The 46225-nt window shown below is 31.0% G+C and carries 42 protein-coding genes; 29 read left to right on the forward strand and 13 right to left on the reverse strand.

Features of this window, described 5'->3' with window-relative positions; translation table 11 throughout:
- Positions 1-371 (reverse strand): ankyrin repeat domain-containing protein (locus GBO31_RS17975; protein ID WP_219009851.1); only part of this gene is annotated, 371 nt, incomplete at its 3' end.
- A 298-nt stretch (positions 372-669) separates the two neighbouring features.
- Here GBO31_RS17975 and GBO31_RS17980 point away from each other — a divergent pair.
- From GBO31_RS17980 to GBO31_RS17995, 4 genes are all read left to right on the forward strand, one after another.
- Positions 670-3720, forward strand: a complete 3051-nt coding sequence (locus tag GBO31_RS17980) for a WD40/YVTN/BNR-like repeat-containing protein (protein ID WP_219009852.1) — start codon at positions 670-672, stop codon at positions 3718-3720.
- Positions 3721-4010: 290 nt separating this feature from the next.
- On the forward strand, positions 4011-5105 hold the full coding sequence (locus GBO31_RS17985; RefSeq protein ID WP_219009853.1) for a sensor histidine kinase: 1095 nt from the start codon (positions 4011-4013) through the stop codon (positions 5103-5105).
- Complete coding sequence (locus GBO31_RS17990; RefSeq protein WP_219009854.1) at positions 5086-5841, forward strand: LytR/AlgR family response regulator transcription factor; 756 nt, start codon at positions 5086-5088, stop codon at positions 5839-5841. The genes GBO31_RS17985 and GBO31_RS17990 overlap by 20 nt, the downstream gene beginning before the upstream one ends.
- Before the next feature lie 352 nt (positions 5842-6193).
- A complete protein-coding gene (locus tag GBO31_RS17995) occupies positions 6194-7843 on the forward strand; it encodes a tetratricopeptide repeat protein (RefSeq protein ID WP_219009855.1) in 1650 nt (549 codons plus the stop codon).
- Between the two features lie 114 nt (positions 7844-7957).
- Here GBO31_RS17995 and GBO31_RS18000 read toward each other — a convergent pair whose 3' ends face one another.
- A complete protein-coding gene (locus GBO31_RS18000; RefSeq protein ID WP_219009856.1) occupies positions 7958-9166 on the reverse strand; it encodes an FG-GAP repeat domain-containing protein in 1209 nt (402 codons plus the stop codon).
- Between the two features lie 199 nt (positions 9167-9365).
- On the opposite strand from GBO31_RS18000, the gene GBO31_RS18005 reads away from it, so the two are divergent.
- From GBO31_RS18005 to GBO31_RS18020, 4 genes are all read left to right on the forward strand, one after another.
- Positions 9366-9962 (forward strand): RNA polymerase sigma factor, encoded by a 597-nt coding sequence (locus tag GBO31_RS18005; protein WP_219009857.1) that lies wholly within the window; start codon positions 9366-9368, stop codon positions 9960-9962.
- Positions 9959-10405 (forward strand): hypothetical protein, encoded by a 447-nt coding sequence (locus GBO31_RS18010; RefSeq protein ID WP_219009858.1) that lies wholly within the window; start codon positions 9959-9961, stop codon positions 10403-10405. Before GBO31_RS18005 ends, GBO31_RS18010 begins: the two co-directional genes overlap by 4 nt.
- A 59-nt stretch (positions 10406-10464) precedes the next feature.
- Positions 10465-10839 carry a hypothetical protein gene (locus GBO31_RS18015; RefSeq protein WP_219009859.1) on the forward strand — a complete coding sequence of 125 codons (375 nt, stop codon included), beginning with the start codon at positions 10465-10467 and terminating at the stop codon, positions 10837-10839.
- 104 nt (positions 10840-10943) lie between these two features.
- On the forward strand, positions 10944-12449 hold the full coding sequence (locus tag GBO31_RS18020) for a serine hydrolase (RefSeq protein ID WP_219009860.1): 1506 nt from the start codon (positions 10944-10946) through the stop codon (positions 12447-12449).
- Positions 12450-12509: 60 nt separating this feature from the next.
- Here the strand turns inward: GBO31_RS18020 and GBO31_RS18025 are convergent, their stop codons facing one another.
- Entirely contained in the window at positions 12510-14720 is a 2211-nt protein-coding gene (locus GBO31_RS18025; RefSeq protein WP_219009861.1) for a carboxypeptidase-like regulatory domain-containing protein, read from the reverse strand.
- Between the two features lie 256 nt (positions 14721-14976).
- On the opposite strand from GBO31_RS18025, the gene GBO31_RS18030 reads away from it, so the two are divergent.
- The 6 genes from GBO31_RS18030 to GBO31_RS18055 are packed head-to-tail and all read left to right on the forward strand — an operon-like array spanning position 14977 to position 18822.
- A complete protein-coding gene (locus GBO31_RS18030; protein WP_219009862.1) occupies positions 14977-15537 on the forward strand; it encodes a hypothetical protein in 561 nt (186 codons plus the stop codon).
- Positions 15534-15740, forward strand: coding sequence for a helix-turn-helix domain-containing protein (locus tag GBO31_RS18035; protein WP_219009863.1), 207 nt, complete (start codon positions 15534-15536; stop codon positions 15738-15740). The genes GBO31_RS18030 and GBO31_RS18035 overlap by 4 nt, the downstream gene beginning before the upstream one ends.
- Positions 15733-16098 carry a DoxX family protein gene (locus tag GBO31_RS18040; protein WP_281422471.1) on the forward strand — a complete coding sequence of 122 codons (366 nt, stop codon included), beginning with the start codon at positions 15733-15735 and terminating at the stop codon, positions 16096-16098. Before GBO31_RS18035 ends, GBO31_RS18040 begins: the two co-directional genes overlap by 8 nt.
- The gene (locus GBO31_RS18045; RefSeq protein ID WP_219009865.1) at positions 16091-17260 is read left to right on the forward strand and encodes a hypothetical protein; all 1170 of its coding nucleotides are present in this window, start codon (positions 16091-16093) and stop codon (positions 17258-17260) included. The genes GBO31_RS18040 and GBO31_RS18045 overlap by 8 nt, the downstream gene beginning before the upstream one ends.
- Positions 17229-17957 carry a DNA alkylation repair protein gene (locus tag GBO31_RS18050; RefSeq protein ID WP_219009866.1) on the forward strand — a complete coding sequence of 243 codons (729 nt, stop codon included), beginning with the start codon at positions 17229-17231 and terminating at the stop codon, positions 17955-17957. Before GBO31_RS18045 ends, GBO31_RS18050 begins: the two co-directional genes overlap by 32 nt.
- Positions 17935-18822, forward strand: coding sequence for an SPL family radical SAM protein (locus GBO31_RS18055; RefSeq protein ID WP_219009867.1), 888 nt, complete (start codon positions 17935-17937; stop codon positions 18820-18822). Before GBO31_RS18050 ends, GBO31_RS18055 begins: the two co-directional genes overlap by 23 nt.
- A gap of 94 nt (positions 18823-18916) precedes the next feature.
- Here GBO31_RS18055 and GBO31_RS18060 read toward each other — a convergent pair whose 3' ends face one another.
- Positions 18917-19438: a DUF4442 domain-containing protein gene (locus GBO31_RS18060; RefSeq protein ID WP_219009868.1), complete on the reverse strand. Its 522-nt coding sequence runs from the start codon at positions 19436-19438 to the stop codon at positions 18917-18919.
- Positions 19439-19548: 110 nt separating this feature from the next.
- Between GBO31_RS18060 and GBO31_RS18065 the strand changes: the two genes are divergently transcribed.
- The 10 genes from GBO31_RS18065 to GBO31_RS18110 all read left to right on the forward strand — a co-directional run bounded on the left by GBO31_RS18065 (position 19549) and on the right by GBO31_RS18110 (position 32973).
- Positions 19549-19965: a winged helix-turn-helix transcriptional regulator gene (locus tag GBO31_RS18065; protein ID WP_219009869.1), complete on the forward strand. Its 417-nt coding sequence runs from the start codon at positions 19549-19551 to the stop codon at positions 19963-19965.
- 69 nt (positions 19966-20034) lie between these two features.
- Positions 20035-21192, forward strand: coding sequence for a helix-turn-helix domain-containing protein (locus GBO31_RS18070; protein WP_219009870.1), 1158 nt, complete (start codon positions 20035-20037; stop codon positions 21190-21192).
- Between the two features lie 77 nt (positions 21193-21269).
- On the forward strand, positions 21270-22706 hold the full coding sequence (locus GBO31_RS18075; protein ID WP_219009871.1) for a S41 family peptidase: 1437 nt from the start codon (positions 21270-21272) through the stop codon (positions 22704-22706).
- A 198-nt stretch (positions 22707-22904) separates the two neighbouring features.
- Positions 22905-24227, forward strand: coding sequence for a S41 family peptidase (locus GBO31_RS18080; protein ID WP_219009872.1), 1323 nt, complete (start codon positions 22905-22907; stop codon positions 24225-24227).
- A 186-nt stretch (positions 24228-24413) separates the two neighbouring features.
- Positions 24414-25343 (forward strand): sensor histidine kinase, encoded by a 930-nt coding sequence (locus GBO31_RS18085; RefSeq protein ID WP_219009873.1) that lies wholly within the window; start codon positions 24414-24416, stop codon positions 25341-25343.
- Positions 25340-26014, forward strand: a complete 675-nt coding sequence (locus tag GBO31_RS18090) for a LytR/AlgR family response regulator transcription factor (RefSeq protein WP_219009874.1) — start codon at positions 25340-25342, stop codon at positions 26012-26014. The genes GBO31_RS18085 and GBO31_RS18090 overlap by 4 nt, the downstream gene beginning before the upstream one ends.
- A gap of 83 nt (positions 26015-26097) precedes the next feature.
- Positions 26098-26697 carry a DUF6642 family protein gene (locus GBO31_RS18095; protein ID WP_219009875.1) on the forward strand — a complete coding sequence of 200 codons (600 nt, stop codon included), beginning with the start codon at positions 26098-26100 and terminating at the stop codon, positions 26695-26697.
- Positions 26698-27173: 476 nt separating this feature from the next.
- Complete coding sequence (locus tag GBO31_RS18100; protein WP_219009876.1) at positions 27174-27521, forward strand: hypothetical protein; 348 nt, start codon at positions 27174-27176, stop codon at positions 27519-27521.
- 6 nt (positions 27522-27527) lie between these two features.
- A complete protein-coding gene (locus GBO31_RS18105; RefSeq protein WP_219009877.1) occupies positions 27528-29099 on the forward strand; it encodes an FAD-binding protein in 1572 nt (523 codons plus the stop codon).
- Between the two features lie 712 nt (positions 29100-29811).
- Positions 29812-32973, forward strand: coding sequence for a hypothetical protein (locus GBO31_RS18110; protein ID WP_219009878.1), 3162 nt, complete (start codon positions 29812-29814; stop codon positions 32971-32973).
- A gap of 84 nt (positions 32974-33057) precedes the next feature.
- On the opposite strand, the gene GBO31_RS18115 is transcribed toward GBO31_RS18110, so the two are convergent.
- The 5 genes from GBO31_RS18115 to GBO31_RS18135 form a co-directional block, all read right to left on the reverse strand.
- On the reverse strand, positions 33058-34461 hold the full coding sequence (locus GBO31_RS18115; RefSeq protein ID WP_219009879.1) for a serine hydrolase domain-containing protein: 1404 nt from the start codon (positions 34459-34461) through the stop codon (positions 33058-33060).
- Between the two features lie 14 nt (positions 34462-34475).
- Positions 34476-34886 (reverse strand): nuclear transport factor 2 family protein, encoded by a 411-nt coding sequence (locus GBO31_RS18120; protein ID WP_219009880.1) that lies wholly within the window; start codon positions 34884-34886, stop codon positions 34476-34478.
- A 108-nt stretch (positions 34887-34994) separates the two neighbouring features.
- A complete protein-coding gene (locus tag GBO31_RS18125; protein ID WP_219009881.1) occupies positions 34995-36056 on the reverse strand; it encodes a helix-turn-helix domain-containing protein in 1062 nt (353 codons plus the stop codon).
- A gap of 37 nt (positions 36057-36093) precedes the next feature.
- Positions 36094-36702: a hypothetical protein gene (locus tag GBO31_RS18130; protein ID WP_219009882.1), complete on the reverse strand. Its 609-nt coding sequence runs from the start codon at positions 36700-36702 to the stop codon at positions 36094-36096.
- A gap of 169 nt (positions 36703-36871) precedes the next feature.
- Complete coding sequence (locus GBO31_RS18135) at positions 36872-39073, reverse strand: T9SS type A sorting domain-containing protein (RefSeq protein WP_219009883.1); 2202 nt, start codon at positions 39071-39073, stop codon at positions 36872-36874.
- A gap of 311 nt (positions 39074-39384) precedes the next feature.
- Between GBO31_RS18135 and GBO31_RS18140 the strand changes: the two genes are divergently transcribed.
- Genes GBO31_RS18140 through GBO31_RS18150 form a run of 3 tightly spaced genes read left to right on the forward strand, consistent with a single transcriptional unit; the run spans position 39385 to position 42268 of the window.
- Entirely contained in the window at positions 39385-40284 is a 900-nt protein-coding gene (locus tag GBO31_RS18140) for an EamA family transporter (RefSeq protein WP_219009884.1), read from the forward strand.
- Positions 40285-40314: 30 nt separating this feature from the next.
- A complete protein-coding gene (locus GBO31_RS18145) occupies positions 40315-41442 on the forward strand; it encodes a hypothetical protein (RefSeq protein WP_219009885.1) in 1128 nt (375 codons plus the stop codon).
- Entirely contained in the window at positions 41423-42268 is an 846-nt protein-coding gene (locus tag GBO31_RS18150; RefSeq protein WP_219009886.1) for a tetratricopeptide repeat protein, read from the forward strand. Before GBO31_RS18145 ends, GBO31_RS18150 begins: the two co-directional genes overlap by 20 nt.
- Here GBO31_RS18150 and GBO31_RS18155 read toward each other — a convergent pair.
- Together GBO31_RS18155 and GBO31_RS18160 are read right to left on the reverse strand one after the other, a co-directional pair.
- On the reverse strand, positions 42261-42842 hold the full coding sequence (locus GBO31_RS18155; protein ID WP_219009887.1) for a DUF4251 domain-containing protein: 582 nt from the start codon (positions 42840-42842) through the stop codon (positions 42261-42263). The two genes, GBO31_RS18150 and GBO31_RS18155, sit on opposite strands and share 8 nt — an antisense overlap.
- Before the next feature lie 82 nt (positions 42843-42924).
- On the reverse strand, positions 42925-43644 hold the full coding sequence (locus GBO31_RS18160) for a DUF6090 family protein (protein ID WP_219009888.1): 720 nt from the start codon (positions 43642-43644) through the stop codon (positions 42925-42927).
- A gap of 119 nt (positions 43645-43763) precedes the next feature.
- Here GBO31_RS18160 and GBO31_RS18165 point away from each other — a divergent pair, with 119 nt between their 5' ends.
- Positions 43764-44975, forward strand: coding sequence for a multidrug effflux MFS transporter (locus GBO31_RS18165; protein ID WP_219009889.1), 1212 nt, complete (start codon positions 43764-43766; stop codon positions 44973-44975).
- On the opposite strand, the gene GBO31_RS18170 is transcribed toward GBO31_RS18165, so the two are convergent.
- Positions 44972-45154 (reverse strand): hypothetical protein, encoded by a 183-nt coding sequence (locus GBO31_RS18170; protein WP_219009890.1) that lies wholly within the window; start codon positions 45152-45154, stop codon positions 44972-44974. The genes GBO31_RS18165 and GBO31_RS18170 overlap by 4 nt on opposite strands.
- 203 nt (positions 45155-45357) lie before the next feature.
- On the opposite strand from GBO31_RS18170, the gene GBO31_RS18175 reads away from it, so the two are divergent.
- Complete coding sequence (locus GBO31_RS18175) at positions 45358-45963, forward strand: YceI family protein (RefSeq protein WP_219009891.1); 606 nt, start codon at positions 45358-45360, stop codon at positions 45961-45963.
- 31 nt (positions 45964-45994) lie between these two features.
- Here the strand turns inward: GBO31_RS18175 and GBO31_RS18180 are convergent, their stop codons facing one another.
- A complete protein-coding gene (locus GBO31_RS18180; protein WP_219009892.1) occupies positions 45995-46138 on the reverse strand; it encodes a hypothetical protein in 144 nt (47 codons plus the stop codon).
- Positions 46139-46225: the final 87 nt, after the last annotated feature.

A 46225-nucleotide genomic window follows, 5' to 3' on the forward strand; every position in this document is an offset into this window, starting at 1 on the left:
GCGTTATACAAGGGTGTAAGATTATCTTTATTTACAGTATTCACATTTGCATTATTTGCTATGAGTTTTTCTGTCATTTTTACGTTCCTTCGCAGTACAGCATACATAAGAGGAGTGTCATCATATTTGTTTTTTACATTAATATCAATTCCTTTTTCCAGAAGAAAATTAAATACTTCCTCTTGATTACAATACGCAGCAAAATGCAACAAGTTAGATTGATTTTTACTTAATGCATTAATGCTTGTTGTTTTTAGTAAAGAATCTACCTTCTTCAGGTTTCCTTCACAAGCATATTTAAAAATAGTTTTCGTTTGAGCATTTGATAGTGTAGTAGTCGCAATGATGAATGCTAAAATTGTTTTTTTCATATCTAAATAATGTTATCGAACTAAAATTACCATCAAAACACAGGTTATTTTACAAGAATTATTGCGAAGCGGACATATTTAGTATTTAAATGGACTTTAAAATTTTGTTCAATACAAACACAGTAATCATATACGATTCTCAAGAAATTTCTGAATTCACTTTTTACAAAAATCTAATTGAGTTAAGCCCATTATTCCTATATTTAAAAGCCAAATTATGAGTGGATGAAATACATTGAGAAGTCTGCTCAGTATTGGTAATATTAGCACAAAAAATCACATAACACATCTTATAACTATGAATTTCCTTTCAAATTCAAGATTACTATTTTTCTTATTTTTTACTTCAAGTATTACCGTCTTTTCACAAAGTTTTGAAGCTTTACAATACCGTACTGTAGGTCCAGCACGTGGCGGTCGTGTTACAACAGTAACTGGAGTGACAACCAAACCAGGTACTTTTTATTTAGGTGCTTCTGGTGGAGGTGTTTGGAAATCTAACGACTATGGAACAACCTGGAATAATGTTTCTGATGGATTTTTTGATTCACCTTCTATTGGAGCCATACAGGTAGCCGAAAACGACCCCAATATTGTATATGTAGGTACTGGTTCCGATGGATTAAGAAGTAATGTCATTAGTGGGAAAGGAATATATAAGTCAATTGATGCTGGTAAAACATGGGAACATATTGGATTGAAAAATGTGGGACAAATTGGTGCGGTAGAAATTGACCCTACTAATAGTAATGTGGTTTGGATAGCCGCAATTGGCAATGCTTTTAAAAGTAATTCAGAACGAGGTATATACAAAACTACTGATGGAGGAAAAAACTGGGAAAAAGTGCTGTTTGTTTCAGATAAAGTTGGTTTTTCAGACCTTGAACTATTACCTGGAAACCCAAATGTGATTTATGCTGCTGCATGGAAGGCTGAACGCAAACCATGGACTATTATTTCTGGAGGTACCGCAGAAGAAGGAGGTATCTACAAATCTATAAATGGAGGTAAAGATTGGGTCAAACTCAAAACTGGACTTCCTCAAAAAACGATTGGAAAAATAGATTTGGCAGTATCTCCTGCAAATTCAAGTATTATTTATGCGGTTATCGAGGCTCCAAAAGGAGAACAAGGGCTTTACAAATCAGTAGATCAAGGGAAATCCTTTGAACATATTTCAGATGATAAACGGCTTGTCAATAGACCTTTTTATTATACTAATATAGAGACAGACCCTACAAATCCTGATATCATATATTCTAATGCCAATCCTCTAATTAAATCAAAAGATGGAGGAAAAACTTGGAAAGTGATGAAAGTTCCTCATGGCGACAACCATGATATTTGGCTAAATCTTAATAATCCAAAACTATTGATACAAGCAAATGATGGCGGAGCTAATGTTAGTTTTAATGGTGGTAAAACATGGTCTTCACAATTTAATCAACCTACTGCCGAATTGTATCAAGTAGAAGTTGATGATCAATACCCGTATTGGCTATATGCAGGCCAACAAGACAATTATAGCACGATAGCGATACCGAGTTTTCCACCAAGTGCAGTACAAAGTGTAGGTTCTGCATGGGTAATCAATACCGGAGGTTGCGAAACAGGACCTGCAGTTCCAAAGCCAGGAAACTCAAATATTGTATATGCTAATTGCAAAGGACGTTTTAGTGTCTTTAACAAAGTAACAGGTGTTGAAAAAAGCTATTATGTTGGAGCTTCTAATATCTATGGGCATAATCCCAAAGATTTAAAATATCGTTTTCAGCGAGTTGCACCGGTGCATGTTTCTCCGCATGATCCAGATGTAATCTATCATGGGTCACAATTTTTGCATAAGACAGATTCTGATGGATATTCATGGGAAACCATTTCACCAGATTTAACAGCTTTTGAGGATGACAAACAAGTAATTTCGGGGAGTCCTATCACACGTGATATTACAGGCGAGGAGTATTATAGTACGCTGTATTCTATAAGAGAATCTGTATTACAAAAAGGACTAATCTGGACAGGATCGAATGATGGAATCATTTCTATAACTAGAGATGGAGGTAAGACTTGGAAAAATGTAACTCCAAAAAAGCTACCAAAAGGAGGTAGAGTAGAATCCATTGCTCCATCACAGCATGATATGGCAACAGCTTATATTGCTGTGGATAGACATCTTTTAGGAGACGCAAAACCTTATCTTTATAAAACTACCGATTATGGTGTTAGTTGGACTTTATTAAGTACCGAATCTAACGGAATTCCTAATGATTACACGACTCGTGTTTTGCGAGAAGACCCTATAAAGCAAGGGTTATTATATGCTGGAACCGAATATGGAATGTTTGTTTCATTAGATGATGGTAAAACTTGGCAATCATTTCAACAAAATCTTCCGGTGACGCCAATTACAGATATTAAAATTTTTAGAGGGGATTTGATATTAAGTACAATGGGACGCGGTTTTTGGATCCTAGATAATATTACAAGTCTTCGGGATAATGCCATGTCTAACTTAGCAATGTCAGCACATCTTTTCAAACCTGATACTACTATCCGATATCGTTACCCAAAAATAAGAGCATCTAATAGCTTTCCCCAATACCCAAGAACTGCAGTGTATATTGATTACTATTTGTCTAAAAAATCCAAAGGTTTAAAATTGGAAATTCTAAATGCAAAAAAAGAATCAGTTATTACGATTCTGAGTGATAGTACTTTATTAAAATCTTCTGTAAGTGAAGAGGAAGACATGAATTTAAGTACTACCTTTCGTTACGTTAATAAAAAATTAACTTCAAAAAAAGGTTTGAATCGTTTTGGTTGGGACTTACGTAAGAAAGGTCCATGGCATAAAGAAATAAGGAAGCGATATAAAAACGGACCTATGGTTCCTCCTGGAAAGTATATTGCTAAGCTTACAGTGGATAACAAAACTATGGAACAAGAATTTGAAGTATTGATCGATCCTCGTGTTAAAACTGACGGTATTACTCAAGAATTACTTCAAAAACAACACATCGTTCAGAACAAGATAATCGCATTGCTATCTGAAGCTCGTATGGAACAAGATCAATTGGAAAAAGAATTAAAGCAGCTAAAAAACAAAAAAAACAATACAGATAATGATAGATTGAAAAACATAAATGATGCTTTAAAACTACTTAAAAATAAAGAAGGAGCCTATCCACAACAGATGTTAGTATCGCAAATCTCATACATCTACAATATGGTAACAGGTGCCGATCAAATAATTGGGAAAGATGTGATGGACCGTTATAAGGAATTAATGTTCAATTTTACAGAGATTAAAACTAAGGTTACTAAAGTTATATCAACCAGCTCTAAGTAAAATGACGGTATAAATAAGAGTATAACAATTCAAAAATATATTACGACATTTCAACATATTCCAATTTTATTTTTTTCTCTGTCTTATGATATTTGAACTTGGTTGTACCGCTAACAACAGCTCATTTTTAGGTTTGCTTGCTATTCAAATAATCCCGTTATTCGTGTATGTATGGTATTATCAAAGAAATGGAAACTAGATGTTAGCATTTTTGAATTTCTATGTGTTATAGGAGATATTCATGAACGTTCTCTAAAACAAAACCTATACCTTTTATTAAACTAACATTTATGCCATTATTCAATAAACAGAAACGTATACAATACCTAGGGTTTGATGATGTTCGATCTTGCCTTATTGGTATTTTCATTATAAGTTTTATCACCAACTACCTTTTCAATACTACACCAGAACGTAATACTTTCGATCTTATATTTATTGGCTATGCTGTTAATGTATTCTTTACCATTTGTTATTGGTTATTAGTCCGTAACATCCTAATTTTTTTGAGAAAAAAATATCCTGATTTTAAAGATGATAAAAAACGTATTATCATCCTTATGCTATCCGTAGTTTGCACTGTAGTTATTGTGGATTATGTTGGAGGTGAATTAACAGCGCGCTTTATCCGATTATTTGGATACACTTCTAATCATCGTGTAGAATTAAAAGTACTGATTCCCATCGTTCTTATTACAGTTATGGTAATGGCTATTTATGAAGCTATTTACCTCTATAACCGATTAAAAAAGTCCATACGTGAAGAAGAACAAGCCAAACAAGTAATGATTCTGGCGCAGTTGGATACATTAAGGAATCAGGCTCGTCCTCATTTCTTATTCAATAGTTTAAATACATTACGCGATATTATTGATCAAGATTCTAAAGAAGATGCTAAGGGATTTGTGGATAATCTATCAGATGTGTACCGTTTTATTATTGAGTCGGGTAATTCCAATATAATATCTTTAGAAAAAGAATTGAAATTTGCTAAGGCTTATATTCATATACAATCCGAAAGGTTTGGCGAAAACTTACAGGTAAACTGGGATATTCCAGAAGATAAACTCTCTATTATGATCGTACCTATGAGTTTACAACTATTGTTAGAAAATGCTATCAAACACAATGTAGTTTCCAGATCTAAGCCATTGATCATAAACATATCTATCGAAGAAGATAGTTTGATAGTAAGTAATAAAATTCAAGCAAAATCTACGCAAACACCATCTACCAAGATTGGATTAAAGAATATTGAAAAACGGTATCAATTAATATCTAACAAAACCCCTGTTATTTCTAATGATGGGGAGAATTTTATTGTAACATTACCTTTATTAAATTCATCAAATCAAAAGAAAAGTCATGAAAATATTAATCGTTGAAGATGAACCACGTGCAGCACGTCAATTGGAAAACTTATTACACAAAACTACTTTTGATTTTGAAATACTAACCATAATTGATTCTGTTGAAGATTCTGTTTCCTGGTTTCAAAAAAATATATCACCAGATTTAGTGTTCATGGATATTCAATTAGCAGATGGTTTAAGTTTCGAGATTTTTCAAAAAACAGAAGTAACAGCACCCATTATTTTCACTACAGCTTTTGATCAATATGCTATTCAGGCGTTTAAAGTAAATAGTATTGATTATTTACTAAAACCCATTAAACAGAACGATTTAGATGCTGCATTACATAAATTCTCAAAATCTCAAAGTACATCAAATCCTATTGAGGCTAATATTTTGAAAGAATTACTTAGTAGTATGCAAACTACACAAGAAAGATCTGGAATATTGGTGAAGGAGGGAAGTGGTTTTGTACAAATACGAATTTCTGAGCTTTTATATATGTATTCACAGGATAGTATCACTTTTGGTATTACACATAATAAACGCTATATCATTGATGAAACGATGGATCAATTATATGACTCTTTAGATGGCAGTAAATTTTATAGGATTAATAGAGGTCAGATCGTATCCAAAATAGCGATTCAAAAAATAGAACCGTATTTCAACCATCGTGTAAAGCTATCAGTATCAAATCCTCGCGATCAGGAATTCATTGTAAGCAGACAAAAAACAAGTGATTTTAAAGATTGGATGAATAAATAAACCACTATTGAATGGAAGATTCATAGTTTTTATTAAGACTGAAAGTCATCTTTTTTGATATCAATTCTTGTTCTTAGCTTTTAGCCCTTTGCTATTCGCATTTTTTGAAAAACTAACTACCAAGAGCTAATTTCCTAAAGCACTCAATAATATTTGTAAAAACTGAAAGTAAAATGCACTATAAAGTGCATAGTTTTAACTATTTCTGAGACCAATAAAAATATCTATGACGTTTCAACTAACAATAACTACGTTTCAGCATAAATTACTACTATCAAGGACAGATTAAAACCATATTTGTGATGTAATTAATAATCAATCTCTGAACGAATTCAGTTAAAAAAATAACATCATGAAAAAAGTACTCATCATCATCCAGCTATTATTTTGTTTTCAATTATCTGCACAACAAACTCCAAGTGTAAAACAATGGCAAGAAGATCTACGTTTTCTTCAAAACACGATTCATAAAGATTATTCCTTTCTTTTTGTAAAAACGACAAAAGAAAATTTTGATGCTCAGGTAGAACAACTTTATAAGGAAATTCCTAATCTAAAAGAACATGAAATCCGAGTAGGATTATCACGAATTGTATCCTCATTTAAATATGGTCATACTCAAATTCCTTATGGAACAGTGACCAAGAGTGGCATTCTTCCAATTAATTTATATGATTTCGACGATGGAATTTACATTGAAGGTGTCCAAGAACAGTATAAAAAAGCGTTAGGAGCGAAGGTGTTGAAGATAGGAGAGACGCCTATAAAAAAAGCGATAGAATTAGTATATCCAGTTGTTTCTGTAGAAAACGAGCAATATTTTAAAGCCTATGGTTTACGATTTTTAATTTCGCCAGAAGTATTACATGCGCAAGGAGTAATCCCTACACTATCCAATAAAGTTATATTGACACTTGAAAAAGAAGGAAAAGTCTTTACTCATGAATTTACTACCATTGATAGAAAAGATAAACCAAAAACATTCAATTTTACATTACCAACAGAGGAGTGGCTTACAGCACGTAATACAGATACAACACCATTATATCTAAAGCATTTCGATGACAAACTATATTATTTTGAATATTTAGAAGATAAAAAGACATTATATGTAAGACAAAGCTCTGTATTTAATGATCCTAAAGAAACCTTAGCGCAATTCTACAAACGTATGTTTGAATTTATTGATTCAAATAATGTTGAAAAATTAGTGTATGATGTACGTTTGAATGGCGGTGGAAACAATTACAACAATCTACCATTGATAAAAGGATTAATGGCAAGACCAAACCTTAACAAAAAAGGCAATTTCTATTTCATTATTGGTCGAGATACATTTTCAGCTTGTCAAAACTTAACCAATGAAATTACCAGATATACAGAAGCAATTTTGGTTGGAGAGCCTACAGCAGAAAATATTAACTTTTATGGTGATGCTAGAGCTGTCCAATTACCAAATAGCAAGATCAATGCATATATATCTTATTTATGGTGGCAAGATTATCCTGCTTTAGAAAACAGGGATGCAACAACACCAAGTGTTCCTGTTTCTATGAGCTATGATGCCTATATCAGCAATCAAGATCCTATATTAGAAGCTGCATTGAATTTTAATGCTGAAGATTTCCAGCCAAAACCTATGGAATATATCACGCAGTTATATGTAACTGGGCAAGGAGCAAAATTAGCACAGGAACTTCCTAGAATGGTACAAGATCCACGTTATGCTTTCTGTGATTTTGAAACCGAACTCAACAAAAAAGGAAACATTTTATTAGAAAGTGGTCGTGGGCCAGAAATTCAAGGTTCTATTCAGGTATTCTCGATGATTTCACAAATGTATCCAAACTCTGCTTTGACCTATAAAAATTTGGGAAGAGCATACCTAAAATTAGGGGATACTAAAAAAGCTACTGCGTTGTTGAATAAAGCAATTTCCTTAGATACAAACGGAGAACAAGGAAAAGCAGCTAAAGAAGTACTTTTGCAAATTGCGAATTAGTAAAAACTAGAAAGAAAAGTAATACCCAAATGCCAATTATGGTATTTGGGTATTTAATTATCTAAGATTGGGTATGACACTCGACCGGTTGAAATGTTTACGTATTATATGATTTTACATTTCCCTCCCAAAAAGAAGAAAATCTTGTGCTCCTCGATTGCTTAAAAACAAGTCTTTAATACCATCGCCATTGATATCCTCAAAATCAATATCAAAGCCTTTCCCTTTAATATTTGAAGGCATAAAAGTTCCTGTAGCGTCAGAAAACATTCCTTTGCCATCGTTTATGTATACGCTAAAAGGACTACTTACCCGAAATTTAGGTCCACTGGTGTTTCCAGTCATAATATCCATATCCCCATCACGATCAATATCTAAAAAAGCCACGCCAAAACAACGATTTTCATCTTTAGGAAGATGCGTTTGGGTAATATCTGTAAAAAATCCTTTCCCATCATTCAACAGTAATCGATTTTGTCGAAGAGCTTTGGGTACAAAAGCTTGTACATTACCATACAAAATATCCAAATCTCCATCTCCATCAATATCAGCAGTGACCACTTCTCTAGTTTCCTCAGGTTCATTTCGATAGGGAAGTCGCTCTGAAGATTGATCTTTAAAAAAGCCTTTTCCATCATTTACCAAAATCCGATTGGCACCTTCATTTCCTACTAATAGATCTTGATCCCCATCATTATCGATATCACAGAGCGTAAGATCTTGTGTTACATCTATAAATTCACCGAATCGAGCTATCGTTTCATCGGTAAAATGTCCTTTTCCATCATTGATTAATACATTGTTCTGACCATTATTTCCAATGAGTATATCTGGCGCTTTATCACCATTGATATCATAAACTACTACAGAATTAGAAGTGCCACTAACCGGAATTCTATTTCCGCCATCAGTAAATGTACCATCTCCATTATTCAAGTATAGTTCATTGGTTTTATCATCTTCACTTACGACGATAATGTCTGGATCCCCATCTAGATCAAAATCAGCAATTCCAATATCTTCACTATCGTGAGCTATTTGAGGTATTTGTGAACTTTTATTCGTAAATACTCCTTTTCCATTATTAATCAATAAGATATTAGGGCGATGTTCATTAGCAATCAGAATATCAGGATCGCCATCACCATCTAAATCAGCAATGGCAGCATCCATAGAAAGCGCTTGTAAATCTTTATAAGGAAGGTGTGTTGTTGTTACATCTTTATAGAAAGAAGTAGCTATTGCTACATTAGACTTCTTTTCCTGAGTATATCCGAGAATGGTAATCCCTAAAAGTAAAGGTACTATATAATCCTTTTTCATTAATTTCTATGTTTTTGCTAATGTAATGGATTACTAAAGTTAGTTCGTAAAAATCTATTCTAAAAGTTTATTAAAAGTTTGATAATGCAATAGCTTTTATCTGTAAACTATAGCTCCTTAATTATCAATAATTTTAAACTTTTTATATCAAACTGCAACCTTTTTTTAAGAACCGCTGTCTAATACGTTAAGGATAAAAATGGAAGAAAATCATATAACAGATAGGCATTTGGTAAAAAAGGTCTTAAAAGGAGATACTAAGGCTTTTGAGACCATCATTACGAATACACAAGGTTTGGTAATTCAAATTGTCTATAAAATGATTGATAACCATTTGGACAGAGAAGATTTGATTCAGGAAATTTATCTAAAAGTGTATCATAAGCTTTCAAGCTTTAAGTTTAAAAGTAAACTTTCTACTTGGATAGGTACTATTTCATATAACAGCTGTATTAACTTTCTTGAAAAGAAGAAAATACCAATAATTCAAATTCATGATCCAGAAACACATGAATTCGAGCATATTGAGAAACGAAGTTTAATGCCCTTTTTTATCAATCAAACGAATGATTATATCCTAAAAAAGGAACGTACCAAAATATTAGAAACCGAGATAGAAAAATTGTCACCAGTTTACAAAACAYTTATTACACTTTTCCATAATAAAGAATTGAGTTATGACGAAATTTCAAAAATTACTGGTTTGCCTAAAGGCACATTGAAAAACTATTTACACAGAGCAAGAAAGTTATTACGTGATAATCTCTTGGAAACCTATAACAAAGAAGACTTATGAAAACAGAGCACGCAACAGATGAACAAATCCAAGCATATGTATTTGATATACATAACTCCGATGATTTGGTAATTGAACATATCGATTCTTGTACCTATTGTAAAAGTATCGCAAACGAGTATCAATATTTATCTGATAGTATAAAATCAATTCCTGAACCAAGTTTAAACATTAATCTTTCTGCTAGTATCTTAAAAAACCTACCGCAAACACAACCAAAACAAAGTTGGGATTATACTAGAATAACTACTTTGTTTATTTTAGGATTCGGTGTATTAGCAATTATAGGAGACTTAATAATAAATAGTACTATAAGCGTTGTTTTTATGGAACATGTTAACACTATTTTCATGGTGTTTATTGGATTTGTTATTGCTGTTCTTTGGATAATAGATATGCTCAAAACCTTCAGAAAAAAAATGACTCGCCTACATTATTTATAAGTAATTGCAACCTTTAAAAGTGCTAGCTGTCTAATTCATTATAACAAGAAATAAAAAGTATGAAACCATTAATAATAATCAATGAAACGAGAATAGATCCAGATGTTTATAAAATTGGTGTGATCATCTTCTTAATTATTCTTGTATTATCATTTATACTATCAGTTTTGAGATATGTATTAGATCATAAACTAAAGAAGAAGATGCTTGAAAAAGAAATTTCAGAAGAAGTGATTGCATCTATTTTACAGAAAGACTCAAAAGGGGCAAAGCATAATAGTATCAAATGGTTTTTGGTATTAATGGGAACAGGTATAGGGCTTTTTATCAACTCTCTATACTTACCCTTAGGTATACACTCTATTGGAATTATGGCGATTAGTATTGCTCTTGCATTTTTGATGCATTCCATTTATCTAAATCGCTTCGGCTAATAGCTTACATCTCAAATAACATATTAATTATCAAACTTTTGTTGGGTTTCATTGCAATGAAGCCTAGCTAAAACACATCCATATATCACTAAAATCCAATAATCATGAAAAGATTAATTACCGCTTGCTTCTTCATTTGGGGCATCATAACGAACCTTAATGCACAAGTACAGCAAGATGAGAATACACTTAAAAATAAAATAGATCACTACTTAATTAAAGGAGTTCAGCAAGGGTTTTCTGGAGCTGTTTTGGTCGCTAAAAATAATCAGATAATCCTACATAAAGGATATGGAATGGCAGATAAAGAAAATATGATTCCTTATGATATCACAACCGTTTCTACAATAGGTTCAGTTACCAAACAGTTTACTGCCACAGCAATTCTAAAGTTAGAAGAATTGAACAAATTAAGTACTGAAAATACAATAGATACCTTTTTTCCAAACCTTCCAGATGATAAAAAAAGTATTACCTTACATCAATTGCTAACGCATTCTTCGGGATTAGTAAGTGGATTGGATGGAGGAGACTTTGAGGATATTCCAACGAAGAAATTCTTTAAAAAATTATTTGCTACAAAACTCCTGCATAAACCTGGTACAAAATATCATTACGCTAATACAGGTTATAGTGTTTTAGCAAGAGTTATAGAATTAGTTTCTGGTATGAATTATGAAAACTTCTTGTATACTTATTTGTTTAAGCCAGCAGGAATGAATAATACTGGATATTTAATTCCAAATTGGAAAAATCATACCATTGCATCTGGTTACATCTACAATATCATTAATGTTGGAACCTTAATTTCCAGATTTCAAAAAAGTGGAAAAGTCTTTTGGAATCTAAAAGGAAATGGAGGTATTCATTCTACAACAGCGGATATGTTTAAATGGTATGAAGCTTTAAAAACGAATAAGATCATTACTCGAAATTCCCTTAAAAAGCTAACTACACCTTATATACAGGAATATGATGATGGTCAAAGTCAATATGCCTATGGTTGGGCTATATATAAATCTAAAAATAATTCAAAGATTATAAGTCATAACGGTGGTAATAATATCTTTTTTCATGATTATATCTGGTTACCACAAGAAGATATTGTTATCCTATTATTTACAAATTGTAGTAGTAGAGAAGTGGAAGTTGCATGGCCTATTCAAAAAATGATGTTAGATGCTAACTACACGCCAAAACCAATCAAAAGGAGTATTTATCAATTAACGTACGACTATATAACCGAAAGGAAGAGTAAAAATCCTGTTGATTTAATTGATGAGATAAGAAAAAAGTATAGTTCCCAAATTAAAAACCCAAATCAGTTAAATCGTCTTGGATATAGAGTATTAAAAAATCAACTTATAGAAACAAATGAAAATGGAAAATGGGCAATAGCCATTTTTAAATTAAATACCGAACTATTTCCTGATAATGGTAATCTATGGGATTCTCTCGGAGAAAGTTATGCCAACAATAACCAAATAGAAAATGCTATAAAAAGTTATAAAAAAGCATTAGAATTAGGGCAAGATAGCAATTGTGATTGGTGTGAAAGTTCTACGAAAGCTTTGAATGCATTATTAGAAGCACAAGCTAGTAATAAATAAAATCAATGTTACTAAGTAAGCAGTGTAGGAGCAACTACGTTGCTTACTTAGTAATCCATTTTACAGTTTAAAAGAAGTAAATATTCTGTTTTTTACAATTCTATCGATATTGATCAGATGCGTCTGTAATTTTTCTTGAGGTGTTCCAAATTTAGTATACAACTTAACTTTTAAAAACTTTGGGGCTTTTATATTAGGCTTATAATTATTAGGAAGTTTAATATTAAGATACCAATCACCTTTATCTGTATTGGTAATGATATATTCATCAGAAGTATATTTACTGGCAAGCTCACGATTAATTGTTTCCTTATCTTTTTCCATGGTATGACTTAAAACCGCATATTGTTTTTTCGGATCAATATATTGCATTTCAAATTCAACAATTGGATGAGACCATTCTGTAACCACACGTAAATCATATTTAGGTAGTGTAAAGTACTTTTGATCAATATGATTAGTTCTCCATTTTTGATTACGTTTGGATAACAAATGTTTAAAATCATTTTCTATTTGACTTTTCAATCCTCTAAATGATTCTATTTCGGATATCTTATTCTTAGTAATCTTTTTAAACAAATCAACAGATTTTTGATATTGTTTCTCGCTTGCATAATTATTAGCTAAATCCAAATATGCTTGGGACATCAAAGGGGAAACATCAACGATTCTTTGATACGTTTTACGCGCATGATCAAACAACTCTCTTTTCTCCAGATTAAAAGCTAAGATTTTAAGAACTGAGGTGTTATTTGGAAACAATTCTATTAGATTCGAAAGAATCAATATCCCTTTATCTTGTTGATTATTATCAAAAAAATAATCTGCGCACTCTACAAAAAAGGTGACATTATCTTTATTGAAATCGCGCATTCTCAGGTACACCTCATAAGCTTTATCGTAATCTGATTCTTTTTTAAATAAGGTCACAAAATTGGATATCGGAGCGTTAGAAACAATAAGGGGAGCTGTAAATACTTTGGTAGGGATCTTTTCCTCTTTTGATTTGTCTTCTTTATAATCATCAGTAATTCTTTTTCCTCCTTTTGTGGTAATTAAAATAATACCATTAACTCCAACCGAACCATACAAATTAGTGGCAGCAAATCCTTTCAATACTCTCACACTCTTAATATTATAAGAATCAAGAAGTCGAAGATCCAGCTGATCACCAACAGGTACATCGTCTATATATACTTGAGGTTCTGAATCTCCTAAAATGGTCTTTTGTGTACGTATCCTAATATTATTCAGATTACTTTGATCTAAAATTTTCACACCTGCAAATTTACCAGCAAGTGCTTGCCCTAAATTAATTGGGTCATCTACATCAGTACTCTGTACAGAATATCCTAGCGCATTTTTATCTTCTTTTCTAAGCCCTACATATACTTTTTCTCGTTCTTTTTCAACCTTGGATTTGATAATAACAGCATCTAAATTGTTTACATTATCCGTCATTTTGATGTCTACAAAATTATCTTCGGGACTAATCTTAGCTGTTACCTTTTCTTTATCAGCACTACTAAATATCAAAACATCACCAGGATCTACAGTAATCTTATAACCACCATTCTGATCTGTGATTGTTCCTCTATTTTTACCTTCAACTACAATATTTACATTAGGCAAAACATCAGTACCATCTGTAACAATACCTTCAATATATTTTTTTTGAGAGTTTGTATTTTCATTAGTTACAAACTCCAAACGTATCATTCTCTTGTTTTCCTTAATAGCTTTTACACCGGAATCGGCATCCATTTGTTGTAGATCAATGTGATATCCTAAACTAAAAAAAGAAGTCTCATGAAGAAATTTTTTATTAATGTCTGGAGTACTACTTATAGTATATATTTTTGGACTGTATAAATTTCTTTCTAATTCACCAAAATAAGACTTGCCATCCGTAAAGAAAAATAAGAAATCAGCTTTTACTTTAGTATTCACTAGGCTTAGATCCAATGTCCCATCATACTGTATCGTATTGATTTTTTGTTTTAGAGTAGACCAATCTGCAGATTTTATCTCAACATTTTCATTAGCAAGTGCTTTCGAATTTACTACAACTAAATTCACAGTGGTATTCGGATACACCTTAAAAAAGGCCTCCAAAAATTGAAACTCTTTTGCGATGTTTTTATCTTTTTGAGAAAAAGACGCATCCCAATAAATGGTTAATTTTTTAGATTCCTCGTTGGTTATTAGATGATTTGCTGCTAGATTGACGCTACATAACAATGTAACGATAATGATTATATATTTTCCCATAGCAATAAATGTATGAAAAAAAGACGGAATCAATTGTTCAAAAAGTAATTAAGAATTCCCCATAAACAGACTAAAATACTTTATTATTCAACCGATTACCAAGTAGTGTAATATGATTTTTAATATCTGATTTAGCTAAAAATCCCTGATAAATTCTACAAAATACAACCAAAAATCCTATAGGTAAAGAAACATGAAAACCATAAATATTTTAAATAAAACATAAAATTTTTTATTTTTGATATAAAACATAAACATGAAAACAAATAATACTTTACAATGGGCTTTAAGATTATGCAATTTGGTTTTGGCTCTAAATATTATTGGTTTATTAATTTTTGTTAGTACTATTTTTGCTAGTATTTTTAATATCGGTATAGTTGATCATATTGTTCTAGAAGAGGGGTTTAAATCTGGGTTTAGAATTGGTAATTTTAAAACAGCAAAAACTATAGAAGATACTATGCTTTTGCTATCTAGTATTTCTATACCGATGAAATTTTGGCTTATGATCAGAGGAATCATATTATTCTCGATTACCATTTTTAGTTTAATTACAACTAAAAAAATCATCAGATCCATAAAATCTCTTAAAACATTTTATGAAGGCAATATTATCCATTTTAAAACATTAGCAAAATTAGGATTTATAGCATCTTTCTTTAGTGCTTTCAACTTCATATGGCAAGAGGATATCTCGAACGTTCATTTTTCAATTCCATTTAGTGCTATATCTTTTAGTGTAGCATGTTTAGTGCTTTCTATTGTATTCAAAGAAGGTAAAATATTAATGGACGATAAAGAATCTATTGTATGAAAATTGTCATCAATATAGATGTAATGCTTGCCAAGAGAAAGATGAAATTAAATGAACTTTCAGAAAAAGTTGGTGTATCAGTAACAAATCTTTCATTGCTTAAAACTGGCAAAGCCAAAGGTGTTAGATTCAATACATTACTAGCGATATGTAAAGCTCTAGATTGTAAACCCGGTGATATAATTGATATAGAAGATGCATAAAAAAATAGTAAAATGGCTTACTTGGTTATTAACAATTATATGTTCAATAATATTTTTGCTTGCCTCCTTAGGGAAGTTTCGTCTTGAAGGAAATATGTATGATAATTTTATTAGATGGAATTATAACGGTTTGACGCTCATATGTGTAGGCATTATAGAACTTATAGGAGCTATATTATTGTTAATTCCAAGATTCAGAAAATATGGTATTGTTTTGTTGATATCAATTATGCTGGGCGCAGTATTCACTCATTTCAGAAATTTTGAAGAATTAGGGTTTCCATTACTCCCAATGGGACTTATTATTATATTAATCGTTGTTCACTTCTTGAATCAAAAACTTTTAACAAATGCTTAAAACTAATATTCAAATCGTATTGATTTTACTATCAGCATTAATTCTGATGTCAAGCAATAAAGGGAAAAAAACTAGTAAATCAACTTCTATAAGAGAAATAAATAATTGTGATTGCGATTCATTATGGGCAAAAAAAGTTACTAAAGACTTTGTTTCAGCTTTACAACAAACTACAAAATCCGATTATTCCATATGGAAAGATTATAAAATAAAAGATGGTTATTATGTGCTAAATGCGGGTAAATCTAAAGATAGTATTCATTGCTTGGGGCTTTTTAATAATGGGGAGGCAATTTCTTATAAATGCTCTAAAGATGTTCCGAAAATGTTGACACCTTTGTATAGTTACTATTTGAATTATATAAATCGAAATGAAGAACAATCACCACTTTTTGAGACTTACAAGGAAGCACCAGAATTTTCAACTTGGATGCGTAAAAACTCGGTTCAAAGTGCTGTTTATATGCCAACAAGTTTCCCAAAATTTCCTTTTAAAATCCCTGCTAAAACCAAAGCTCAACTAGCGGTTCATGAAGCTTTTCATATTGAAGTAACTCTTCGTTATTGGTTTACGAAAAAAGGTTTTTGGCCTAAATGGGAAATCCAACCTGATAGAGCTGCTGTACAAAGTTGTTATCTCGAAAATGAATCTATCATAAAATTAATCGATGATGAACAAGAGTTTTTAGCATTAACCATTGAAGCTCTTTTAGATAAAAACCATAAAAAAGTGCTAGAAAACGCTAATCAATTTATCAGTAGGAGAGAGCAACGTTACAAAAATTTAGCCCACAAAAAGATTAAGTTAGGAGATGATACATTAGGAGATTGTAGAATTGGTGAAGCATATATGGAAATAGAAGAAGGTATCGCCGATTACGGTAGTTGGGTAGCAATGTATAATATTGGTACCGCTTCCCGTCAAGATTTATTAAAACGATATAGAGCAAAACAAAAAGACAGATTTTACTTAACAGGTTGTATGTTACTGCATGCTTCTGCACTTATGGCTAATGGAAATGATAAGCCAATAATTTCAAAAATGGTGAATGCACCTTCCGTAGAAACTGGAAATTTATTTACTATTTTCAAAGATCAATTAAAAGAATATCATACAAGCATAATGGATAGTGAAAAAAATAACTCGAAAATCCGAAATTAGGGTATTAATCAACATTAGTTTAGAGGAATATAGAAATGAAGGATTAGCCCACTTTATAAGCAGTGTCGATAAGTTGTTTTTACAAAACAAAGTGAAATTCCCGTTATTAGAATTTTTAGCGCATGAAATTAGCTCTAATCTTTCGCATAATCAACTGTTGGAATTTTGTTATGAAGTAGAGAAACTTAAAACAATTGGTGGTAATGTACTTATTGGTATTATTCTACAAAACAAATTAATTACTCATTTTCAAATAGCTCTTAGGAAAGCTACAGAATATATATCAAAGGCAGATGCTYGGTATGTATGTGATATTATTGGCGAACGTGTTTTCGGTTATGCATTATTGAATCAACCGTTAAAAACAATACCTGAAATCAAAAAACTATCAAGACATCAAAGTTTTTGGGTAGTACGTTCGCTAGGAGCCGGATGTCATTATGCCATAAAAAAGGGTTTAGAAAAAGAACATGTAGATACTATTTTTCTAATATTACTATCAATGGCGAATACAAATAATAAGGAAATAAGACAAGGTGTGGGTTGGGCTGGAAAAACTACAGCAAAGTTTCACCCTGATATTATTGAGAAATACACAGAAAAAATAGAAGATAAAATAAATGTATCCAATTGGTTTCGAAAAAAAATAGAAATTGGATTAAATCGATATAACTATGCCAAATCAAATAATAGTTAAATCCGTTTTAAATAAAACCAAAAAAAGAGATTCTTGGTTTTTAGATGATTATACCTTTAATCCTTATAGTAGCTGTTCATTTAATTGTTTATACTGTTATATTCGAGGTAGCAAGTATGGTGAAAACCTGGAAACTAGCCTCTCTGTAAAAACAAATGCCATTGAAGTTTTAGATAAACAACTAGCATTAAGAGCTAAAAAAAATCAATATGGTATTATCGTTTTATCATCCGCTACAGATCCTTATTTAAAAATAGATAGGGAGTATCAATTAACTAGAAGCGCATTGGAAGTAATTTTAAAATATAAATTTCCAGTACATATTATTACTAAGTCGAATCTAATAAAAAGGGATTTTGATATATTGAAAGAAATCGATAAAGAGGCAATATTACCCAATGATTTGAAATACTTAAATAGAGGTACCATAATTAGCTTTTCATTTTCTACATTAAGAGATCATATTGGCAAAATTTTTGAACCTGGTGCTACACCACCATCTCTAAGACTCAAAGCCGTTACCGAAACTAAAGAAGCTGGTTTCTTAACTGGAATTAGTATGATGCCATTTATACCTTATATCACAGATACTTCTGAAGAATTGGAACATTTATTCACCACTTTTAAATCTGCACAAGTTGATTATCTATTACCGGCTACCTTAACACTATATGGAGACCAAAAAGGAGATAGCAAAACTTTAATGTTAAAAGCTATTAAAAAACATTATCCAGAACTAGTTGAGAAATACAATAAAATCTTTCTAAATAGTTATCAATTACCTGAATATTACAGAAATGCATTTAGTAAAAAAATGAAGGAGTTAAGCATTCTGTATAAGATTAATAATAAAATCATGGAATAAAAAGGTTTTTTAACGTATACTTTTTACACAATACAATAATCTCATACCTAAAAAAGAGTAAAGGAGTGGAAACAAAATGTATAAGGAATAGTAGTTAACTTTTTCTATTATTCTTTTTTTGTTTATAAAATGCTTTGTCAGCGACATATATTGTTTTTCTAACCTCGCAGTACGTTTTGGTTTTCTCTTTGTTTGTCAATAATGTGTGTTTCTCTATTTCAATTTCATTGTTCTCTTTCACACGCTGAATAATATCAGTAACTTCCTGTTCAGTATATTCAAATTCAGCATATAGGTTTTCTCTTGCAGGACGTTTAAAGTAAATTTCAGCATATTTATCCCAAACTACATAATCATTTCCTATAATATTAATAAGTTGTACCATAGGAATTGGATCTACTGCCGAAAATAGACTTCCGCCATAAATAGAATTTACATAGTTCTTGTTTTTATAGCTTATTGGAAGTTTAATTTTTACAAAGTGTAAATCTTTGGAAACTTCTGTAATTCGACCTGTAGATCTTCGATACATGGGAGAAAAATTAAACCCATATTTAAAAAGACGGGCTACACCTACGTATTTTTTTAGTTTCGCTATGCTTTGATATATTGACATTTATGTAAATTATTTATTTAAAATCAGTTGCTTTTTGTATAATCAATTCATTATTTTTACTTTCAAAACGGAAGTTAAATTACAAATAACTTTCGAAATGAAAGCAATAAATGGAAGAAAAAAAATTTAGATCACATTGTTCAATTAGTTCGAGTTTAGACTTATTTGGAGATAAATGGTCCTTACTCATAGTTAGAGATCTATTGTATCATAAACAAAGAACTTTTAAGGATTTCTCGCAGAGTACAGAAAAAATATCATCTGCTCGTTTATCAGATCGATTAACAAAGCTTGAACACGTTGGGATTTTGACTAAAAAAAATCATCCTACGAATAAAAAGGTTTTTTTATATGAACTTACTCAGAAAGGCCGCGATTTAACACCAATCATTGCTGAGTTTATTTTATGGGGTTATCGATATCTAAAGGATCATATTTCTGAGTCATCTAAAGCAATTGCCGAAGAGCTTATTCAAAATAAAACCGTTGTTATTGAGAAGTTTCAAAAAGGAGTAATTCTAAAGTAAACTATAAGTTTTCATCGAAATAAAAGATTTTTAGTTAATTTCAATTTCAAGTTGTAATCTTGAAAATAAATGAACTTACTACTTAATTTCTTATTAACCATAGGTATTGTATTATCCCTTGTTTTCATTGGAGTTTTATTAAAACAAAAGCAAGATGTATATCCTAAGATATTTTTAAGCTGTATTTTTTTTCTACTTTTTAATGTCGTATTACACACCTATTCAGAAGTAAATTCTGTTACACCTCTCTTTAATTCCACCTATTTGTTTGCAGATTCCATTGGTTTTTTGCTGGGGCCTCTTTTGTTCTTGTATATAACATCACTTTTTTTTAAAAGGAAGTTACATTTTCCAAAAGTGATTTACCATTTTATTCCTGCTGTGATTTACTTAATCGTAGTTTCAGTACCTTCTTTGATTTCAATGATGCATAATTCTTATGTATTCGATTATCTAAAATTCATTGATACATACCAATTCATCTTGCAAATTCAAGCATTGTATCTCATTTGGTATATAGTGAAGTCCCTAATCTTATTAAAGCAGATAAAAACTATATCAAAAGAAAGTTTTTCAAATTTATCAGGTAAGGATTTAGACTGGATTACTTATTTTCTGTACGGTATTTTAGGCGTTATTCTAGTTAATATACTCATCGAAGTGTATTCTACATTTATAAATGGACACCTTTCTATTGATAATACGTTTACAACTATTTCACTTATAGCGGTCATTATATATTTGGGATATTTTGGTATCTCTCAATCACAGATTTTATTACCAGAATTCATTAAAAATCAAATAAAGTTTGAAACAGAAACTAATGTATTAACAGGTAATTCAAATCATCATCTAGCTAATGCTTCAGATACAGAAATAGAGTACTTAAAAAATAGTTTAATTTCCCTTCTCGAATCTAAAAAACCATATTTAGATGAAAACTTAAATCTTAAGACATTAGCAGATATGATTTCTACAACTGACAGAAAGTTATCTGCATTATTGAACCACTATCTTGACACCAATTTTTATGATTTTATCAATGCATATCGTGTGAAAGAAATACAATACAAAATGGTTCAAAAAGATTACAATAAGTTTACCATGTTAGCATTGGCTTTGGACTCAGGTTTTAATTCGAAATCTTCATTTAATCGGATTTTTAAAAAAGAAACTGGTATGTCACCTTCTGCTTATAAAAAACTTCATATTCATAATAGAATATAAGGTCTCATTGGTGCCAATGAAGCGAAAGACACTTTAAAAAGTGATTTGTTTGTAGTGAAATCATAAATGTGTTCACTATGAAAGTCATAAAATTTATACTAGGTATACTACTTATAGCAAATTGTAATTTAAAAATAGAAGCCCAATACAGTCATAATAAAACAATGCCCGTAAATGCTTTAAAAGAAGATTTACAAATAGTAAAGAAAAACTTAGAAGAAGTACATCCTGGTCTTTATGCATACTATTCTAAAGAACAATTTGATGCAACATTTGCCGAAATAGCATCTCATTTAAACAAAAAACTAACCCCATTACAGTTCTACAGAGAATTATTACCATTATTGCCTTTAATAGCAAATAACCATACGCAGATTAAATGTCCGAAGTCGTACTATGATGCTATCTCCTCTGAACTATTAAGGTTTCCTTTTAAATTATACCATCATGGAGAAAAGTTATATGTTCATAAAGATCTATCTAATGAGCAGCTTATTTCTCCTGGTTTAGAGATTATAAGCATTAATGGTCTAACATCTAAAGAAATCCTAGATAAAATGTTTTCTTATGCCTCAACAGATGGTTTTAATAAAACATTACCATCACTTGCCATAAGTACTGTGTTTAGTAAATATTATGCCTATTACTTTGATACTCCAAGTATATTTATCATAAAATACATAAATGGAAATAACGAAATCAAAACAGCTCAAATTAAAGGGTTATTGGCTCCAGAATTGAATAAAAGAAGAAAAAATAATGTTAAATACTTACCACCAGACAATTCAATTTCCTTTACTATAAAAGAGGGGATAGGCTATGTGAAAATCCCATCGTTTCAACCTGAAAAACCAAGAAAATTCAAAAATACTATTAAGAAAATTTTTAAAACACTTAAAGAAAAAAACATATCTAATCTTATTATAGATGTCAGAAATAATGGAGGTGGTTATGGAGAAGCGGCAGACGAAGTATTTAGTTACTTAATATCAGAAACTGTATATCCTTATAAAGATGAATTCGCGCTCGTCGATGAAATACCTTATCAAGAATACTATAAAAAGGAAATGTTCTTCAAACATTTTAAAAAGCAACCCCTTAAACAGAAAGGAAATACATATCATATTAAAAATATAAGCTCAGAAAAAATCAAACCAAAAAACATCAATTACAAGGGTAAATTATTTGTATTACAAAATGCTGCAAGTGCTTCTGCTACAGGTTTATTTCTTGGGTTAGTAAAATCGTATACCAATGCCAAATTCATTGGAGAAGAAGCTGGTGGAAATCCAACCGAAACTACAGCAAATGATTTACTAAGTATGGTGTTGCCAAACTCTGGAGTTCGTGTTACCATTCCGGCATTACGTACTGTAATGAACTCAACTTTTGAACATAATGGACATGGCGTAGTTCCCGATTTCGAAATGATACCAACTATTGATGATATATTAACTGGCAAGGATGTGGTTCTAGAGTACGCATTGAAAATGTTAAAAAATGATGTTCATTAACTGGATCGTAATTACAAACTCTAAAATTTAAAATATAAATTCGATAATCGTTTCAATTTACGTTTTCCTTTAATCAAAGCACTAACTCACTTAACATATATTAGCTTTCTATTTGCGGTTAATACCTGTCTGTCTACTTTTTAATTTTCTCATTTCATTTAGTTATAGATTCACACTGTAATAATAAAACAACTAATCATGAAATATTTAAAAAGTCTATTTTTTATAATACTAGTTTTCCTGCCATTGTCACATTTTGCGCAATCAAAAAACGATATCATTAAAAATATTAAAAAGCTCATGCTAGAGAATTATATTTTTCTCCATAAAGCAAAAGAAACGAATAAACATTTAGATCATTTAATCACTACCAATCATTTTGAAAAAATCGAAAATCCAAGAGATTTCGCTAGAGCATTATCCAAAGAAATGCAGAAAATTACAAAAGACAAACATCTAAATATTGTACCTCCAAGACAAGGTAGACAAACATCAAACAATTCAGATTTTATATCAAGGCACTTGACTAATTTAGTTCGATTTCGTTCCGGCGGATTTGGAAAAATAGATCTACTTGAAGATAATATTGGTTATGTAGAGTTGAAAGGTTTCAGAAGAGAAGATATTCCAAAAGTTGATGATATCATGAACTATTTATCGACTGCAGATGCAATCATTATTGACTTACGTAACAATGGAGGAGGAAGTACTCTTGGTAGTTATTGGAGTAGTTATTTTTTAAAAGAAAATACAGCATTATCTGGAAGTTACGAAAGAAGAACAGATACAAAAACTGAAATAAAAACAACTTCAGTTAAAGGAAATCAACGATTATCTATGCCTATATTTATTTTGACGAGTAATCGAACATTTTCGGCAGCAGAAGCATTTTCTTACGATTTACAAAGTAGAAAAAGAGTCACAATTGTGGGAGAAACAACTGGAGGAGGAGCACATCCTGTAAATTATATGCGATTGCCCAAAGGATACGGAATCATGATGCCTTACGCAAGATCCATAAGTCCAGTAACGAACTCAAATTGGGAAGGTACAGGCGTTATCCCAGATGTTAAAACCAACAAAGAGAATGCCCTAGAAAAAGCTAAAGAATTGGCCAAGGTTGCCGCAAAAAAATATAGAGAGCAACCATTTGAAACACTTAAACGTATTCTAGAAAAAGATAACATTACCCGAGCTGATGAGGATAAAATTCTTGCATTATTTCAATTATTACTTAAAAGAAAACACTTAGAAGATTTTGTAATTAATGATTTAGGATATTCATATGAAGACAATGACAAAATAGAAACAGCCTGTATCATTTTTAAACTCAACTTAAAGCTTTTTCCACAATCGCCAAATGCACATGATAGTTATGCAGGAATATTGGTTAAAAATGGTAATAAGAAAGAAGCTATAGAGCATTACAAACAAGCAGTTTTATTAGCAGAAAAACAAAATGACAGACGACTTGAGATGTTTAAAAATAATTTATCAAAGATTCAGGTAAAAAGTAAATAATGATAACTATATCAACTTTATATTTGTCGACAATCTCAATATTAAATGCCTGATTTAAATAAAATAAAACAACTAATTTTTAGCAAGAAGATAATTTTCCAAATTGTTTTTTGGATAGTGATTTTGTTGTACTACATAAGCACTAAATGGCCACTTGAAAAAAATAAAGTGTTTCTATTTGAAAAAATGTTCTTATTAGTAGCAGTTCAAATTCTGCTTACCTATTTTGTAGTTCGTTTTATAATTCCGAATCTATTATCAGGAAAGAAGAAATTAAAACATATCAACGCATTTGTATTCCTGATTTATGCAGCCTATGTGATGTATACAGCATTTCGATGTTACTATTTATTACCAAAATATCCAGAAGTTTTTAGGTTTAGACCTCCGCTTATTTTTCAAGAACGAACCACAAATGTTTTTGCATTTTTAAATAACATTCCTTCGCTTATTTTTCCAACGGTAATTGTCATCATTATCAATTATTATCGTCAACAAAAAGAGATTTTAAGTTTACAAGAACAAAAAAAATCTTCCGAATTAGAAGCGCTAAAAAACCAATTAAATCCGCATTTCCTATTTAATACCCTTAATAATTTATATGCGTTATCACTTAAAAAATCAGATAAATCACCAGAAGTTATAGAACGACTTTCTAATATTTTAGATTACATTTTATACCAGTGTAAAGACAAATATGTACATATCAAGGGAGAAGTAATGCTATTGGAAAATTATATTTCCTTAGAAAAACTACGATATGGTAACAGATTGGATATAATATTTAGTCACACTATCGAAGAGAATGTTAAAATTGCCCCTTTGTTGTTATTAACATTCACCGAAAATGCTTTTAAACATGGAGTAGAAGAGGAGATTCATACAGCAAACATAAAAATAGAACTAAAAACCACAGAGAAAGAAATTTATTTTACCATTGAAAATACAATCCCCAAACATCTTTCAATCGATGATACAAAGATTGAACGCGAACCTATTGGCTTAAAAAACATTGAAAAACAACTAAACCTTTTATACGAACCGAATAATTATATGTTGGATTTTAATCAAAAAAATAATGTTTTTGGTGTACTACTAAAACTAAAATCAAAATGAAGTATAAATGCCTAATAATTGATGATGAAGAATTAGCCAGAGAGTTAATGGAGAGTCATTTATCTAAACTAAACGATTTTGAGTTAGTAGCATCTTGCAGTTCTGCGCTCGAAGCTCGCGAAATATTGAAAGAGCAAGAGGTTGATTTAATTTTCCTAGATATTAAAATGCCAGTATTAAAAGGAACAGATTTTTTTAAAAATTTAACTACAAAACCAAAAGTGATATTTACCACTGCCTACCGAGAATATGCTGTCGAAGGTTTTGAACTAAATGCAACAGATTATTTATTAAAACCAATTACTTTTTCGCGTTTTTTTAAAGCAATTGAACGATTTACAGAAAACAAAAAATCTGTAAAAAAAGACGATTATATATATGTACAGTCCAACAAAAAGAACATTAAAATTTTGTTTGATGAAATTCTCTTCATTACGAGTATAAAGGATTACATACAAATTCATCTAGAAAAAGAAAAGATCATGATCAAACATGGTTTACATACTTTTCTAGAAAAATTGGATCATCGCTTTTTGAGAGTGCATAGATCATACATTGTGAATACCAACAAAATAACAGCTTTCACGAAAAAAGACATCGAAATTAACGATATTGAAATTGCTATTGGCGAATATTATAAAGATGATGTTTTTGATAAGCTAAAAAATTAGCTGGTTTCAAAAGAAATGATGGATTACTACTAAAAGAATTACACTATTTTTGTTGTTTATATACGTTGCTTAAATCCTGAAATTTGTTAGATAAAAGACAACAATTACCGCAAGAACAATCTTTAGATACAGATTATTTCATTTACTGTTTAGAAGCAGTGGATGATATAGAAACGGATGAGATTACCGAAGCACAGAAAAAATTAGAACAACTAAGCTCGCAATATAGAATATCCAGTATTTATAAAACCTGCGATACTATTGAAGGTTTAGAGTCCAGCTTAAATACATTGGTTTTGGATGATCATCATTTTAAAAACTATGAAATCATCTACCTGGTTATAACGGGTGAGGCCAATAGTATTTGTTTGAATGATTACTACTATAGTTTACAGGAGATTGCAGAAATTTTTGAAGGAAAATTAAAAGGAAAGATTTTACATTTTTCAAATGCAAAAGTGCTTGATTTAGATGAAGAAGAAGCACAGTATTTTTTGGATATCACAGGCGCCAGAGGTGTTTCTGGCTATGGTAATGAATTTAATGGAATATCAAGCTCAAATCTTGATATAGCATTTTTTAACTTATTCAAAGAAGATGAAAATATGTTAGATGTAGTAGAAGAGCTGCATCAAAGACATTATAAAGCCTGTAAACTACTTGATTTTAGATTGTATTATTAAGGACACTACATTTTATTAAAATAGTGCCGAAATACAAGATCTATTCTATTCTACATAATACATAACAACTCTTCTTTTTAGATTTTTTCTTTCTCATAAGTTTCTCCAAAAATGTAATGACACCCTTTAGGGTTCACGAACTCCTATTTATCAAATAGAAAAGGAGTGAGTAAATACTCTTTTTGCAATTAGGGCAGAGGAGTGGAGGCAAAATATGTAGGAAATAGGATTATTTTGTGATTATTTTTAAATAATCAGATAACTCATAAGTCATTGTTTATTAATTTTTTATATCTTTATTGTGATTAATACATAATCGAATTCTCCCCTTTTTTTACTTATTTAATATTTACCCATTATTAGAGCTGTTTTTAAATTGACTAGTTGTACATACTTATGACTAGTAATTGACTGTATGCAATTAAAATAGATATTCACCCGAATATTAAAAAGCAAGCACTAATAATAAATTAATTATGAGACAAATTAAATTTTTTCTATTCATCATTATCATTTCAATACTAGCATCTTGCTATTCTGTTAGACTTAGAAATGAAAATGGTGCTCAGCAGCCTGATCCCTTTTCTAATAGAGACGATTATTATCGTGGAATGCATGTTATTGAAATAGATACGGTTATTGATATGAAGCTAACATCAGGGGATTTTACATATCTAATCAAAGAAAATGACAGCTGTGAATCAGGCAAATTGAACATTATAGAGTATCGAAACACCTTTGGAAGTGTATTACTTAGCGCTATAACCTTTGGAAGAAAAAGAAAAGTAAAAATTAAATATGTATGTGAAAAATCTCAAAACTAACAGACCATGGCAAATACAAAATCTAAATTATTAAGCGAGTGGGATACATTACATAATAATGGGCCTTTCACTGTAAAACTTCTTTATCAAACAAAATTAGAAGGAGAACGATTGATGCCTAAAAAGATTGATCGCTATAATGATGCTGCTATTGAAATACAACGATTAATTAATGAAACTCGACAGGCTGGTGAAGGCTTTAGAGCATATGGATCAGCTTGGTCGTTGAGTAATATAGCAAGTCATAAAGACAGAATGCACTATAACGGATCTATGAATATATCTATTCCTATTCAAGATACTGATTGCCATCAAAATTGTAGTTTTGATCACACAAATTTGTTTATGTTTCAATGTGGAAATACTATTAAAGAAATATCCGAAACTTTAGCTGAGAATGGAAAATCGCTCAAAACAAGTGGAGCCAGCAATGGACAGACAATTGCTGGTTGTATTTCGACAGGGGTTCATGGTGCTGGTCTTGATATTGGATCCGTACAAGATTATGTCGTTGGGCTTAATCTTATTGTAGGGCCTAATTCTGATGACATTATATATATTGAACCAGAATCTAAACCTGCTTTACACGATAATTTTATTCAATCCTTAAATTCTAGAATTATTAGAAATGATGATCTGTTTTATGCAGCTTTAGTTAGTTTGGGGAGTTTTGGATTTATACATGGGGTAGTGATAGAGGCGGAACCCGTATTTCTTATAAAACGCTATGTAAAAAAAATAAATAAACAGCTAGCTTTTGAATTAGCAAATACAATGGATTTTAAAAATTCAGCATTTAAAATCCCTGAAGAGACAGATGCGCAAGGAAACGGAAAAAGACCTTTTCATTATAAGATATTTATTAATCAATATAGCGACGATCCAAATTGTATTATAGAACTTATGTATAAAAAACCATATAGAGAATCATATCCTGATCCTTTTCCAATTATTAAAGAATCTATATATAGAGATTTAATTCATCTTTTTGTGAAAATTGCTGAAAACTTTCCTAAGAGTATTCCTTGGTTGGTCAAGAGGTTACGAAACACAATTTTACCTGAAGTAAATGAAGAAACTACAGGAATGCTTAAAGAAATTTTTTGGGATGCTCCATATCAAGGACCTGCTTTTGCATGTTCATTTGGAATTGATCATAAACACTCAGAAAAAGCAATGAATCTTTTAGGAAAATTAACACGTGATGAAGGACCAATACCAGGAATATTTGCATTACGATTTGTAAAACAAACTAAAGCTACAATTGGTTTTACAAAATTTCCAATTACCTGCATGATTGAGATTGATGGTGTTCTTTGGAAAAAAACACGTAAAATAATGAGTCTAGAAGAATATAATAGACGTATGATAGAGGTCTTAAAAGAAAACGATATACCTTTTACGATTCATTGGGGAAAAAATAGCGATTGGGAATTTCCAGGACTAGTAAAACATATGTACGGTAATAAGGCAGAAGAATGGATGACCCAACGTGAAAATTTATTATCATCAGAAATGCAAACGCTATTTTCTAATAAATTTTTAAATACAATTGGTTTGAATGCGCTAATTGTTTAGAAAATATTTAATTCGGAGTTTCGGTTACTAAATGTTCTATAATCTAACTGTTTCTATTTTACATAATATAAGCGCTGAGAATCGCGTATTTGAAAAAATGTGGAGGATAATACAGAATATGAGCTAATTTTTAATAGATAAATAAAAAGCTAATAATCAGTGATTTAAAATCAACCTAAGAAGAAAACGAATAAATTATTATTGTATAGCAAAAGATTTAGTGAAAAGTTAAATTCATACTAGAAGAATATTTTACATACTCAGAAATGAGCTAACATTATTAAGTTCAAAGGGTTAAAATATAAACCTTGCGAAAAATCTAGTATTTGAAAATTTCTAAACAGTTGTCCAGAATATGAGATTTATACTTGGACAAGTTTAGTATAACATTATGATAGAATCCGGTTGTCAGATTGAGCCTGTCGAAATCTAATCATAAACAGTAAATAGTAAACCTTATAATAAGCTGAGTACAAATAGTAATTAGTTAAACGTTTCACAAATTGACTTTTACATAATTACGATCGATATAAAACCCTTGAGTGTTATTATATCTGTAATTATGTAAAATGCGAGCATCCGTCAATTTGCTTTAATTAACACATTTGTTCTATAATTTATATTATGTAAAATAGAAAATACTAGATATTGGGTATATATTTTTTACCATAAATCTCTAAATTTAAAATCCTAACCCGTTAACATTCTTTTTATGAGCCAATTAGATAACAAAAATCGTTATTTTACCAGCCCTAGAGTTAGCAATTTACATTTAGTGTGGTTATTTATTACCACAATGATTCTACTCTTGATTTCCGGTTTATTTCATATACCTGGAATTATCCAAAGTCCGCAGTTCACGACATTACTAAACTCAACTTGGCTCAAAGAGGAATTCCTAAATACAAACGTCTGGTATCATTTCAGCTATTATACTTACTTTATAATTGACTGTATTTGGCCATTTTTGCTATTATGGGCGCTATGGAAATTTGTAAAAAGACAACTACTATATACTAATAATAAACCCCTTCCCTATAAAAAAATACTATTTACTATATATACCTTTATTATAATCGCCGCTTATCTAGCTGATATCATAGAAAATATAATGTATCTCAGTAATCATAGCTATCCAGCAACTGTTAGCGTAATAAAAATTGTTTTCTATGGGATTTCAATTTTTAGTTTTCTAGTTGCTGTTATTGATTACATACTAGAAAAAGATTTGATTGGTACTATACGTACGTTCATTATATCATCCATTTATAGTCTTATTATTTTAGGTCTTATTGGTTTTGTTTTGCCAAAAGCTTCACAGGTAAACTCTATTGTGGTAGACTTATATGAGAACCCATTTAATATGGTTTTATTACTAGTGTTATTTGCCCCCTTATTAGCTATCGTATTAGTTCATTATCCTAGCTATTTTAATATTAAAGAACGCTATCGAGATTGGTTTCTTACTTATAAAATTTCACCTATTTTCGGAATAATTACTTACAAATACAGAGCAGAATACCAAAATCATGAAAATAAACGTCCGGAAAGTAATGTGAATTTTCTATTACGGATTCTCGGCGTCGTATTTTATACTTCTCTTTTTTATCTTATCGCATATACTAGCGAAGTTAATTTTAAATGGTTACTCGATACAGCAGATCTTGCTTTTGTTATCCTTGCTTGTGGGGTTTTATGGTTATATATCTTACGTGTTAAAAAGCAACGTTGGTATAATCGCACCTACAATTTTATACTTTCTCACTTTCCAAATATGTATGATGGTGATTATTCATTAAATGCAAATGAACATAAAAAAAGTCATGTATCTATAGATCCTAATACAATGTCATTAGATGAGAGCAAACTCATTCTCCATAGCATAAATCCTATTATTGGTCGTGGTATTGTTTTCTTTCTGATTACAGTTATTCTTCACCTTGTATTCTTTCTTATACTGTTTTTATCCGAAGATAAATACACCATGCTTACCGTGGTTTTAAGTCTATTGTGTATCATTTTCCAAATGATCTCATATGTGTATTATAGAACCTTTCGCTCTATCCTAAAATTTACATTTTTTTCAGAAAAATCTAAGACTACCTGTAATTCCTTTGGTAATACATCAACTGATAAACTGGTTAGCTTTTTCAAAACTTATAATTTTTCTAAAAACAATTTTTTATTCGAAATTCTATCCAGATGTAGAGCTGGAATATTAAGTGATAATTACACTTTTTTGAGAGTAACCGTATTTATCGCAAATATTAATCTTGCTTTTTTTATTGTTATAAACTGTTTTGATTTTATATCGTTTAAAATAAACGCAATAGTCATTATTCTCTCTGCATTATTGATATACTATGGGATTTTAATAATTATTACTAAAAACATCATTTACTATCAATACTCAAGAGATAGTTTTGCAACAAACAATAAAACTAAAGTGAAATTTGGGCTTTTGGTAACCGGCCTTATTTTATTGGTTCTTATAGGGCTTACTAAAATCCCTCAATTCAATAATAATCTGTTTACATTACATCCCGTAAAAGAGACTGTTTCCAGTGTTGATTTGGGCGATTTTTTAAACGATCGCGAGGCAGATATATCTAAAACAAGATATCATATCGGCTGTTATGGTGGTGGTATAAAATCTAATGCCTGGACCATGACAGTTTTACGTGAATTGCAAAAGCAAGATCCGAAGTTTTTAAACCAAACGATTTCCATTTCAGGTGCTTCAGGAGGAACCATGGGTTTGATTAATTTTTCTTCTATTCTTCATAATATTGAAAAGGAAAAACAAGAAATCATTATAGATGAAGTATCTACTCAAAATATATTGGGTCTTGATCTCACTCATATTTTGGGCAGGGATCTTTTGATGCATCTATTTATTCCAAAATGCGATTTGAGTGGATATGATCGTTCTTCGAGCGCTATGCATCAATATGCCAAAATAACTAATAATAAAGCTTTTGACCATAAAAAATCATATCGGGCATACTGGAAGAAAATGTATAATTTTCATAATAACCACTTCCCTATTCTTATTTCTAATACAACTAATGTAAAAGGAAATCAAGGAATGGCTGTTAGTGTTTCTACAAACAAAAACCCAGAGGATGCTGTATTACTATACCAAGGAGCAGATGATATACTATCCATAGGTAGTGATCAAACCTTATCATATTATGACGCTGCCTCTACTTCTAACCGTTTTCCACTTATCAGCCCTGCAGCAAAAATAGAAACCTTAGGGCATTATAATGATGGAGGAATTTATGATAATTCTGGTTTACTATCTGCATATAAACTATTTAATGCTATTAATAACAGAGATTCAATTCAAAATCCTCAATCACTAAAACAATGCAATGTTTTTATAAGTATTGTAAATGATAAAACAGCGTACATAAAAAAAATGGTAAATGATAAGTTTGCATGTACAGCACAACATATAAATGAAAACACCGAGATGAATGCTATTTTAAGTTCTGTGGCATCTACGGAAATGATGCCTATTTATGTGAAAGAACAACTTAGGCGATTAGAGAATATTAGTACGAAGATTAAATTTAAGACGATCTACTTGCCTCACCAATTTACTGTTGCTGATATTAAAAGCATCTATGGAAGAGAACTGAATTGTAATAATTTGAATGAAAAAGATTTACATAAAGAATTGTATCATACTTTGGTAAAAAAGAATGATAGTATTATTGCAACAATTACCAATAATGGTTCACTCCCTATAGTAGAACCGCCAATGAGTAGGGTAATTACAAAAAAGGCTTACCAGTTTATGAAGGACATGCTAGATCATCCCGAAACCAAGAAAGTTTTGAAAGAAATTCGAGATACCAATAAATAGTAGTCATATTCTATTTTCAAAATACACTACATAAAAACTTGTTTATTCATATATCATCTATTTGCATGTAAAGACATATTGGAATCAATCAACTTTTTCAAATGTATTGACACCTCCAAGTGACATATACTGTATTTCTCCTTTTTCATTTTCTATAAACCCCATCGTTCGCATACCATCTTTACTTCTAAATACTAAATGATCGATCTCTTCATAAGTTCGATTCATTATCGTAAATGTTCCATCAGAATTTACTACTAGTTCTTCACGATTTGGTTTCCAACCACTTTCACAACTATGGCAATGCGTAGTCCATATATAATGTCCTGCCAATTTGTTGAAATCCGTTTTTCCTTTTACCGGTTTTGATCCTACTATCTGTTGTTCTTTTTCTTTCGCAAATGTCTTTAAAATTATATCCATCACCGCATATCGTAATCTGGTTCCTTCATGATGATGTATCACAAAAACACCCAATTTTTCTTCAGGTATCATTGCCATATAAGATGCATATCCCAACATATCACCTCCATGACTTATTGTTCTAAATCCATGTGCATCTTCTTCATAAAATCCGTAAGCAAATGCTTCCACAGTATCATGTACTCTTAATTCTGCAGATTTCATCTTTTGAGATAAACTGGTACTCAAAACCCTTTGATCATCTAGAATTCCATTATTTAAATGCATCAATAAATACTTACCCATATCAGCAACCGTACTGTTTATTTCGGATGCCGGATAGGTATGATAAAACTCCCAAGGTTGTGGAAGATTCACTCCATTTCGGTATTCATATCCCCAAGAAGCATACTGTTCTACCTGATCATTCAAAAACATCGATGTCATATGCATTCCAAGCGGTTCCCAAATATGCTTTTTCATATAAGCATCTAGTTTTTGGCCACTAATATCCTCTACCAACAGCCCTGCTAATGCAATACCAAATGATGAATAACTCGAAATCACACCAGGTTCTCGAACACGAACTATTCTATTTTTTAGATAATCTGCTAACGGAATCGATTGGTTTTCTCTATAAACCACTCTACCTCTTAATTCATCAAAACCAGCACTATGATCCAATAAATTTGCTAATGTTACTGGTGTTTTATAAGTATTAGGAACTTTTACAGATTTTAAATATTGATTTACATCCATATAAAGATCCACCTTCTTTTGATCCACCAATTGCAATAAAGCGGTTGCTGTAAAAGTTTTAGTAACTGAACCAATCCTAAATATGGTAGAATCTGGATCTACACGTCGTACATCTTCTCCCAAACTTGTATATCCATATCCTTTTTTTAACAGAGTTTTTCCATCTTTCACAATGATAAAAGCTGCACCAGGAATATGCTCCTCTTCCATCGTTTTTTGGATCAAAGAATCTAAACTGCTTTCAAGTTTGCTCTGATCTATCGTTTGAGATTGAATACTATTAAGGATTCCAATACAAAAGAAATAAAGAATATAATATCTAAACATAAGTATTTTGGGGTTTAATACGGTACGTAGGTATACGATTTATGGATGATTTTCCATTCTCCTTGTACTTTTAACAACATCATATAATCCGTGTATAGCCTCTTCCCTTTCGGAAAATCAATTTCTACCTTTGCCATCGCCGCATTGTTAACCACATCAATGGATATAATTTTTCCTATTCGATCTCGTTTTTCACCTTCTTTAAAATATCCAATATACTTTTTACCAGAAGTAATACTCAAACTGTCATTAGTAATTGAATATAAATTCAAGTTTTTATGGAATGCTTTTTTGATTCTCTCAGGTGATCCATCTGCGGTACCTTCTATATAATCTAAAAGTGTTTCTTTGATTTTTTCTTTATCAGATTGGGCAACAGTAATTGTAGTACTCAGTAGAATTACTAAAATGATTAGGTTTTTCATTATTCGTTTTTTAGAATTGATTTCAAATACGAAACTATAAGAAAGCTTGAAAACCCTAGTAAAAAAAGGAGTTGTTGTTCTTCGGAATTATAAATCCGAAGAAAAAAATTAGGTATTAGTTCTTTTTTTGAACTGTGAAGGTGTCATTCCTTCTTGTTTTTTGAAAGCAGTATAAAAAGTAGAATTAGATTTAAAACCACACTCGTTTCCAATAGCCTCTAGCGTTAATAAGTCATTGGTTTGAATCAATTTGGTTGCAGTTCGTATACGATGTTGATTGATAAAACTGGAAAAACTTAAGCCCAGATTATCATTTAGATATTGTGATAATTCATGAGGTTTTATATGAAGTTGACTAGCAACTTCCGGAAGTTTCAAATTAGGATTTCGGTGTAATTCTTGTTCTTTAAACAAAACATTTAATTGATCAGCAATCGAAGATGCTTTTTCCGTATCAATTTTCCTATTAGCATATTTTACAACTGGTGTAAGAAATGTTAGCGTACTTTTTCTTCGTTTGATGATCCAAATAACCAATGTAATATAAAAGGTAAATGAGAATGATAATGCTCCAACAATATATGATGTGTAGGTAGTAGTGTTATAAGCAAGCCAAATGATAAAACCTCCAGTTACGATATTGATAATCCAAAAATCTAAGGTATTTATTGATTTTGTTTTACTCCAAAGTTTACTAAAAACATGACGTGCTTGGTATATGGCCGCAATAGTATAGATCGTCCATTGCGTAAATAAGAGCATTCCAAAAATCCTAGGAGGACTTCTCCACCATAAATACTTATAAGATCGATWTGGATACTGAATACTGATCACCAACATAAAAATTAGTACTGGAAGAACGTGAAATAACCAATTCCATCGATGAACTTTAGTTGGATGCAATGCAATTTTAATGTATAAATACAAAAATGGTCCTATTAAAAAACAAGCAGTGAGTCCAATACTAACAAATGTATTAGAAGTGCCAGGATAAAATGTTAGAAATACGGATTTAGTCACTCGAACACTGATCACAAATAAAAGAGCCGCTAAAAAATAAGTTGCTCTACTCCTATTTTTTATCAAAAACCCAAAATACAGACTTAAAAAAAGCCCATTAAAAGCACCTAATGCACTAAAAAAGAACAATAAATTTTTACTGAATTCCAAATGCTCGACAATTAGTGTTGTTAATGATGATTTATCTTTATTTCTTTAATATCCACAATAAAACTAAAATTATCAAACAAATAGGTAAAACAATTTTCATCATCCAACGCTGATATTGATTTTGCTCCTTTAAAAACTCTCGTTCTGTTTTTTTATATTCACTTTTCATTTTCCTTTTAAGATTACTATCGATTCTTTTATTAAGTTCGAGCATAAGCTTATCTGGATGTTTTATTGCAAAAGTGGTAATTCTATAATTTTTATCATTTGAAAAAAAACGGATCTCTTTACCAGTTTTATAAGAATAATCGCTTGCACTACTTTGAGTAGTAATGAATTCCATACCAGCATCAGATATTGATTTCCATTCAATGTTTTTCTTCCTTCCAATGAATGGATATGTTAACACAAGATGCTTCTTGGTTATAGTAATTGTACAAAGAAGTAATGTATGATAAGCAATCAATCCTCCAAGGAGAATAAATACTAAAGGAAAAACAATGACCCAATTAATTCCAGACTCTTGAGTATTTATTAGCATTGTAATCCCCATTCCTATAAGAAAAAGACATCCAACTATCATCATTATCAGATTAAATGTAGACAATCGACTTTTATAAATAATTTCGGAACTCTTTTTAGGCATAGATCATTCTGTTGTTTTACAAATCAATAGGTAAAAATGAATCATACAAATGTACTATAAATGTCCACAACGCATATACATAAAAAAGATGCTTCAGTATTTCTGAAGCATCTTTTGATATGCATAATAATCCATCTATAAGAAATAACCTGAATACTATAGATTCAGGTTACCTAATAATCAGTTTTTGAGTGCTTTGCAACTCTCCTTTCGACACTACTTTTACAACATAGATACCAGAACCTAATCCTATTGCGCTGGCAGACAAACTTTGAGTACCGGTTTGTAAAGTAGCTTCATATTTTATTTGTCCTAGTATAGTATAAATTCGAACAATCATCTCATCTTTGGTTTTGGAATGAGTATCTAAACTTAAAGTGAATTGATCGCTAACCGGGTTTGGTGCAATTGTTAGAGTGTTTATATCTTCTGGTTCCGTACCAAGTACTGGTGATTTGGTACTTAATTGGGCTATGATTTGCTCAGCAGATAAAGAATTACCACAAGATCCTTCATAGATTCTTACATTAGAGAAAATGGAATTATTTCCAGAACCACTATCATTATCATTGATAAATACCAAGCGATCCATAACTCCTGTATAGAAATTTCCAACAGGAATCGTATACGTCACAGTTCCCGAAGTATAATTATCAAAATTAGTCACTCCATAGTTCTGCGTTCCATGAACTTTAAAATAACGTGAAGAGGTCAAGGTATTATTATTTTCAAAACCAATGGCATGTATTTCTCCTTGGGATGTACTACTAAAACTAAACTCAATAACCGTATTAGCTGTTACCGTATAATCCAAAGGAATAAATTTCCATGTATTATTCGTTAATGACAAACCATCTCCGCCATTCACCACTGAAAAATTCCCATCGGCATCTTGATTCGAGAATCCAGAAATTGCAAAATCATTAAAATTAAGTGCCGTACAATCAGGATCTGGATTTCCTATACCATCTTGGATACTAATAGCATCTATAGCAATATCACTTTGCCAACCACTACTTCCTGTACCCGTTAGCACATTAAATCGCAACTGCACACTATCATTGCCTACATAACTTGATAAATCAATACTAGCAGCATTCCAGGCATTTCCTTGATTTCCGGATCTACTAAAAACAGATAACCAATTACCTGTATTGTTGGTTCTAGCTTCGACTGTTAAGCTATTTATTTGACTACCAAACATATGATATTGGAAATTAAGTGTAGGATTCGCTACACTACTAAAATCTAAACAAGGTGAATTAAGTATTGCTCTTTTATTAGGAAATCCTGTTCCATTACCAGAGGCTTCTACATACAGATAAAAACTACCATCAGCTCCGTTAGATGGTCCTGTATTGTTAGAAGGTGTACCTCCAGAATCTCTGGTCCAGTTTAAATCATCATTCGTAGCTTGTGACCATTGTCCGATACCCGTTTCAAAACTTTCAGTAAACGGAAATGATGATACTGTTGCAGCACAGGTATCTGGTGGTGGCGGTGTACTATCGATAGCACCATCAATATCAAATCTAGAAAAGAAATCCCATACTTCTTGAGAGGTATTTATGTTACCTCCATTCCAACTATGTCCTTTTCCTTGAACTCGAATAAATTCTGCAGTCACCCCATTATCTCCATTATCCCAAATGGAACGTGTAGTTCCTCCTCCCAACTGAATAACATCTGGAGTCGAATCTGCATTGTTTACAGAAGCCCAATATTCCATAACATCTTGTATCGGTTCATTAGTTCCATTACCATTGATAGAAATCACATTATCGTTTGTTCCTGTAATTTGTAATACGGCCGTTGGATGTTGCGGCTGACATTGATTATTATCAATCCAAATTCTTGTCATACTTCCAGCTACAGAAGCAACAGCGGCAATCCTTGGACTTAATTCGCAGGCCAATCGGTAACTAAAAAAACCTCCATTAGAAAATCCAGTAGCATAAATACGTTTTTCATTGATATTATAATCTTCTTGAATTTTATCTATCAAGGCATCAGAAAATCCCAAATCATCTTGGTTTCCTCCAAAATTATTGTTGATAGCCCATCCTGAGAAAAAACCACCTAATCCTTGAGGAGTTACGAACAAAAATTGGTTGTCTTCTGCTAATTGTCGAAAATCACTCTGATTATACTGCGTATCTATATTATTCGTAAATCCATGAAAGTTTAATATTAAAGGAGCAGGTTTACTGGGATCATAACTAGCGGGTACATACAATCGATATTGCCTGGTTCTACCATCATTTTGTAAAGTAGCATTGATCACTTGTTGCGCATTGGTAGCAAAAGTTGTGAGAATAGCGATGACTGCTATCCAAAAATTTCTTTGAATAAAGCTTAGTTGAGTTTTCATTTTTAGGTTTTAAATAATTGATTTGTGTTAAATAGTTAAAAAATATTATGCATGAATAATAAATGAGTTGATGGCGCAAATATACCTACTATTTTAAGTAAACATCAATTTTTATCTTAAAAAATTACAATATTCATAAAATTATTATATTAAAAATACAAGAAGCGCAATACATGAAATTCTTTGAATTATTCGCAATGATCGTAATCAATACATAAATGAATTCGTATTTTTAGAATTATAGGGTGAAAAAATAAAATTCGAAGGATACGATCCTCTATAAAATTGAGTAAAAACCTATATTCGCGCCCATGTGGATGTACCTCGGATTATTGGCAGCTCTTTTTCTTGGATTACATAATTTATGCAAGAAACATGCAGTACAAGGAAATGAAGTTTTTCCTGTGTTATTAGGCACTATTGGATCTGGTTTTTTGGTATTACTTCCTTTTTTTATTGGGTCTGTATACTATCCAGAATTCACTAAACAAATAGGATTTTATATAGATCAAATTCCATTAAAAACTCATGGTTTTATTTTTATCAAATCCATGATCATGGCATCGTCATGGGTATTAGCATATCAGGCTCTCAAGCACTTACCAATTACCATAGTAACACCCATACGTTCTGCAGGACCATTTTTTACATTTATAGGTGCAATTTTGATTTATCAAGAAAAACCGAATCTCTTGCAATGGATTGGTTTTTTTATGATTATTTTTTCAGTAATTCTATATTCAAAAATTGGAAAAAAAGAAGGAATCAATTTTAAGCGGAATAAATGGATTTTTGCTATCATTGGCGCTACGTTTTTAGGCGCTTCTAGCGGATTATATGATAAATTTTTGATCCAAAATCTCTCTCTAAATCCACAGACATTACAATTCTGGTTCTGCTTCTATACAGTACTTATCTTATCAGTTATTTTATCTGTTCTATGGATTGGGAATGCAGAAAAAAGGAAAAATTTCACTTGGCGTTGGACCATTGTTGCCGTTGGAGTGTTATTGCAAGCGGCAGATTACTTCTACTTTAAGGCCTTACAAGATCCCGATGCCTTGATTATGCTTTTATCTGCCATAAAAAGAAGTCAAATATTAATTGCAGTTGTAATTGGTGGACTTATTTTTAAAGAAAAAAATAAACGTAAAAAACTGGTCCCATTATTTGGTATCATGTTAGGTGTGTTCTTAATTTTATATTCTTAAAACTATATATTTTCATATCTACAGTATTATATGAAGCACAAATTGTTTCTAATATTAATTGGTTTCGTATGTAGTATTTCTTGTACTACTACTGATGCATCTAATGAGCGCTTTTTTATTCCCAAAGGATATACTAAAAATGGAATTGTCAATAAATATTATGTTCATACCTATCCGAAGGATAAACAAATTACCACCACCAGTTTAGAATATTCATCCCTTAAAAAAGTTAACGATAGTACTTTTCAAAAAATAGTATATAATCCAGCATTCAAGATTCAATCTATTAGAGATTTTAGTGTTAAAGAATATAGATTTATAGAACTTGGTTATAAAAGATATTTTCAATTAGATTCGCTTATAGCAGAATATCCAAATGATTTAGAAAAGAACTATCTCACTTTTAAAAATGAAACTGTTTCCTCAACGTCCAAATTAAAAAACAAAGATTCTGTTTCTATAGAAGTTCAAAGAACTACCAAGTTTATAAAAGATACTACGATCTTATCTAAACCAGCAAAAATTGTAGCGCAAAACATACATAATATCATTGTTTTTGGAAAAACTCCAAGAGATACCATGTATTATCAATATCGTAATGTTTATGTTCAAGATTTAGGACTCTACTCCTCTACCTTAACTACTGATAGCAATCGTATAGAGCGAATACTTGTAGAACAAATACTTCCGGAAGAATTTGATACATTATCTGATCACAATATAGAACGTGTAGGTTATATTGATTTTGACAAGACTATAGATAAAGAATTAGAATTAGAACTTTGCTTAGATCATCAATTCATAGCAGATTACTATAACGGTGGTAATGATCGTGCAGGTTTTATTGGCGGCAAGGGAAACTTAAAAAAGTTAGTATATGAACAGCTAGACACCACCAAACTTAAAAATGAATCTGGTTATTTGACTTTTCGATTTGTCATTAATTGTAAAGGTAAGGCTGGTAAATTTATTACCAACGAAGCGGACTTTGATTATAATGAAAAGCAATTTGACGACGAAACTAGAACGCATTTGTATGAAATCCTTTCTTCTGTAAAACAATGGAAGCCTTGCGTGATGCGAAATACAGCTAGAGATTCTTATTTCTATGTAACCTTTATTTTAAAAAATGGAAAGATTGAAGATATTTTACCTTAGTCTTGGTTTTGTCGTCATTACATTTAGTTCTTGTGATACGAAGCCGGAACTCTATAAAACAACGTTTGATAGAACAATATCTCAAAAATATGTTAAGCAATTTATTGAAGGGTTGCATTATGATTCTTATTATCAAGGCACACCTGAAGAGCATTTTTTAATCCAGGAAGCCATCGCATTAGATCCAAGTTTTTCAGATCCTCATCGAGAAATGGGAGCTTCTAGAGTTAAGAGAGGTATCAATACAGAAGCTATGAAAAAATATGCAAAGGCAGTTGCATTGGATGCTAAAAGCTGGCAAGGATATAGAGGATATTTGTATTTATATTTTTATAGAGACTATGATAATGCCATTAAAGATTTTAATGAGCTAGATGCACTTACTCCCAATTTTGTTGATTATCCTCAATCTCAGAATATTGATTTTATGCGAGGCATTGCGTATATGATGAAAGGAGAATATATAACAGCTCAAGAATACTTTAAAAAGTTTTTTGATCACGAATCCAAAGACTTAGCATATATAGAAAGTAGAGCTTTTGTGTATTATGGAATTACCTATTTTAAAACTGGAGATTTTCAGAAAGCTTTGGAAAAGTTTGATCAAGGAATTCAACTTAATAAAAATGCAGATCTATTTTACTGGAAAGCTAAAACATTAGCTAAGCTAACATATCCTTCGGCTACTATTAATGAATTATTAGAAACTTCTAAGGAATTGCTTCTGCAAGGATCTAATAGCAGAAGACCTTATGTAGAGGAATTTTATCAAACGTATATTGAAGATATCGAAGCACTTCAATCTAGTATTCAACAGATCAATTAACAACCAGATCTTTATCAGTATCTGGCTTCATTACAATACCACTATATCGTATTGAAGTACGATGAGTACTGTTGATATTAATGCTCGTTTTCCAATTAGGAAACATGGTTATGGTTACTCGATAAGATTCTTGATCATCGTTTACTGTAAACTTGATAATATGTCTTTGTTTTTTTTCATTTTTGATCACTTCATATCGATCTGGTATTCCATCAAACTTAATTCCAATATCATTTGAACCATACTTACCAGGTAGTTGGCGTTCGCCATAGAATGGTAATTTCATGGAGATACTGTCTCCGTGTATTTTCACAAAATTAGCGTTACCAATAAGACTAATACCATTTATGGTACTTCCTGGAGGCACCAATCCGCTATTGGCCAAACTATTCAAACTTGTTGTCATTAGAGGATACATCCAATCCGATTCAATACGAAAAGACTTTTCAGTAATTAATGTTTCTAAAGCTTCACTTTGAGCAGTTGGTTCAACTGTGCTTTTAGCACTATTACAACTCATTAGTACTCCTCCTACTGTTAATATAAACACTACTACTCTACCTAACCTATACATCTGACTATCTTTTATTTACTACAATTTCACTAAAGCATAATTTACAAACTTTATACCAAAAATGAAGAGCCTTTAACAGACCTTAACCATTAATCCTTGATTCTATTTTGCTTAAAATATCTTTTGAACTTGTAAGGTGTTGCTCTAATAATGGTTTTAAATTCCCATATACGAGCATATAATGAATCGCTAATCTAGCATGATACGTATCACTTAAAAAATAATCATACATCTCTGGATTATCTAACTTACCAAATAGCAAATCTCCAATCCAAGCATGATTATATTTAAGATAATCCATATTATCTGTTACATCATCGCCTATTCGTTCATGAGTTTCTTTTAATAGCGTGTCAAAAGCATTATGATGTGCTAAAATCTGAATTACTAAACTATCCGTCTCCGTAGTACTGCTTTCAAATTTTTCTAATAGTCGGATCCCTTTTTGCTGTAATTCAAAAGGATTATAATTCAGTGTTAATCCCATAGCTCTCGGATACGTTTTATACATCTCAATATCCACCGTATCACTAAGAAACTGATCAAAACGTAGTTTCCTAGTATTTAGTAACTCCAAAGCGTTATTCACCTTTAAAGTATCTAATTTAAGATCTTCTTGATAGGTAACTAAAACATTTTTTAAATGATTCTTGGTTTTTCTAACCTCATTAGCATTATTAATACTTACAGCTATTAAAATACCAATAACCACCAATATAATTTCTCCTATCGCATAAAGCACGTATTTCCGTATCCCTTTACCTTTCATTAAGTTTCTTCGTTGCGCGTTGAACAATTTCATAATCCTAATATACGATAAATTAAAAATCAGTTTCTTACCCTTTAGGAAGACGCAATAAATATTAGTTAAATCACAATAAAAAATATTGGTCAGCATATGAAATGAGCTATTTTTGCCGAATGCAAATTAAAAAGATCCAACAGTTCGAATTTATTGTCTTAATGGCATCTTTGATGTCTATTGTGGCACTAGCTATAGATGCTTTGCTTCCTGCGTTAGATATTATAGGAATTCATATTGGAACTACTGAGTTGGCTGATAATCAATTGCTGATTACAATGATCTTTTTAGGATTAGGAATTGGTCCCTTAATTTTTGGGCYAATCTCGGATGCAATTGGAAGAAAACCTGTGGTATACATGGGTTTTTTATTATTCATTATCGCAAGTTTTATTTGTATTAGTGCTACAAACCTTACGATGATGGTTATAGGAAGAATTTTACAAGGTATAGGACTTTCTGCCCCAAGAACCATTGCAATTGCTATGATTAGAGACACCTATAGTGGCGACTATATGGCTCGCATTATGTCATTTATTACCGTGGTGTTTATTCTAGTTCCCATAGTAGCTCCTGCTATAGGAAAAGCAATCTTAGATCATTATGATTGGAAAGCTATTTTTTATATTCAATTATTTTTTAGCGTATTGGTATCTTTTTGGTTCTGGAAAAGGCAAAATGAAACTTTAGATATTTCCAAAAGAATTAGATTTAGTCCTTATATTTTTGTTGATGGGTTAAAAGAATTAGCAAAGTATAAAGACACCATGGGGTATACTTTTATTTCTGGATTAATTGTAGGATCCTTTTTGGTGTATTTAAGTAGTTCACAACAAATTTTTGAACAGCAATATCAACTCAAAAATGAGTTTCCGTATATTTTTGCTTTGTTGGCCATTTCAATTGGTACTGCTACCTTTCTAAATGGCACCTTGGTGTTAAAATATGGAATGGAAAAACTGGTATCTATTTCTTTATATTCCTTTTTTGGAATATCCCTAGTTTATATTCTTTTGTTCAATGGAAATACAAACCCTAATGTAGTTGTACTATTAATTTTCTTTGGATTACAATTTTTTGCGATTGGATTTTTGTTTGGAAACCTAAGAGCACTGGCAATGGAACCTGTAGGTCATATTGCAGGAATAGGCGCTGCTATTACAGGTTTTATAAGCACAATAATGGCTGTACCTATAAGTACCTTTATAGGCAGATTTGTAAACGACACAGCATTACCGCTGTTTCTGGGATTTTTGATTTGCGCTAGCATTTCGATTGGTATTCTTATATACCTTAAAATTTCTTCAAAAAACAAGATAACCTCTTCTTAATCAAATTGATTTTTATCGTTTACTTGTTTCTTTTCAGGAACAGATAGTTCTCCATTCCCTGCAATAGCAAATTGATCTCTTTTTGATCCGTATCCAAAATTTGAAGATCTTCGATACTTATTTTGAAAATCAGCAAATTTTCTCTTTGACCAGGATCTTTTTTTCTTTTGATTTTCCATACGCTTTAAAATTATGGTATAGCTACCTGATTGATACTTAATTTCTTATCTAAAGTTATATGATTTTGGAGAATAAATCTGAAACGTTAACATCAAATTATAATTATTTCCCTGATTTTTGTACCAGTTCAATTTTTCTGATTTGTTAAAGCTATTGGAATGATTGTTGTTTATTTATATATTGAATCACTAATAGTGCCATTATGAAAACCTGCTTTAACAGTATTATTTTTCTTATTTGTTTAATTCCTTTAGGATATGGGCAATTTCCATCTTCTCCAAATGATATTACAAATGTTTCCGATGGATACACTGGTCATGAAGATGCATTGATTAATGATATTATCAAGCTTGAGTTTGATAAAAAGAATACTAAAATCACTTTTGAATTTGTATCTGAAGAAACTACCGGAACAATTGAAGGTCTTGATTATAAGATTTCTTTTAATCCCGAAGATACAGACAATGCGCATTTTAAAGGGACTGCACTAGTAAACACATTGGATACAGGTAATTTTTTGAGAGATGGCCATTTAATGTGGGAGAAGTTTTTCCACAAAAAGAAATACCCTAAAATCGCTTTCGAAAGTAAAGAAGTAGTACATTTTGGTGATAATAAATATAAAGTAATTGGTAATCTTACTATCAAAGGGATTACCAAAGAAGTTATTATTAATTTCACTTTAGATATTACCAAAAATCTTTTAGGCAAAACTACAATTTACACCAGTGACTATGGAGTTAATATCCATGACGAAAGGGAAAAGAATAAACTACATATAGTATTCGATTTCCCTATTTTGGATTAAAACAAAAGCATCACGCATTGTGATGCTCAATTTAGATATGAATTGTATGTGCTTTTGCTAATTTTTCTGAAGATTTCAGAAATTCGTTATTAACGATATTCATTTCTGTTAAACGTGTTATTTTTATTTTTTCTTCACGTTTGGTATTCCTTTTTTGCATTAATGATCGCATCATGTTACTTGTTTTTACTTTTATTTTTCCCTGATGCGAAGTTAAGAACAAATCGTAAAAAAAATAAGGGTATAAATACGGTTTTTAACA

The organism is Aquimarina litoralis (assembly GCF_019295435.1).
In the GTDB taxonomy this organism is placed as follows: domain Bacteria; phylum Bacteroidota; class Bacteroidia; order Flavobacteriales; family Flavobacteriaceae; genus Aquimarina; species Aquimarina litoralis_A.

What these genes read in the sequence shown, in the direction of transcription:
- GBO31_RS18040 (WP_281422471.1), top strand. Translation starts at nt 15,733, where the DNA reads ATGCATAAAAAAATAGTAAAATGGCTTACTTGGTTATTAACAATTATA.
- GBO31_RS18100 (WP_219009876.1), top strand. Translation starts at nt 27,174, where the DNA reads ATGAGACAAATTAAATTTTTTCTATTCATCATTATCATTTCAATACTA.
- GBO31_RS18090 (WP_219009874.1), top strand. Translation starts at nt 25,340, where the DNA reads ATGAAGTATAAATGCCTAATAATTGATGATGAAGAATTAGCCAGAGAG.
- GBO31_RS18085 (WP_219009873.1), top strand. Translation starts at nt 24,414, where the DNA reads ATGTTCTTATTAGTAGCAGTTCAAATTCTGCTTACCTATTTTGTAGTT.
- GBO31_RS17980 (WP_219009852.1), top strand. Translation starts at nt 670, where the DNA reads ATGAATTTCCTTTCAAATTCAAGATTACTATTTTTCTTATTTTTTACT.
- GBO31_RS17985 (WP_219009853.1), top strand. Translation starts at nt 4,011, where the DNA reads ATGCCATTATTCAATAAACAGAAACGTATACAATACCTAGGGTTTGAT.
- GBO31_RS18120 (WP_219009880.1), bottom strand. Translation starts at nt 34,886, where the DNA reads ATGAAAAACCTAATCATTTTAGTAATTCTACTGAGTACTACAATTACT.
- GBO31_RS18055 (WP_219009867.1), top strand. Translation starts at nt 17,935, where the DNA reads ATGCCAAATCAAATAATAGTTAAATCCGTTTTAAATAAAACCAAAAAA.
- GBO31_RS18110 (WP_219009878.1), top strand. Translation starts at nt 29,812, where the DNA reads ATGAGCCAATTAGATAACAAAAATCGTTATTTTACCAGCCCTAGAGTT.
- GBO31_RS18135 (WP_219009883.1), bottom strand. Translation starts at nt 39,073, where the DNA reads ATGAAAACTCAACTAAGCTTTATTCAAAGAAATTTTTGGATAGCAGTC.
- GBO31_RS18175 (WP_219009891.1), top strand. Translation starts at nt 45,358, where the DNA reads ATGAAAACCTGCTTTAACAGTATTATTTTTCTTATTTGTTTAATTCCT.
- GBO31_RS18020 (WP_219009860.1), top strand. Translation starts at nt 10,944, where the DNA reads ATGAAAAGATTAATTACCGCTTGCTTCTTCATTTGGGGCATCATAACG.
- GBO31_RS18060 (WP_219009868.1), bottom strand. Translation starts at nt 19,438, where the DNA reads ATGTCAATATATCAAAGCATAGCGAAACTAAAAAAATACGTAGGTGTA.
- GBO31_RS18160 (WP_219009888.1), bottom strand. Translation starts at nt 43,644, where the DNA reads ATGAAATTGTTCAACGCGCAACGAAGAAACTTAATGAAAGGTAAAGGG.
- GBO31_RS18080 (WP_219009872.1), top strand. Translation starts at nt 22,905, where the DNA reads ATGAAATATTTAAAAAGTCTATTTTTTATAATACTAGTTTTCCTGCCA.
- GBO31_RS18025 (WP_219009861.1), bottom strand. Translation starts at nt 14,720, where the DNA reads ATGGGAAAATATATAATCATTATCGTTACATTGTTATGTAGCGTCAAT.
- GBO31_RS18115 (WP_219009879.1), bottom strand. Translation starts at nt 34,461, where the DNA reads ATGTTTAGATATTATATTCTTTATTTCTTTTGTATTGGAATCCTTAAT.
- GBO31_RS18105 (WP_219009877.1), top strand. Translation starts at nt 27,528, where the DNA reads ATGGCAAATACAAAATCTAAATTATTAAGCGAGTGGGATACATTACAT.
- GBO31_RS18145 (WP_219009885.1), top strand. Translation starts at nt 40,315, where the DNA reads ATGAAGCACAAATTGTTTCTAATATTAATTGGTTTCGTATGTAGTATT.
- GBO31_RS18130 (WP_219009882.1), bottom strand. Translation starts at nt 36,702, where the DNA reads ATGCCTAAAAAGAGTTCCGAAATTATTTATAAAAGTCGATTGTCTACA.
- GBO31_RS18180 (WP_219009892.1), bottom strand. Translation starts at nt 46,138, where the DNA reads ATGATGCGATCATTAATGCAAAAAAGGAATACCAAACGTGAAGAAAAA.
- GBO31_RS18010 (WP_219009858.1), top strand. Translation starts at nt 9,959, where the DNA reads ATGAAAACAGAGCACGCAACAGATGAACAAATCCAAGCATATGTATTT.
- GBO31_RS18030 (WP_219009862.1), top strand. Translation starts at nt 14,977, where the DNA reads ATGAAAACAAATAATACTTTACAATGGGCTTTAAGATTATGCAATTTG.
- GBO31_RS18140 (WP_219009884.1), top strand. Translation starts at nt 39,385, where the DNA reads ATGTGGATGTACCTCGGATTATTGGCAGCTCTTTTTCTTGGATTACAT.
- GBO31_RS18070 (WP_219009870.1), top strand. Translation starts at nt 20,035, where the DNA reads ATGAACTTACTACTTAATTTCTTATTAACCATAGGTATTGTATTATCC.
- GBO31_RS18045 (WP_219009865.1), top strand. Translation starts at nt 16,091, where the DNA reads ATGCTTAAAACTAATATTCAAATCGTATTGATTTTACTATCAGCATTA.
- GBO31_RS18075 (WP_219009871.1), top strand. Translation starts at nt 21,270, where the DNA reads ATGAAAGTCATAAAATTTATACTAGGTATACTACTTATAGCAAATTGT.
- GBO31_RS18170 (WP_219009890.1), bottom strand. Translation starts at nt 45,154, where the DNA reads ATGGAAAATCAAAAGAAAAAAAGATCCTGGTCAAAGAGAAAATTTGCT.
- GBO31_RS18035 (WP_219009863.1), top strand. Translation starts at nt 15,534, where the DNA reads ATGAAAATTGTCATCAATATAGATGTAATGCTTGCCAAGAGAAAGATG.
- GBO31_RS18015 (WP_219009859.1), top strand. Translation starts at nt 10,465, where the DNA reads ATGAAACCATTAATAATAATCAATGAAACGAGAATAGATCCAGATGTT.
- GBO31_RS17995 (WP_219009855.1), top strand. Translation starts at nt 6,194, where the DNA reads ATGAAAAAAGTACTCATCATCATCCAGCTATTATTTTGTTTTCAATTA.
- GBO31_RS18155 (WP_219009887.1), bottom strand. Translation starts at nt 42,842, where the DNA reads ATGTATAGGTTAGGTAGAGTAGTAGTGTTTATATTAACAGTAGGAGGA.
- GBO31_RS17990 (WP_219009854.1), top strand. Translation starts at nt 5,086, where the DNA reads ATGAAAATATTAATCGTTGAAGATGAACCACGTGCAGCACGTCAATTG.
- GBO31_RS18000 (WP_219009856.1), bottom strand. Translation starts at nt 9,166, where the DNA reads ATGAAAAAGGATTATATAGTACCTTTACTTTTAGGGATTACCATTCTC.
- GBO31_RS18065 (WP_219009869.1), top strand. Translation starts at nt 19,549, where the DNA reads ATGGAAGAAAAAAAATTTAGATCACATTGTTCAATTAGTTCGAGTTTA.